Genomic DNA, 55402 nt, shown 5'->3' on the forward strand with positions numbered 1-55402 from the left:
CCGCCGCCGCTCAGCCCGCCCCGCCGTTGGACGAGCTGATCGAGGATCTCGTCTTCGCCGTGGATCTCGCGCAGGCGGCCGCTGCCGTGGCGGAACAGGAGGATGCCGCATGACCGCTCTGACCGTCCGAGTGGAACCGACCGATCGCGCACGCGCCGCGACCGCGGCCTCCACCCTCGCGACGCTCCCGCTCCGCTTCGCGGCGACGGAGGGCGACGCCGAGGTCGTCGTGGTGTCTGGAGCCGGCGGCTGGGGAGACCGCGCCCGGTGGGCCGCGGACGGCGGAGCCCGTGCCGTCATCGTCACCGACCCCGAGCCCGACGCCTCGTCTGTCGGGCTCGCGCAGAGCCCGCCAGGCGTGCCGATCGTCCTCGCGGAGGCGTGGGCGTCGAACCCCGTCCTCGGCGCCGTCTCGGACGCGTGGGCCGACGCGATCGGCCGCACGACCCTTCTCGACGTCCGGTCGACCGAACCGCTCGGCGGCCGCTCCCCCCGCGCGGTGCTCCACGCTCAGCTCCGCGCGGTCGGCGTGCTGGGGGTGGAGGTCGCGGCGCTCGCCGTCGTCGCCACTACCCCATCCGCCGCCCTCGCCGTCGGTCGGTCGGCGACCGGATCCCGGATCGTGCTGAGCACCTCCCGGAGCGCAGCTGCGACCGCGACGTTGGACATCCTCGGCGTGGGACGCGAGGCGACCATCTGCATCGACGTGCCCGACGGCACGACCGCGCGGCCTGGCCGCGCGACCTCGACCACAGTGGACGGCACCGTCGAACTGCCCGCGCGGTGGGAGACCGCCTATCGATCCGCGTGGGGGATCGCGCACAAGCGGGTATTCACCGGCGGGGGAGGCGACGACGTCGCGGGATTCCTGCGCGCGTTGGAACTCCTGGAGAGGGAACCAGAGGTGTAAGTGGGCGGCCGGTGGCGGTGGAAGCGCGCCTCAGCGCCTCCCAGCCGGTCGCATGTTCACCGCGTCGTTTCGCCCAGGGGGCCTTCGACCGCGCCCACACGCAATGGCAGAAGGAGACGGCTGCGATGGCGTCGATCCTCGAGCAGGCCATCGGCGCACTCCAAGCGGCGAACACGGCCGCCGGCGACGCCGAGAGGGCGGCTGCTGCCCTGTGGTCGTGAGGGACAACGGAAGCCGCTCGACCGCGGAACGAAACCGCGCTCACGCCGCCGTTGGCCCGGGGCCTACCGAAGTGACATCGCCCAGTGGAACGCCGACGAGACGACCTGGAAAGCTACGTTCTGGGGCATCCTGACGCTCATCGTCCTGCCTCGCCCGAACCGACGTTGACGCGTGCACCGTTGTTTCGCCGGAGACGGGTGTAAGGGTGTGACGTACCGTGCCCCGTCGTCGAGACTGTCGGCATCCGGCGATGAAAGAGGGCGCGAAGCCATGACGAACGAAACCGCACCGCTGATCCAGCCGGACGTCCAGCTGCGGGGCGCCCGCGAGCACAACCTGCAGAACGTGGACCTCACCGTCCCCCGCGACGCCATGGTGGTGTTCACCGGGGTGTCCGGCTCGGGGAAGTCGTCGCTCGCGTTCGGGACGCTCTTCGCGGAGTCGCAGCGCAGGTATCTGGAGTCCGTCGCCCCGTATGCCCGGCGTCTGATCGACCAGGCGGGAGTCCCCGACGTCGACTCGATCACCGGGATGCCGCCGGCGGTGGCGCTGCAGCAGCAGCGCGGTGGGCGCAGCGCGCGCTCGACGGTGGGCAGCATCACGACGCTGTCGAGTCTGGTGCGGATGCTGTACTCCCGGGCAGGGGACTATCCCGACGGTCAGCCGATGCTCTACGCGGAGGACTTCTCGGCCAACACGGTGCAGGGCGCGTGCCCGGAATGCCACGGCATCGGCCGGGTGTACGAGGTCACCGAGCGGCAGATGGTCCCGGACCCCTCGCTCACGATCCGGGAGCGGGCGATCGCCTCGTGGCCGACCGCGTGGCACGGGCAGAACCAGCGGGACATCCTGGTGTCGCTGGGGTACGACGTCGACACGCCCTGGCAGGACCTGCCGCGCGCGGATCGCGACTGGATCCTCTTCACCGAGGAACGGCCGACCGCCCCGGTGTACGCGGGGTTCACTCCGCCGCAGACGCGTCGTGCGATCTCCACGGGGATGGAGCCGAGCTATCAGGGGACGTTCGTGGGTGCCCGCCGCTACGTGCTCGACACCTTCGCGACGACCAAGAGCGCGTCGATGAAGCGGCGGGTCGCGGAGTTCCTCACCTCCGCCGTGTGCCCGGTGTGCCACGGGAAGCGGCTCAAGCCGGAGGCGCTCTCGGTGCGGTTCGAGGGGATCGACATCGCCGACGTCTCACGGCTCCCGCTCCGCGAGCTGTCCGGCCGGCTCGCGGCCCTCGTGGACGCAGCAAGGGAGGAGCTCGCCACCTCCGGGGTGCCACTCGATGAAGGCGCGCGCCGTGAGGCGACGCAGCAGCGGGTCGCCGCGGGTGGAGCGTCGCACGCCGCGGCTCCGGACGTGCGCCGGACCCCGAACCAGTCGGTGGAGAAGCGCGCAGCGGCCGCACGTCTGGCCGCCGAGCTGCTGGAGCGTCTGCACCCCATCATCGACCTCGGGCTGGGGTATCTGTCGTTGCACCGCACGACACCGACGCTGTCGGGAGGCGAGCTGCAGCGACTGCGGCTCGCCACCCAGCTGAGTTCCGAGCTGTTCGGCGTCGTCTACGTGCTCGACGAACCGTCGGCGGGTCTGCACCCGCAGGACGTGAACGCTCTCCTGGGCATCCTCGAGGGGCTCAAGAAGAGGGGCAACAGCCTGTTCGTCGTCGAGCACTCGGTGGAGGTGATGCGGCACGCGGACTGGCTGGTGGACATCGGGCCCGGAGCCGGTGAACGGGGCGGTCGCGTCGTCTACAGCGGAGTGCCGGACGGTCTCGCCGACGTGGAGGAGTCGGTCACCAGGGACTACCTGTTCGGCAGGCGCGGGCTCGCCGCACGGACTCCGCGGGAGCCGACGGGATGGCTGACGCTCGAACGGATCACCCGCAACAACCTGCGCGACGCGTCGGTCTCCTTCCCGCTCGGAGCTTTCACGGCGGTGACCGGAGTCTCCGGGGCGGGAAAGTCCAGCCTGGTCAGCCAGGTGCTTCCCGCGCTGCTCGGGGACCATCTCGGCCGACCGGTCGACCTCGACGACGACGCTCCCGAGACCGACGACCTGCTCCTCGCGGACGGACCCGAGCAGCTCGAAGGGACCATCTCGGGAGATCTCGGCGGCGTCCGACGGGTGGTCAACATCGACCAGAAGCCCATCGGCCGCACCCCGCGCTCCAACGTCGCCACCTACACGGGCCTGTTCGACCATGTCCGACGGCGTTTCGCGGCGACTCCGGAGGCGCGGTCGAGGGGATACCGGCCCGGCCGCTTCTCCTTCAACGTGGCCGGCGGCCGCTGCCCCACCTGCGAGGGCGAGGGAGCCGTCATGGTCGAGCTGTTGTTCCTGCCGTCGGTCTACACCGTCTGCCCCGAATGCCACGGCACCCGATACAACGACGAGACGCTCGAGATCCGCTGGCGCGACCGGAACGTCGCCGAGATCCTCGCGATGTCCGTCGAGGAGGCCCACGCCTTCTTCGGCGGCGAGAACGAGATCATGCGCTCCCTGACCGCGCTCGTGGACGTGGGGCTCGGCTACCTGCGGCTGGGCCAGCCGGCGACGGAGCTGTCCGGCGGCGAGGCGCAACGGGTGAAGCTCGCCTCCGAACTCCAGCGCGCCCAACGCGCCGACACCCTGTACGTGCTCGACGAACCGACCTCCGGCCTCCACTGCGCCGACGCCGACCGGCTCATCGAGCACCTGCAGAGCCTGGTGGATGCGGGCAACACGGTCGTCGTGGTCGAACTCGACATGCGGGTCGTCGCGACGGCCGACTACGTCATAGATCTCGGTCCCGGCGCCGGCGAGAGCGGCGGGACGGTCGTCGCCGCGGGTACACCCCAGGAAGTCGCTGGTGCGGCCGGCAGCGCCTCAGCGTCGTATCTGGCGGCAGCGCTCGACGAGGCAGCGGCCGCGGCCGGGAGCGTCGCCGGCGTCCGCGATCAGGCGTACTCGGGACGACCGCCCACCCGGTAGGTGAGGGCGACGATCCCGGTGCCGAACATGCGGGAGTCGATCAGGTCGAGGGCGAAGTCGCGGCCCCGCTCAGGGAAGACGCGCTCGCCCTCGCCGACGATCACGGGGAATTGGACCAGATTCAGCTCGTCCACCAGCTCGTTTTCGAGCAGCCATCGGGCGAGCGAGACGCTGCCGACCACGAGCAGCTCGCCGTCGGGCCCGGCTTTGAGCTCACGGATGCGGTCGGCGACATCCTCGGCGATGACGGTGGTCCCCTCCCACGTCGGCTCGATCGTGGTGGTGGAGACGAGGTACTTCGGCTTCGAGCTGATGGCCTCGCCGAAGCCGCCGTCGGTGCTGCGGGCGCCCCAGTACGCCTCGAAGAGGCCGAACGTCTTGCGGCCCAGGAGGAAGGCGTCCGGTCGCTGCCAGGTCTCGAGGATGTACTGGACGGCGTCGCCGTCGTTGTGCGGAATGGCCCAGCCGCCTCGGGTGAACCCCGGATCCATCTCCTCATTGTTGCCGCCGTTGGCTTGGGCGACGCCGTCCAGGGTGACCTGCAGGCTGACCGTGAGTCTCATCGTGTGCTCCTCTCAGCGGATGCGGGCTGCGCGCCCGTCGGTGCCATCCTCGCCCTCATCGCGGTTTCCCGGAACAGGCCGGGCTCCGTCGTCGAGGCCTCGCCGCGCCTCCAGCTCCTCGATGAGAGCGAGGATGCTCTGTTCGCGACGTCGTCGTGTCGCCACGCTCCAGAGGGTGATCCCGATGATGACGGCGGCCAGTCCGAGCATGACGATCGTGTACACCGGGTTCCGCACGGCGATGGCGGTGCCGATCCCGACCACGGCGACCGTGGCGAAGATGAGCGGGTTGCTGAGCTTCCAGCGTCTCGCCTCCTCGAGGCGTCGCGCCAGCACGGGCAGCCAGGCTGCGGGGTCGGCATCCGCGGGGAGCGCACCGACCCTCACGGCCCGGTTGATGGCGACCACGGTCGCACGTCCGCCGCCGGCACGCCACGAGGCGATGATGGCGAACGTCATTCCGAAACCGAAGACGAGACCGCCGGCCGCGCCTCCGATGGTGGCCGCCAGGAGCGAATGCGCGCCGCGGTCGAACATCCCGTAGCTGAGGCCGCCGAGCCCGAGGCCGAAGACCGCGCAGGTGCCGACGAAGATCCCCGTGGCGACCCACCGGTCGGCCCGGGTCAGGGGGTGCTTGCCGGCCACGACGAGTCGTCCGAGGCCAGCAGCTCGCCATGCTCCCGCGCGTACGTGCGCGCGCGTCGGATGCGCACGACGACGTACGGGATGAACGCGACGAGGATGGCGATCAGCAGGATGGTGAACCCGATGTTGAACGCCTCGTTGCGTCCCCCGAGGATCATCCGCACCTGCTGGGTTCCGAGGCCGAGGTACAGCAGCGTCAGATAGCTGAGCTGGAATCCCAGGATCGTAGGGATGATCGTGGCGTACTTCGCCGCGGCGACCTGTCCGGCGTGGTCGAGCTCGACCTCCTTGTTCCCGAGGACGACCTTGCCGACGGTGCGGATCGTGCCGAAGTCACCGCCGACCGTGCTGCGCAGCCGACGGTTCAGCGGCACGGAGACGAGGATCGCCGTCAGCGCGGCGCCGATGGTCGCGAACTGGAAAGCGAAGGTGAGCTGGTCGCCGAGGGACGGGGCACCGTCGCTCGCGCCCAGGAGGCCGAACACCACGAGACCCACGATGAAGATCGCGACGAAGGTCACGGCGATGCCGAGGACCTTCCGACTCACCTCGTGCCGGCTGACCGGTCGCCACGACTCGTCCGCTCGGGGATGCGCCTGCTCGTGGCGGTGCAGCGCCCGGCCGATCGTCAGCCCGGCGACCGTCAGCACGGCGCCCCCGACGATGAAGACGATCGGAAACCAGATCGGCGTGCCCGCCATGACGGAGTAGACGACGATCGCGATGGCGGCCAGCGCCTCGATGCCCAGAACTACCCACAGGTAGCGCCGGAAGGAGGCGCGGCTCCCGGCGGATCCGCGCACATCCCAGTACGACGTCACCGAGCCCAGAAGCAGCGGACCGTAGATGAAGACGGTGAGCGCGAAGATCGCGACGAGGTCGAGCCCGAGTGAATGTGACGGCGATTGGATGACGATGAGCGCGGTGCCCGCGGCGACGAGGGCGGTGGCGATCAGCACGGAGAGGACGAATGCCAGCACTTTCACGATGACCCCCTTCGTCGGCAGCGCAACCCTGCACATCAAACACCCCGCACCACCCTCCCGCAAGACAATTGTGACAATTGCTCACGTAAGGGCGATCGCCTCGTCACCCGCCGAAATTTTGCAGAATTACTTCTGCAGAATAGATTCTGCGGTTATTCTGGGGACATGGACAGCGCACCCGACTGGATCGACCCGGACCGTGACGACGTCCTCAGCCCCAGTGCACTGCGCGGGCTGGCGAACCCCATCCGGTTGCAACTCCTCGAGCTGCTGCAGGCCGACGGCCCGGCGACCGCCACCGGGCTGGGGGAGAAGGTCGGGCTGTCGACGGGCGTCCTCAGCTACCACCTCCGCGTGCTCGCCGAACACGGCTTCATCGTGGAGGACGCCGAGCGCGGAACGGGCAGGGACCGCTGGTGGAAGGCGGTGCGGCGCTCGACGTCCTTCACCTTCCGGATGCCGGAGGACGCCGGCGCGGCCGACCCCGACGAGGCGACGGAAGAAGCCGCCCGGTACCTCCGCCTGGTGGCCGAGCAGTCGTACCGCCGCACCATCGCGTTCATCGATGCGGTCAGCGGCCCGGTCGAGGAGCTCGCGGAGCTGCCGTGGACGGTGACGGACCTCCCGCTCCGGCTCACCGACGACGAAGCGCGGGCACTGCGCAGCGAGGTGCTCGACCTGCTGGCTCGCTACCGCCGCGCACCAGAGACACCGGACGCGGCCGGCACGATGCGCGCGCACGCGGTTTTCCAGCTCTTCCCCGAGAGCCCCTGAACTCATGGTCGCGGAGAGCCGTCGGGTCGAGGGATCGCGCCGCTCGGCGTTCGCACTCCACGGGCTGGTGGCCGCCTCCTTCGTCTCCGGCCTCGGCACGGCGATGGCTGCGGTGGCCGTGCCGTGGCTCGTGCTGGAGGAGACCGGCAGCGCGGTCGCGACCGGCGTCGTCGGCTTCGCGCAGCTCGCGCCCTACGTGCTCCTCCAGGCCACCGCGGGCCCGCTCGTCGACCGGGTGGGCCCACGCCGCATCGTCCTCGCGGGCACCGCAGCCGCCGCCATCGCGATCGGAGCCGTGCCGGTCGTCATCGCGCTCGGGCAGGACGAGCTCTCGGTGTTGGCTGCTCTGGTCGCCGTGGCAGGAGGCGCGCGCGGCCTGGCCGATGCCGCGACCGCCCCACTCCTCCCCGCGCTCGCCGACGCTGCGAAGGCCCCCATCGAGCGCGCGACCGGCGCCTACGCGGCCGCCAACCGGGGTTCGCTCCTCGTCGGCATGCCGCTCGGGGGTGTGGCCGTCGCACTGGTCGGCGCGGCGGGGGTGCTCGTCGTGGACGCGATCGCCTTCCTCGTCGCCGCCCTTCTCGTCGCCACCCTCGTGCCCGCGGCCGGCGTTCGGCCGAGCGCGCCGATCGGCCCGCTGAGGGTGCGCGCCTACGCGGCAGAGCTCGCCGAGGGGATGCGGTTCCTCCGCACCGACCGGCTGCTGCTGGGAATCGTCACGATGGTCGCCGCCACCAATCTGCTGGACGAGGCCCTCACCTCCGTCTTCCTCCCCGTGTGGGCCCGCGACTCCGCCCACAGTGCGGCGGCGTTCGGCCTGATCGGCGGCGCCCTCGGACTCGGCGCTCTGATCGGCGTCCTGCTCGGCGCCTGGCTCGGTCCGCGCGTGCCGCGCTGGGCGACGTACGCGATCTGCACGGTGCTGTCGGGTGCACCGCCCTTCTTCGCCCTCGCCTTCTCGGCGTCCGTGCCGGCGGTCGTGGTCGTCGCTCTGGCATGCGGGGCCCTGGGCGGAGCGCTGAACCCGATCGTGGGCGCCGTCCAGTTCGAGCGCATCCCGCCCCCGCTGCATGCCCGCGTTCTCGGTGCCGTCAAGGCGAGCGCGTGGATCGGCATCCCGTTCGGCTCCCTCGCCGGCGGCGCACTCACCTCCGCGCTCGGCCTCACTCCCGCGCTGCTGATCAGCGGAGCGGCGATGCTCCTGACGACGCTGGCACCGCTGCTGTTCCCCGCCTGGCGCGGACTCGACCGGCCCGCGACCGCGTCGGGGGGCGCCCGTCAGGATGCGCCGGGGCCGACGTGAGGGGGAGGCCTTTCCGGCGCTCTCCTCCGCGCGGCGCCTGCGGACGGCATCCACATCACCCCAACGATGTATGGAGGCCTCCTGGGGTGGTCACGTAGCCTGAGCGCGGGGGGACCGATGCAGAGAAGCGACCGACCGCCGACGGCTTCCGCGGAGGTGGAGAAGGCCGAGTGGAGGATGCTCGGGTGGTATGTGATTCCGGCCATCCCGCTGGTGTTCGCGTACGTGCTCATGGCCGCGTATCCGCAGTACCTCGGCGCGGCTGCGGGCTGGTGGCGGAAGGACCTCAACACCGACGCCGGCGAGGCAGGGGTGGGGTTCATCCTGGGCGGCTACGCCGCCGTCATCATCCTCGCGTTCGCGGTCCCGCTGATCACGGCTGCGACCAGACCAGGCCTGCGGCTGCGGGTCAACGGGACGGCCGCCCTCCTCGTGGGGGTGGCCCTGCCGCTCGTCATTTGGATCCTCTACATCCTGTCGTGGCTGTGACGCGTCGAGTCAGCCGACCGCTTGCTCGATGGCGTGCTGCAGGCGCGCATCCACCGTGATCGAGACCGTCCCGTCCTCGTCGATCGAGGAGACGCGATCGACGTCCCCATCGCGGGAGAAGAGGACGTCGGCGGAGAGGACGCCGCCCGGTGCCGGCCCGTTGCCGAGCACCTGCATCGTCAGCGCGACCAGGGACTCCACCGCACTCAGGGTCTCGGGCCCGGTGATGGGCAGTGCGATGAGCATGTGGCGGTGCGGGAGCGTGAAGAGCGTCCCGAACGGCGCGGCCCCGAGCACGGCGGGGAGGTTGGCCGCTTTGGAGGCGGTGAAGAGCGAGTCCCGACGATCACCTGGATGCCCGGTGCCGGTTCGACGCGCTCGTCGATCGGTTCGCGGTCCGTGTTGAGCTGCCCGTACGCGTACAACTCGTCGAGGCTCAGGGCGAGTCCGTCGAGGTCGGAGTCGGTGATGAACTGCACGCTCGTCGGGAAGTCCACGCACAAAGCGAGGATGAGCCCCTCCGAGAACGGCCGGGCGTAGCGGAACGTCGGCTCGTCCGGGCGACCCTCTCCGCCGGGGAGGATGCGCGTGCGGGCCTGCTGCCGGAGCTCGTCGGCCGACAGCCGGTCGACGGAGACCGTTGTGTTCGCATCCACGAGGTTGTCGATGTGCTCGGCCACGATCTGCGACGCCCGCTCCGCCGTCGCCCCGTGCGTCTTCGCGAAGGCGTTGAAGAGCGGATACCGGTGGCCGTCGGCGCCGACGAGAGTGACATCGTCCGGCTGGGCGCCGTGCGCGATGGTGGTCTCGACACCGCGCTCGGCGAGCATTCGCCGTGCGGTCGAGGTGACCCACTCGATGCGATCCGACGGCTGCGGCTCGTCTTTTCGACGCCGAAACAAACCCATCGACCCTCCCCCGTCTGCGCCAGCGTACCAAGCGCCGTGCCGAGACCTGCAGACCCCGTCCGCTCTCGGATACCGATCTACACCCGCCTCGTCGCGCGCGAGACGACCAGGGCGGCGACGATCGCGCCGACCAGGGATGCGGGGATGGCGATGTAGATGGCGAACGGGTACGCCGAGAACATCTGGTCGACTCCCCACCCCGCCAGAAGCAGAACACCGCCCGCCCCGAGAGCGGCGGCGCTCGCTCGATGCTCGGACCCTCCGAACGCGGTGTAGAGGAGCAGCGCGACGATCGCGCCGGCGGAGGCCACCAGCGCGATGCCACCTCCGGCAAGCGCCCAGCCCCCGACGAACCCGACGATGCTGAGGGGAGTCTGCCAGGACCACCCGCTCGGGTTCGCAGCGAGAGCCAGCGCACTCAGCGCGGCGATGATCGCGCCGGCGACGACGCCGATCGGCACGCCCCAGCCGAGCCGGGCGAGCAGGCGCCGACGGGTGCCCGGGTCGGCAGGGAGCCCGCGGAAGAGCCGGACGCTCCGCGATTCATCCCCCATATTGCGATTCTGCCCGTCCCGCGGGCGCTCCGCCAGCCGCGGCAGATTGTCGGCAGTACCACCGCGCGCGCCCTCAGTACGCGATCCGCCCCTCCCGGTTGTGGAACTCCCCGGTCGGCCCGTCCGCCCCGATCGTCGCGAGCGTCACGGTCGCGTCGGTGCCCTCGGTGACGGTCTGGTGACCGTTGTGGCGGTTGAAGTCGGTGGCGGTGTAGCCGGGGTCGCTGGCGTTCACGCGGAAGCCGGGGAGGCTCTTCGCGTACTGCACGGTGAGGGCGATGACGGCGGCTTTGGAGGCGGCGTAGGGGACGGAGGTGACCGGGAACTCGTCGTGGCCTTCGGTGGTGAGCCAGCGCGGCCAGCCGACACCGGAGGCGACGTTGACGATGACGGGCTGCTCCGATGCGCGGAGCAAGGGGAGGGCGGCCTGGGTCACACGGACGATGCCGACGACGTTGGTCTCCAGCACCTCCCGGATCGCGGCGGGGTCGAGGTCGTCGACGCCGAACGAGCGGCCGAGGATGCCCGCGTTGTTCACGAGCACATCGAGGCGGGGGAGGGAGGCGATCGCCGCGTCGACGCTCGCCTGGTCGGTGACGTCGAGCTGCACGGGGATGGCGCCGAGGTCGCGCACCTCGGCGGCGGAGCCGAGGTCGCGCATCCCGGCGTAGACGGTGTGACCGGCCCCGAGGAGGCGGAGGGCGGTCTCGAGGCCGAGGCTGCGGTTGGCTCCGGTGATCAATGTGGTGGTCATACCGACGATCCTCCGCTGCACCGCGCGCATCCCCCAGGCTCCGGTCGACGGTGGGACCGCGAGTACCACCCAGCACGTCGCGACCGGACGTAGCCTGGACGGCGTGAGCGAATTCGCGCAGGTCCTGCGATCGTGGCGCGACCGCGTCGATCCGGTCGAGGCCGGCCTCCCCGCCGGTCCGGGCCGCCGCACGCCCGGGCTGCGGCGAGAGGAGCTGGCGGCGCTCGCCGGAGTGAGCGTCGACTACATCGTCCGGCTCGAGCAGGGTCGGGCCGCGAACCCGTCCCCGCAGCTGCTCGGCGCGCTGGCGCGGGCCCTGCGCCTGACGGAGCTGGAACGGGACCACCTGTACCGCGTGGCGGGCGCGATGCCGCCGCCGCGGGACGTGATCCCACGGCACATCACACCGGGCGTGCAGCGGCTGCTCGACCGGATCGGGGATGCGCCGATCGGCGTCTTCACCGCGGCGTGGGACGTTCTCCAGTGGAACGCGCTCTGGGCGGCGCTGACCGGCGACCCGGCCGCCGCCGGGGGCATCGAGCGCAACCTCGTCTGGCGGCACTTCATGATCGGACACGACGGGGTCGACTACGACGACGAGCACGACGCGGAGTTCTCCCGCGACCTGGTGGCCGACATCCGCGGGGCCCTCGGCCGCTACCCGGCGGACGCCGAACTCGCGCGGCTCATCGCGCGGCTGCGGGCGGAATCGCCGGAGTTCACCGCGCTCTGGAACGAGGCAGGAGTCGCAGTGCACAAGTCGAGCAGGAAGACGCTCACGCGCACGGCGGCCGGCCCGATCACGGTCGACTGCGACGTGCTGACCGTCCCCGACGGCGATCTGCGCATCGTCGTCTACACGGCGGTTCCCGGGAGCGAGGACGCCGCGAAGCTGGACCTGCTCCGGGTGACCGGGACGCAGCGGTTCGGGGCGACGCCGCGGTCTCACAACGCCACCAGATAATCTCCGCGATCTCCGTTTCTGCGCTCTATACGTTGCAATCAGGCGTATAGTTGACAGGAAAACACGTCAGTGAGGAGCGCGGGAATGGTCACCCGACAGTCGCCGGCACGCGACCGGCTCCTCGGCGAGCTCGGCGCCAACATCGAACGCTGGAGGAAGCTGCAGGGCCTCAGCGCCGTCCAACTCGCCGAGCGTGCCCACGTCACGCGGGACACGCTGCGTGCCCTCGAGCAGGGCACCGGCGCCCCGCGGATCGACTCCGTGCTCGCTGTGCTCACGGCGCTGGGCATCGCCAATACGGTGGTGGAGAGCACCGACCCCTGGCGATCGAACGCCGGCCGCGCCCTCATGGACGAAGAGGTCGGCGTGCGGCACGCAGCGCGGAGGAGGTAGACGGTGGGCTCCGAACGGATGAGATTGATCGACGCCGTCGATGTCTACCTGGACGATCGCCGCGGGGCGCCGATCCTCGTCGGTTCGCTGCGCGCCTCCTTCATGGGGGGTCGCACCCTCGCCGGCAGCTCGTTCGAGTACGCGCCCGGCTACCTGGCACACCCTGATCGCTACGCGCTTTCGCCCGACCTGCCCCTCGTGGCCGGACGACAGTTCTCCGGCGCCGACACGACGCTCTTCGGTGCGTTCGCGGACGTGCGGCCCGACGACTGGGGCGCCGCGCTCATCGAGGCCGAGTACGCGTTGCAGCGCGACGCTCCCCGCGGGCTCGGGGAGTTCGATCACCTGGTGCAGCAGAACGACCTCACCCGGATGGGCGCCCTGCGCTTCACGGCGACGGGCGCGCGCCCGGTCGGCGAGCGCTGGCTCACCTCGGCGGCGCACACCGCTGCGAACACGCACGACGTCCGCCGCATCGCCGAGGCTGCCGGACGGTTCGAGGAGTACGAGGCGACCGAGGATGACATCGAGATCCTCGGGTTCGCCGGATCGAGCCTGGGAGGCGCGCGGCCCAAGGCGTCGATCCCGGAGGTCGACGGCTCGCTGTGGATGCTGAAGCTGCCCTCCAACCGCGACCGTCGCTCCGACCTGGAGGCCTGGGAGGCCACCGCCCTCGACATCGCTGCGAAGGCCGGGCTCCGCGTGCCGCGACGACGGCTGATCCCACTGGCCGAGCGGGGGTCGTCGCTGCTGATCGAGCGCTTCGATCGCGACGGGGAGCCAGGTGCACCGAATCAGCGCAGAGCAGGATTCATCTCGGCGATGACCGCCATGCAGCTGGGCCCGCAGAACCAGCAGGCGACCTATGCGGATTTCGCAGACACCATCGACCACCTCGTACCTGAGCACGCCAAGCACGATCTGCGGGAACTGTTCCAGCGAGTGGCGCTCACCGTGCTCGTCGGCAATGCGGATGACCATTGGAAGAACCACGGCTTCCTGCGCCGGGACTCCGGATGGCGGCTCAGCCCCCTTTTCGACGTCAACCCGACCCGGGCGGGCGGGCGGATCCGCTCCCGGCGGATCAGCGATCGCGACGACCCGGTGGACCGCGACATCCGGCTCCTGATCGAGACCAGCGACGTCTACCACCTGAATGCGATGGCCGCCGCCGAAGCCCTCGTGCCGGTGCTCCGCGCCGTGTCCACCTGGCGCGAGACGGCGGCTCGCAACGGGATCGGAGCCGCGGAGATCGAGAGCATGGCATCCGCCTTCGATGAGACGCAGTTCGCGCACGCCTCCGCGTTCGTCGCCACCGTTCCCAGCACCGCCACGACGCTCCTGTGACCTCTCGCCCCGCGACATGCGGCACACTGTGGTGATGACCTCCATGGAGAGCTTCCGGGCGGCTCGCGACACCCTGCTCGAGCACCGCACCGACGAACGCGCCGCGACCGCCGCCTTCGCATGGCCGGACGTCGGCGACCACTTCAACTGGGCGGTCGACTGGTTCGACGCGATCGCCCTCGGCAACGAGCGGCTCGCCCTCTGGATCGTGGAGGAGGACGGCCGCGAGACCAGGGTCACGTACGACGGGATGCGGCAGCGCTCCGATCAGGTCGCCGCCTGGCTGGCCTCCACCGGCGTGCGGCAGGGCGACCATGTGATGCTGATGCTCGGCAACCGCGTCGAGCTCTGGGAGTCGATGCTGGCGATCATGAAGCTGGGCGCCGTGATCCTGCCGACCACGACGCTCCTGTCGAGCACCGACCTCGCCGACCGGCTCGAGCGCGGGCAGGTGCGCCACGTCATCGCCGACGCGGCGGAGCTGGACAAGTTCGCCGGGATCGAGGGCGACTTCGGCCGCATCGCCGTCGACGGGGGAGCGGGCTGGCGGGACTACGCCGAGTCGTACGACGAGCGCGGAGCACGGCCCCAGGTGACGGTGCGCACCGACGACCCGTGCCTCGTCTACTTCACCTCGGGCACGACCTCCAAGCCGAAGATGGTGGTGCACACGCACTCCTCCTACCCGGTCGGGCACCTTTCCACCATGTACTGGCTCGGCGTCGAGCCCGGCGACATCCACCTGGCGATCAGTTCGCCCGGCTGGGGCAAGCACGCCTGGAGCTGCTTCTTCGCGCCGTGGATCGCCGAGGCGACCGTGTACGTGTACAACTACCGCCGCTTCGATCCCGCTGCGCTGCTCGCGCACCTGGACGAGGCGGAGGTCTCGACGTTCTGCGCGCCGCCGACGGTGTGGCGGATGCTCATCCAGAGCGCGCTCGGCCCGAAGCCGCGCGCGCTCCGGGAGATCCTGTCGGCCGGCGAGCCGCTCAACCCCGGCGTGATCGCCGCGGTGGAGCAGGCGTGGGGGCTGACCATCCGGGACGGGTACGGCCAGACCGAGACGACCGCCCTGATCGCGAACCCGCCCGGAGCCGCGGTGGTCCCCGGCTCGATGGGACGGGCGCTGCCGGGCGTCGCGATCGCGATCGTGGACCCGCTCACGGGCGAGCGGGCGAACGTGGGGGAGATCTGCCTCGACCTGTCCGTCGAGCCCGTCAACCTGATGTCGGGCTACCTCGGCGACGACGAGAAGACGGCGGCGGCACGCGCCGACGGCTACTTCCACACCGGAGACGTGGCCGAGCAGGCCGAGGACGGCACGATCACCTTCGTCGGCCGCACGGACGACATCTTCAAGTCGTCGGACTACAAGATCTCGCCGTTCGAGGTCGAGAGCGTGCTGCTGCGGCACCCGGCGGTGGCCGAGTCGGCGGTGGTGCCGGCTCCGGATGCGACCCGGCACAGCGTCGTGAAGGCGTACGTCGCGCTCGCCGAGGGCTGGGCGCCCGACGCCGAGACCGCCGCTGCGATCTTCGCGCACGCACGCACGGAGCTCTCGGCCTTCGAGCGCGTGCGCCGCATCGAGTTCTTCGAGCTGCCCAAGACGATCTCCGGCAAGATCCGCCGCGTCGAACTGCGCGAGCGGGAGGAGGCCGCCTTCGACCGCGGCGAGGCCATCGACAGCGAGTGGCGCAGCGAGAGCGCGTAGCTCTCCTTCTCCGGCGTCATCAGACTTCGCGTGCGTGGACGGCCCTCCCCTCGACCCAGGTGGAGGTCACCGCGGAGAGGTGGATGGCGTCCGCCGGGGCGTCGAACGGGTTCGGCTCGATGACGACGAGGTTGGCGAGGTACCCGGGCGCGATGCTCCCGGTGTCGTGGTCGCGGTGGTTCGCGTAGGCGGAGCCCGAGGTGTACGCGGCGAAGGCGGTCGCGAGGTCGAGGCGCTGGTGCGGGCCGCCCAAGGGCTCGTCGTCGCTGCCCGGCGAGACGCGGTTCACCGCGATGTGGATCGCCTCGATCGGGTTCGCGCTCGACACCGGCCAGTCGCTCCCGGCGGCGAGGCGCGCACCGTGGCGGTGGAGGTCGCCGAACGGATACTGCCGGGCCTCGGCTTCCTCCTGGAGGAAGGGCAGCGTGAGCTCGTCGAGCTGCGGCTCGTGGCACGCCCACAGGGCCTGGAGGTTCGCGATCGCATCCAGCTCGGCGAACCGGGGAACGTCGTCCTCGGCGACGACCTGCAGGTGCGCGAGGTGGTGGCGGCCGTCGGTCGCACCGTTGGCCGCGCGCGCCGCCTCCACCGCATCGAGCGCCTCCTGGACCGCCCGGTCGCCGAGGGCGTGGAAGTGCACCTGGAAGCCCTCGCGGTCGAGGGCGGTCACATAGTCGCGCAGGAGCTCGGGGTCGATGAAGGAGAGACCCGCGTTGTCGGTGTCGTGACCGTGGCCGTCCCGGTACGGGGCCTTCATGGCCGCGGTGCGGTTCTCGGCCACGCCGTCGACCATGATCTTCACCGTTCCGAGCTGGAACCGCTCGGGGTCGACGGCCGCGAGCTCGTCGCGGCGCGCGACCATCTCGGCCACCTGCTCCGCCCCTCCGCTGCGCGCCCACCACTGTGCGCCGACGACGTGCGCGACGAGCGCGCCCTCCTCGAGCGCGCGACGATAGACAGCGAGGTTCTCGGGGATGCCGGCGGCGCTGCCGATGAGGGCGTCCTGCCAGCCGGTGATGCCGAGCGCGAGCAGCTCGGACTGGGCGCGGAGCAGGCCGGCGTACACGAGCTCCTCGTCGACCGGAGGAAGGACCGCATCGAAGGCGTCGCCGGCGCCCTCGTGGAAGGTGCCGGCCGGGAACCCGTCCGCCTCCCGCTCGATGCGCCCATCGGCCGGGTCGGGGGTGGCGGCGTCCAGGCCGGCGAGCCGGATCGCCGCCGTGCTCGCCCACACGCCGTGATGGTCGCGGTTGCTCAGCAGCACGGGCCGGTCGCCGACGACGGCGTCGAGGGAGTGCCGGGTCGGGGCGCCTCCGGCGTAGTGGTCCATCGCCCACCCGCCGCCGAGGATCCAGCCGTCGGGGTTCGCCGCCGCGTAGTCGGCGATGCGCCGCAGGGCGTCCTCCGCGTCGACCGCCTCGGCGAGATTGCACTGCAGCAGCTCCACGCCGCCGCCGACGGGATGGATGTGCGCGTCCTGGAATCCCGGCGACAGCAGCGCCCCGCCGAGCTCGACGACGCGGGTGCCGTCCCCGCGGTGCGCCTCCGCCTCGGCTTCGGGGACGACGGCGAGGATGCGACCTCCGCTCACGACGACGGCGTGCCCGGTGACCGGAGCGCCGGCACCGGTGAAGACCGGGCCCCCGGTGAAGATGACGTCTGCTGCTGCCACTCGATCGCTCCCTGTCTTCGTCGAACGCGGAATGAGTGGGATGCTACGGGCCGCGCAACACCGATGTCAACAGTGTTGACAGGGTGGCCGCGGGCCCTATCGTGGGAGGGGTGGCGGCCATCCCGGGTCGCCGAGGGCGGAGAAGGACGATGGTGCGGTCTCGCGAGACGTCCGCGGCGCCGCGCGCGCGCCTGACCAGGGAGCGCATCGTGGAGGCCGGGATGGCGATCGCGCAGGGTGCCGATGCCTCTGCGATCTCGGTGCGGAGCATCGGCGCGGCCCTCGGCGCCGATCCCACCGCGGCGTACCGCCATTTCCCGAACAAGCACGCGCTCATGCAGGCGCTGCTCGACGAGGTGCTCGCGCAGGTGCTCGCCCGCGTCGAGGTCGCCGGCGACTGGCGCTCGCGGCTGCGCTCGCTGGCCGTCGCCACCCTCGACGTCTTCACGCAGTATCCCGCGATCGCCGTCGAGGCGACCGTCCTGACGACCAACGGGCCGGCGGAGACGCGGACGATCGAGCTCATCCTCGCGGCCTTCGCGGAGGCGGGGCTCGACAGCGGGATGATGGTGCGGCACTACGCGCTGCTCTCGTCGTTCGTGCTCTCCGGGGCCGCGGGGATCGCGCACGCGCGCGCCGGCACTGGCGGCTCGGCCGGCGGCGGCTCGGCCGGCGATGGCGAAGGCGACCTCTGGCTGGAGGGTCCGCTGCGCGTCGACCCGACCGAGCATCCCCATGTCGCCGCCAACGCGACCGAGCTCGTCGCGCTGCGGGACAGGGAGATCTTCCTGTTCGGCGTCGAGTCCATCCTGGAGTCCGCCGAACGGCACGCCGCGGGCTGAAGGCGGCAGCCCGGCGCGCGTACCGTGTGCCGCGTGCAGACCTTCCTCCCGTATCCGTCCTTCGCCGAGAGCGTGCGCGTCCTCGACCGCGCCCGGATGGGCAAGCAGCGCGTGGAGGCGCTGCAGGTGCTGCGGGCGATCACCGTGCCCGGGTACGGATGGCGCCACCACCCGGTCGCACTGATGTGGCGGGGATACCTCCCGGCGCTGACGAAATACGCGCTCGAGTCGGCGGACGCCTGGATCGAGCAGGGGCATGCGGACACGGTGCGCCCGCAGGTGCTCGCGTTCGCCCCGGAGGTCGCCGACCTCGCCCAGGACGATCTCGAGCTGCCGCCGTGGATCGGCGACGCCGGCTTCCACCGCAGCCACCAGTCGAACCTCGTGCGGAAGGACCCGGAGTTCTACCGGCCGTTCTTCCCGGACGTGCCGGACGACCTCCCCTACCTCTGGCCGGGCGCGACGCGGGACTGAATGCCCGCGCCGCGTCGCTCTCAGACCAGCGCGCGCACCGAGGCGTAGCCGTCGGGCAACAGCTCGGGGGAGGCCGGGTCGCGGCCGAACACGCGCGTCGCGCCCTCGGCCTCCGACCAGGGCCGCCATCCCGGTGCACCCTCCCGGACGAACGCGACCGCCGCCGCGTGCAGGGCGGTCGCGAGCGACTGCGGCGGGTTGTCGCCGGCGATGAAGTCGACCTTCTCCGCGTCGAGGCAGTCGAACCAGAACGGGACGTCGAGGCAGTGGGCCGCCCAGCCGAGCTTCGGCGACACCCACGAGAAGCGGTAGACCCAGGTCGGGTGCGCCGCGCGGGCATCGGCGATGCGGACGACCGGCGCCCGGAACACGCTGTCGGTCACGAACCTGCCGAGCACGGCCGCGGTGCCCTTGCGGCGCTGCGGCGCATTGGCGGCGAGATAGGCCTTGCGGCGCGCCTTGTCGCCGAGCAGCTTGCCGAGCGCGATCCCGGCCGGGATGAAGCGGAGCTTGTTCTTCGCGGAGTCGGTCGCCATCGTGAACTCGTCGTCGTTCGCCCCGAGCACCAGCGGCTTGTCGCTGCCGACGCCGCTGCGGAGGGAGTCGAGGGTCGACTGCACGAGCAGGTCGCCGTCGATCATCGGCCCCCAGGGGAGGCCCTCCGTGAGCATCGCGGTGACGCCGGCCATGGGATCCAGGTCGTCGGGGTTGGTCGCCTTGTCCTGGAGCTCGAGGATGCGCGTCTCGGGCACCGTGGCGAAGCCGTCCCGGTTCGCCTCGACACCGGCGAGGCGCGCGAGGTTCTGCGCGATCCCCTTCGCCCGAGCCTCCGCGACGTCGCCGACGGCGCCCGAGAGGCTCCACACGGCGCGGAAGAGATGCTGCGCGGCGGGCATCCCGAGCAGCGTCAGCACCGCGCCGCCGCCGGCGGACTGCCCGGCGATCGTGACCTGCCCGGGGTCGCCGCCGAACGCCGCGATGTTGCGCTGCACCCAGTCGAGGGCGAGCAGCCAGTCGCGCACACCGCGATTGCTGGGGGCGCCCTCGATGTAGCCGAAGCCGTCGAAGCCGAGCCGGTAGGAGAGGGAGACGGTGACGACGCCGTCGCGGTTGAACGCCCGGCCGTCGTACCAGGGGCTCGCGGGCGAGCCGGCCGTGTAGCCGCCGCCGTGGATGTAGACGAGCACGGGCAGCGACGCCCCGGGCTCCCCGGGTGCGGGCGTGTACACGTTGACGTTGAGCGTCGAGTCGCCGGGGATGGAAGGCTCGGGGATCAGCGTGATCTCGGCGAGCTGCTTGCGCTGCGGCGTCGCGCCGAGTCGCGTCGCATCCCGCACCCCCTCCCACGGGGCGACCGGGACAGGTGCCTCGAACCGCAGCGGGCCGACCGGAGGCTCGGCGAACGGGATGCCGAGGAACGCGGCGGACGACTCGCGCCACACGCCCCGGACATCGCCGGCGTCGATCCGGACGACCGGACCTGTCGCTGCGGGATCGGTCGCGTCGACGTCGATGGCGGGATCGCTCATGGGAGGGTGCTCCGTTCGAGGGTGAGGACGCCGAGGGCCACGAGCAGTCGCTCGAGCTCCGCCGCCATGTCGATGGTGGGATCCTGCAGCCACATCGTCTGCAGGCCGTCCGCGGCGGCGTTCAGGATGGTGCCGAACGCAGCCGTGTCGAAGTCGGCGGGGTAGCGCCCCGCGCGTCTGCCGTCCTCGACCATCCCGTCGAACAGGGCACGCATCGCCGCGCGACGGGCGAGGAAGAACCGGTGGGCGGGATGGGCGTGGTCGCTCGCCTCGGCGGCGAGGCGCGTGTACAGCTCGACGAGCCCGGGGACCTCGGCGTTGTGGCGCATCACCCGCAGGAAGACGCGGAACGGATCGCCGCTCTCGGAGCGGTACGTCTCCAGATCGAGGTCGTCGCGCTTGCGCAGGATCTCGGTGAAGAGCTCGTCCTTGCTGTCGAAGTAGTGCAGCAGCCCCGCCTGGCTCAACCCCGCGGCGTCGGCGAGCGCCTTCACGGACGCGCCGCCATAGCCCTCCCGGGCGATCACGTCGAGCGCCGTCGAGAGGATCTCCTCGCGCTTGGCGACGCCTTTCGCGTACGAACCCCGTTGTGCCATGGGTCGACCATAAACCGAATGGCACTTGCTTTTCAATCAGGCGGGAGCAGTTCCCACCGACTCCCGGCTGAGCAGCCGGGTCTCGAAGACCAGGGCGGCGTCGGCGACGCGTTCGTCGCGCACGCGCTGCAGGGCGCGCCGGGCCGCTGCGGCGCCGAGCTCGTAGATCGGCTGCTCCACCACCGTCAGCGGCGGGGTGGTGATGGCCGTCCACGCGGGATTGTCGAACGCGATCAGCGAGACGTCGTCCGGGATGCGGAACCCGTCGCTGCGGAGGGTGCTGAAGACGGACATGGCGATCAGACTGTCCGAGGCGATGATGGCGGTGACGGGAGGATCCTCCCGGAGGAGCTCGCGGGTCACCGCCTCCACGCCGCGCCGCCGGGCATCCAGTCGGATGTAGCGCTCGGGGGTGTCGATCCCCGCCGCGTCGAGCGTCTCCAGGAAGCCGGTGACGCGGTCGGCCACGGAGGACATGGTGATCTGGTGGCCGCGGTCGTAGGTCGGCTGCGGGTACTCGTGGGTCGAGACGAACGCGATCCGGCGATGGCCGTGGCGGAGCAGCTCCTCGGTCGCCGCCCGCGCCGCCGAACGGTTGTCGACGGTCACGGAGTCGTAGCCCTCCCCGTTCGCCCGGCGGTCCAGCAGCACCAGCGGACGCCCGGCGCGGGAGGCGTTGCCCAGGTGCTCGACGTGAGCGGAGGAGGCCGGGGCGACGATGACCGCGTCGACCTGGTTGTCGAGGAGGACGTCCAGGGCGGCCTCCTCGGCCTCCACGGTCTCGTCGGAGTTGATGAGGATGACGGAGTAGCCGGCCTCGCTGGCCACGTCGGAGATGCCGCGCATCGCCAGGGCGAAGAACGGGTTCTCGATGTCGCCCACGACGACCCCGATGGTGTTCGAGCGGCCGGTGTTCATCGACTTCGCGAGCGCGTTCGGGCGGTAGTCGAGCTCCTCGGCGGCTGCCAGCACGCGATCCCGGACCGCCTGGCTGACCTGACCGTACTCACCGAGCGCTCTGGCCGCGGTGGCCTTCGACACCTTCGCGACCCGGGCGATGTCCGCCACTGTCGCCGCATGTCTCGCCTGGTGCTGGGGGCTCATCGACGCCGCCTTCCGTTTCCATCTCGCCGCGTATCGCAAACATCATCGTATTGACGAACCCGCGAAGTGTCGGGTACAGTCCCAGAAAACCAACTGAGACCGGTCTCAGCGTAAGTGACTGAGACCGGTCTCTGCAACTCACACAGATCGATGAGGATCGCTCCTTTCGCGTCCCCGCCGAACCGCCCAACGCACGATTGGACCCCGCAGTGAAACGACGCACTCTCCTCCGGCCCGCCGGACTCCTGGCGGCCGCCGCCTCCGCCGCCCTCGTCCTCGCCGCCTGCAGTTCGGGCGGGGCCTCCGGCTCCGCCACGAAGGACAACCCGTACGGGCTGATCGAGGCCGGCACCGTCCGCGTCGCCAGCCTCGGCGACGCCAAGCCGTACACATTCACCGACGCGAACGGCAACTTCACCGGCTTCGACGTGGAGCTGTTCACCGACGTCGCCAAGCGCGCCCACCTCGGCAAGGCGGTCTTCACGGGCCAGGACTTCTCCGGCCTCCTGTCCGCCGTCGCCAACCACCAGTTCGACGTCGGCGTCGCCGCCATCGGCATCACCGACGAGCGCAAGAAGACGGTCGACTTCTCCGACGGATACCTCGCCGGCTACCTCAGCGTCCTCACCACGAGGAGCTCGGGCATCGACTCCTCCGCCGACCTCGCGGGCAAGCGCCTCGGCGTCGTGCAGGGCACGCTGCAGGAGACCTACGCGGTCAAGCACTTCCCGAAGGCGAGCCTGGTGCGCTTCCCGGACAACAACGCGGCCGTGTCGGCGCTCAACAGCGGCTCGATCGACGCGCACTTCCTCGACTACGAGGCGCTGAAGAGCTACATCGCGCAGTACCCGGACCTGAAGGACGCGGAGGACATCCCGTCGTTCGACGCTCCCGCCGGCTTCGCCATCGCCAAGGGCAACCCGGCGCTGAAGAAGGCGCTCGACACCGCCCTGCACGCGGCGATGGAGGACGGCACCTGGAAGACGCTCTACCAGAAGTGGTTCCCGGGCTCGCCGATGCCCGAGCAGTACCTGCCGAAGGCCGAGCAGACCTCGACCCCCACCCCCAGCAAGTAGGCCGACAGGGAGAATCCCCATGGACTGGCTCAACACCATCTCGCACACCTTCTTCGACATCCCGTCGATGCTGCAGGTCTTCCCGCAGCTGCTGACAGTCGGACTGGTGAACACGCTGATCATCTCCGCCGCGGCGACCGTCCTGGGCGTCGTGCTCGGCATGGTCCTCGCGGTCATGGGGATCTCCACGTCGCGCTGGCTGCGCATCCCGGCGCGCATCTACACCGACGTGTTCCGCGGGCTGCCCGCGATCCTCACCATCCTGCTGATCGGGCAGGGATTCGCGCGGTTCTCGCAGTCGGTCTTCGGGCCGTCGCCCTACCCGCTGGGCATCCTGGCGCTGTCGCTGATCGCCGCCGCCTACATCGGCGAGATCTTCCGCGCCGGCATCCAGAGCGTCGAGCGCGGCCAGCTGGAGGCCTGCCGGGCGCTCGGCCTGAGCTACGGGAAGGCGATGCGGCTGGTGGTGGTGCCCCAGGGTATCCGCCGCGTGCTGCCCGCCCTCGTCAACCAGTTCATCGCCATCGTCAAGGACTCGAGCCTCGTCTACTTCCTCGGCCTGCTGGTCGGGGAGCGGGAGCTGTTCCGCGTCGGGCAGGACGCCGCCGTGCTGACGGGCAACCTCTCCCCGCTGGTGCTGGCCGGTCTCTTCTACCTGGTCATCACGGTTCCGCTGACCCATGTCGTGAACCACTTCGACAACCGGTTCCGCACCGGGCGCCGCCGGCCGGCCCCGCCCAAGAGCGGACTGGATGAGCTGGACGAGGTGCAGACCCCTGCGCCGATCACCCTCGGGAGCAACACATGACCTACACCTCTCCTCTGCCCGCGCAGACCCGCGCGGACCTGCGCGGCTCGTCCCTCGAGCTCGTCGACCTGACCATGGCGTACGGCGACATCGAGGTGCTCCGCGGCGTCTCCATCGCCGTCGCCCCCGGCACCACGACCTGCGTCATCGGCCCCTCGGGCTCGGGCAAGTCGACCATGCTCCGCGGCGTCAACCGGCTGCACGAGCCGAAGAGCGGCGACGTGCGGCTCGGCGGCGAGAGCATCCTGGGCACGAAGCCCGACACCCTGCGGCGGCGGATCGGGCTGGTCTTCCAGCATTTCAACCTCTTCCCCGACCACACCGCGCTCCAGAACGTGACGCTGGCGCTGCGCTCGGTCAAGAAGCTGCCCCGGGAGCAGGCCCAGCGCATCGCGGAGGAGCGCCTGACCGAGGTCGGCCTCGGCGAGCGGATGGACCACCGGCCCCGCGACCTGTCCGGCGGCCAGCAGCAGCGCGTCGCCATCGCCCGCGCGCTCGCCATGGAGCCGGAGGTCATGCTGTTCGACGAGGTCACCAGCGCGCTCGACCCCGAGCTGGTGAAGGGCGTCCTCAACCTCATGGCCGACCTGGGCCGCCGCGGCATGACCATGGTCGTCGTCACCCACGAGATGAACTTCGCCCGCAAGGTCGCCGACCAGGTGGTCTTCATGGACGAGGGACGCGTCGTGGAGGCCGGTCGGCCACACGACCTGTTCGACCGGCCGCAGAGCCCGCGGCTGCAGCGCTTCCTGTCGGAGGTGCTGTGAGCGGCGGGGACGCCCTCCGCGTCGGACTGATCGGCTACGGCGTCGCCGGGCGCGTGTTCCACGCCCCGTTCCTCGCGGCGGACCCCGCCTTCGAACTCGCCGCCGTGGTGACATCGCAGGTCGACAGGCTCGCCGCCGACCACCCGGGCGCGATCGCGGTCCCCGACGTGGAGGCGCTGCTCGCGCATCCCGGACTCGACCTCGTGGTCGTGGCCTCGCCGACACCGCTCCACGTCGCCCACGCGACCGCGGCGATCGACGCCGGGATCGCGACGGTGGTCGACAAGCCGTTCAGCCCCGACGCCGCGTCCGGCCGGGCGCTCATCGAGCGGGCCGACGCCGCCGGCGTGCCGTTCACGGTCTTCCAGAACCGCCGCTGGGACGGCGACTTCCGCACGCTGCGCCGCCTGGTTTCGGACGGGGCGCTCGGCGACGTCCGGCGCTTCGAGTCGCGGTTCGAGTGGTGGATGCCCTCCGCCGGCGACTCCTGGAAGGCGACCACCACGGCCGGGGACGGCGGCGGCGTGCTGCTCGATCTCGGAGCACACCTCGTCGACCAGGCCCTGCTGCTGTTCGGTCCGGCGACGGTGGCGCACGCCGAGGTCCGGAACCGTCGCGGGGGAGCAGCCGATGACGACGTCTTCGTCGTGCTCGACCACGACTCCGGGACCACGAGCCACCTGTGGATGAGCGCGGTGGCTCCGCTCTCGGGCCCGCGTTTCCGCGCCCTGGGATCCCGCGGCGGATTCCTCTCGTGGGGGCTGGACCCGCAGGAGGACCAGCTCGGAGCCGGGATGCGTCCCGGCGACCCGCGACTCGGCGTCGCCGGCACGACCGCCCGCCTCGGCACGGACGCCCACCACGACAGCGTGCCGCTCGAACCGGGCGACTACGCCGACTTCTACCGCCGGCTCGCGGCCTCCCTGCGCGGCGGTGCGCCGCTCCCCGTCGACCCGCGGGACAGCCTCGCGGCCCTCGAAGTGATCGACACCATCCAGACCTGGAACCGAAAGTGAGCATCATGAGCACCCCTTCCCTCCGTCCCCGCGTCGTCGTCATCGGCGGCGGCATCCTCGGAGCGTCCACCTACGCCCACCTGGCCAGGGGCGGCGCCGACGTGACGCTCGTCACCGCGGGCTCGCTCGCCGACGGCGCGTCCGGCCGCTCGATCGCGTGGCTGAACTCCTCCGGCGACCGCACCCCCGAGTACCACTACCTGCGGCTGATCGCGCTCGACCGCTACCGCACGTGGCGCGAGCAGCACCCCGACAGCCAGGGCTACCTCCGCTTCGACGGAGCTCTCAAGTGGGCCGGGGAGGGCGAAAGCTTCCGCGACACCTTCGCCTTCGAGCGGGCCAACGGCTACGACTCGATCTGGGTCGAGCGGGATGAGGTCGCCCGGTTCGCGCCGGATGTCGACCCCGCGTCCGTCGCCGGGGAGGGCGCCATCTTCAACGCGGGAGAGGGCTGGGTGAGCCTGCCGGACCTCATCGCCGCGCTCATCGCGGAGGCCGTGGCGGACGGTGCGACGGTCGTCGAGCACGCCGGGCAGGCGCGGGTCGACGTCGTTGACGGAGCCGCAGCCGGAGTGATCCTGGCGGACGGCACCCGGCTCGCCGCCGATCAGGTCGTGCTGGCAACGGGTCCCGCCGTCCCGGCGCAGCTCGCCGCCCTCGGCGTGACCGTCCCGGATGCCACGCCGACGGCCTTCGTGGTGTTCACCGAGCCCGTGGACGCCGCGGTGACCACCGTGCTCAACACGCCGCGCGTCGCCGTGCGCCCGACCCCCGACGGACGCCTCGTGCTCGACGCGGACTGGGCCGAGCAGTCGACCTCCGTGGCGGACGACGGCACGATCACCGTGCCCGAGGAGTCGGTGGCCGGGCTTCTCGAGGAGGCGTCGAAGGTCCTCGCCGGGCACCCGACCCTCACCGCTGCACGCGTCGGCGCCGGCCTGAAGCCGATCCCCGGCGACGGCGAGCCGGTGGCCGGTCCGGTGCCGTCGATCCCGGGCCTCTACGCCCTGTTCACCCACTCGGGCGCGACCCTCGGCCTCGCGCTGGGCGAGCTCGCCGCGGAGGAGATCCTGACCGGAGCGCCATCGCCCGTCCTGGCGACGTTCCGGCTCGACCGGTTCGCCGCCGATGCACAGGACGACGCTGTCGCGACGGGGGCGTGGAAGCCGGTGCTGCAGAAGTAGGGCCACCGGGCTGCCCCGGCGTCGCTATCCGAGATCGGGGCGCGCCGGGGCGTCCGGCTTCGGGGCGCCCTGGTCGAGGACGGCCTGGATGATGGCGGCGGTCCGCGCTGTCAGCTCGTCGCCTGGGTAGAAGGACTCGTAGAGGGCCTCGACATCATCGACCGTCGTGAGGCCGATCGCGGGGATCAGCGTTTCCAGGTCCTCGAATTCGCGGCGCCCCCTCTTCTGAGCGGCATACACCTTCATCGCGAGCAGAGTCTCCGCATCCGCGACCTGCACGGTCACCCCTTCGGCGTCGTAGATGGTGACCCACCCCGCCGGCCGCCCGTAGCCTGTCGGCACGAACTGCGCGGCGGCGTCGTTCAGCCAGTCTCCGCGCCAATTGCGTTCGATCGCGATCGCGGCGGCGATACCGAGCACGACATCGGGCGGGCTGACGGGCCCGTCGATGTCCGCGGTCGCGGACCGATGTTCGTTGAGGGTGAGGGCGATCGCGGCGCCTCCGACGATCTGGATGCGAGAAGGCTGCCCGAGTCCCCTCAGCCGACCGACGAGGTCGCGCAGCCCATCGATCATCTCCGCGCGTGTGAACTCGGATCGAGCCGGGCCGGGCGAAGCCGTCATACGCTGGCCAGCTCGTCGGCTTCGATGAGCACGCCCCGCTTGCGGAGCGGCTCGGGAACGCGGTCGATGTCGACCGGGATCGAGTCCGCGGCGTCCGACAGGGGAGGTGCCCACCCCCACGCCGGGTCGCCGTGTTCGGCGCGGACCCAACCGGGCAGAGGAAGGCCGATTTCACCCAGTCGCCACTCGGTCACTCCCGCGAGTGCGGCATCCCACTCGGGAGTGATGCGAGCGGGAGGTTCGATGGCGAGGACGAAACGGTCGACCGGATCGGGTGCGGCGAGGTCGTCGGCGATCTGGATGAGTGCGCGATACGCCCGGAAGGCCTCTCCCCGGTGCAGAGCCTCGGCTACCGCGTCCGACGCCTCCGCGACGGAGGTTCGGCCGTCGCTCGCGACAGGGATGAGGCGGACGTGCGAAGCGGTCGCGATCTTCTCGATCGTCGAAGCGGTGGGGTCGCGGCGGCCGTTCTCGATCGCTGCGATGTTCGAACGCTGGATGCCGCTTCGCTTCGCGGCGTCGGTGAGGCTGAGGCCGGCGCGCACGCGCGCGTGCTTGAGGGAGCTCTGGATAGTCATCGCCTCGCCTCCCGTCTGGTGTCGAATTCGATACTAGCACTGAGGAGGCCACGCCTTGCTTCCACCTCCCATTCATGCCACCATTGAGACACATTGATACCGGTACCAATAAGTGGGTCGGTGGAGGGAGACAGATGCTGGGCTTCAATGAAGAGGAATTCCTGGAGCAGGTCAGGAGCACCGTGGCGCTCCGGCCGCAGATCGAGGAGCTGGTCGCGCGCATCCAGGCCGGCCACTGGAAGAACATCTATTTCATCGGCGCCGGCGGCACCTACGCCGCGGCCCTGCCGTACGAGCGCTTCTTCCAGACGCGCTCCGACTTCCCGGTGCGCACGGTCATCGGCAAGGAGTTCGTCCTCGCGCCGGACCCGCAGTTCGGACCGGACTCGGTGGCGATCTTCGCCTCGGTCTCGGGCACGACCGAGGACATCCTCGACTGCGTGGAGTTCGCCCGCGAGAAGGGCGCCCTGACCATCGGGTTCACCGGCTACCCGGAGAGCCCGATCGCCGCCGCCGTCGACGAGGTGCTGCTCTCCGCGCCGAAGGCGTGGCCGTTCGACGTGCAGTTCCTGCTGTTCGGCGCCGCGTTCCTCGCCGCCCGCGGCGAGTTCGAGGGCTACGACCGCCTGGTGCAGGACCTCGACTACATCCCGGAGGCGCTGGTCGCGGTCACCAAGCAGGCCGACGCGGTCGGCCAGGCGTTCGCGCAGAAGCACGCGGAGACGGACTACCACTTCCTCGTCGGCTCGGGGAACCTGTGGGGGTTCACCTACCTCTACTCGATGTGCATCCTCGAGGAGATGCAGTGGCTGCGCACCACGCGCGTCCACGCCGCCGAGTTCTTCCACGGCTCGCTGGAGCTGATCGAGAAGGACACCAGCATGCTGCTCTTCGTGGGCGAGGACGAGACCCGGCCGCTGATGGACCGCGTCCACTCGTTCGCGACGACCTACAGCGACGACGTGACGGTGATCGACACGAAGGACTACGCGCTGCCGGGAGTGAGCGACGAGTTCCGCGGGCTGCTCTCGCCGATGGTCGCGGACGCCGTCGTCGACCGGTTCAGCAAGCACCTCGCGCAGGCGCGCGACCACTCGCTCGACCTGCGCCGCTACTACCGCGTCGTCGAGTACTGAGCGGGATGCGATGAGCGACCTGCGCGTCCTCGGCTTCGGGGACAACATCGTCGACCGGTTCGTCGACCGCGGCATCGAGTACCCGGGCGGCAACGCGGTGAACGTCGCCGTGTTCGCCCGGCAGCTCGGCGCCGAGGCGGCGTACCTGGGGGTGTTCGGCGATGACGAGCGCGGCCGTTTCGTCCGGGGCGCCATCGAGGACTGCGGGGTCGACACCTCGCGCTCCCCGGTGCGCCCCGGGCCGAACGGGGTGACCGAGATCGAGACGGTGGAGGGGGAGCGGAGGTTCCTCGGCTGGAACCAGGGCGGCGTCACGATCAGCGATCCGTTGCGGCTGGATGCGGAGGACGTGCGGTACGCCGCCGGCTTCTCGCTCGTGCACTCGAGCGCGTACTCGGCGTCCGTCGCCGAGCTGCCGAAGCTGGCGCCGACGCGGGTGCTGCGGTCGTACGACCTCTCGACGGAGCCGGAGTTCCGCACCGCGGAGTACCTCGACGCGGTCGGCCCCTGGGTCGACCTGGCGCTCGTCTCGTGCGGCGACCTCACGCGCACCGAGGTCTGGGCCGAACTGCGGCGCATCGCCTCCCACGGCCCGAAACTCGTCCTGGGGACGCAGGGGGCGGCGGGAGCGGTGCTGTTCGACGGCGACGCCTACTACTACTCCGACTCGGCGCCGGTGCCGGGACCGTTCGTCGACACGATGGGCTGCGGCGACGCCTACCTCGCAGCGTTCGTGGTTGAATTGCTGCGATCCGGCTGGCGCAGGAACGAGCGGCCCAGTGGCGTGGCCCTGCACCGGTCCATGCGCCGGGCCGCGCAGTTCGCGGCGCGGCAGTGCACCGTCGAGGGAGCGTTCGGCCACGGACGCGACAGCGAGGGCGCCGTCGAGGCCGTCGGCCCGATCGGAGGAGTGGCGGCCGTCGAGCTCGGATGACGCGGACGCCGCCCCGCGACAAGGAAGGGGTGGCGATGTCCACGGAGCGCGAGCGGACGCCGTCGCCGACGATCTCGGAGGTGGCGGAGGCCGCCGGAGTCGGTCGAGCGACCGTCGCCCGGACCTTGGGCGGGTACGGCTCGGTGAGCCCGAAGACCCGGGACCGCATCCTGGCCGTCGCGAAGGAGCTGGGCTACCGGCCCAACTCGATCGCCCGGAGCATGACGACGGGGGAGACCCGCACGCTCGGCCTGGTGCTGGCGGACGTGGGAAACCCGTTCTTCGCGGGCGTGCTGCGCGGCTTCAGCGACGCCGCGCGCACGGCCGGCTACGACGTCATCGTGCTGAGCACGGACGAGAACCTGCAGCTCGAGGAGGCCGCGATCGAGGTGCTCGTCGACAAGCAGGTCGACGGCATCGCGCTCGCGCCGGCGGCGGGCCGCACCGATCCGCTGCCGCACCTCGACATCGTCGCCAAGCGCGAGATCCCGCTCGTGCTGCTCGACCGCCTGGTCGACACGGTGGACGCGGACGCCGTCGTCATCAACAACCGCGAGGCGTCGCGGGAGGCCGTGGCCTCGCTGATCGACCAGGGCCACCGGCGTATCGGATTCGTCTGGGGGCCGGTGACCACCGAGCCGGCGGCCGACGCCGACGATCTGCGGCGCATCATCGACAACGCGCTGTGGAGCGACGGCGAGCGTCTGCTCGGCTACCTCGACGCGCTGGAGCGCGCAGGCATCCCCTTCGACACCTCCCTCGTGACCCACGTGCTCAAGAACGAGCCGCAGGCGACGCGCGCGGTGCTCGGGATGCTGTCCCTCTCGGATCCGCCCACCGCGATCTTCGCCACCGAGACTGATGCGCTCACCGGCTCGCTGCGCGCGTTGCAGCAGCGCGCGCTCCGCTGCCCGGAGGACGTGTCGCTCATCGGCTTCGACGACAGTTCGTGGGCGAGCGTGATGACGCCACCGATGTCGGTGGTGGCGCAGCCGATGCACCAGCTGGGGGCACTCACCGCCGAGTGCCTGCTGGCGCGCGTCGGCGGCAGCGAGGCGCCGACCGCGACGCATGTGCTCGAGGCCGACTTCGTCGCGCGCGAGAGCGTCGCGCCTCCCGCCTCCTAGGGCGGCCGATGGGTCGGGATCCCGAAATCCTGATCCAATGTTGATACCGGTACCAATTTCCCGTATAGTCATCGCAACCGGTCCGGAGCGACCGGTCCAACCGATCCAAAGACGGGTCCGGCGGCAGGCATCCTCCGCACGACCCGGACGACGGGAGATGAGCGTGAAGAAGACCAGAACCATCACGGTGGCGGCTATGGGCGTCCTGGCGCTCGCGCTGACGGCGTGCTCGTCCGGCGGAGGCGGCACCGCGGCCGCCGACATCGCGGCCAAGCCCGACTACGCGGGCACCCTGAGCATCCTGACCGCCGGAGCGGGCGACCCCATGAGCTCCTACTTCGAGGGCGTCGTGGCCGCGTACAAGGCCGAGCACCCCCAGGTGAAGATCACCCTGGCGCAGGAGACCGACGACAACGCGATCAAGGACAAGGAGAAGGTCCTGATCGGGTCGCAGTCGCTGCCCGACATCTACTTCAGCTACGCCGGCAACTGGGGCGAGAACTTCGCCCTCAACGGACTCGCCGCCGACCTCAGCTCGGTGATCGCGCCGGGGACGACGTGGGGCGACACCTTCGGCGCGGGATCGGTCAACGCCTTCAAGTACGACGGTAAGTACTACGGCGTCCCGCTCTACAACGACGCGAAGTTCATGGGCTACAACACGAAGATCTTCGCCGACCTCGGCCTGAGCGTCCCGACGAGCTTCGACGAGCTGATCTCGGACTGCTCCACCATCAAGGCCGCAGGCTACGTGCCCATCGCCTTCGGCAACAAGGACGGCTGGCCCGGCCTGCACTACCTCGGCCAGCTCTTCGCCTACGACGTTCCGCGCTCGACCCTCGAGGCCGACCTCGACCCGAAGACCGCGAAGTACACCGACCCCGGCTACACGGAGGGCATGAAGCAGTTCCAGCAGCTCGTCACCGAGTGCACCGGCGACGCGTCCAACTCGAACGGCGTGACCTACACGACCGCGCAGCAGCAGCAGGCGACCGGCAAGGCCGCCATGTACTACCAGGAGCTCATCGAGTTCGACTCGGTGAACACCGCGGACAGCCGGCTGCACGCCGACGGCTTCGGGATCTTCCCGCTGCCCGCCTCGGCGTCGGCGAAGGGCGACCCGGGGACGCTGGAGGCCGCTCCCGAGGGCTACATGATCAACCAGCGCAGCAAGAACGCCGCCCTCGCCCTCGACTTCCTGAAGTTCGCGACGAACCCGAAGAACGCGACGACCCTCTCGTCCCCGCCGTACGGCCAGCCGAGCGCGGTGAAGGGCGCGGTCACGGAGAAGAACGCCACACCGGCGGTCGCCGAGGGCACGAAGCTCGTGAACGACGCCAAGACGACCTTCGTCTGGCTCGACATGGCCAACGTGCCCGACGTCGCCGACGCGTGGGTCTCGGCGTCCGAGGGGCTCGTCTCCAGCAGCCTCACCCCCGACGCGGCTCTGAAGGCCGTGCGCCAGGCCTCCGAGAAGGCGAAATGACCACCACCCAGGCCCCGCCGGCGCCCGTGCGGACGCGCCTCGAACGCGGCCGCACGGCCCCCGCGGCCGGCGCTCCCGGGGGCGGGCGGCGCCGCGCCCCGAGCTGGCGCGGCCTGGTGTGGCTGATCCCCGCCCTCGCCGTCCTGGCGGTGTTCGTCTACTGGCCGCTGCTGCAGAACATCCTCTTCAGCTTCCTGAAGTGGAACATCTACAGCGGCGAGCAGACGTTCGTCGGCACGCAGAACTACACGAACCTCGCGGGCGACCCGGTCTTCTGGCGGGCGCTCGGCAACAACGCCTGGTACGCGGGCCTCTCGATCGTCTTCCAGGTCTTCGGGGCGCTGGTGCTCGCCGCCATCGTCGAGAGCGTGCGCAGCGAGCGCTGGCGCGAGGCGTTCCGGGCGATCTACTTCATCCCCTCGGCGATCTCGCTGACCGTCGCCGGCCTCCTGTTCTACTTCATCTACCAGCCGCAGACCGGGCTGCTCAACGTCTTCCTCGACAACCTCGGCCTCGGCCAGTTCTCGCAGGCGTGGCTCGGGCACGAGGGCACGGCGATCTTCGCCGTCATCGCGATGAGCCAGTGGCAGGGGTTCGGCTACAGCGTGCTGCTGTTCTCGGTGGCGCTGCAGCGCATCCCGCAGGAGCTGTACGAGGCGGCCCAGCTCGACGGCGTCGGCCCCGTGCGCCGCTTCTTCGACGTCTCGCTGCCGCTCGTGCGCGAGATGACCGGTCTGATGATGATCGTCACCATCTCCGGCGCCTTCCAGGTGTTCAACGAGGTGATGGTGATGACGAGCGGAGGGCCGAACAACTCGAGCCAGGTGCTCGGCACGTGGCTCTACCACGCCGGATTCGTCACGAACGATTTCGGCTCGGCCGCGGCCATCGGCGTCGCGATCTTCGTCATCACGCTGGTGCTCGCCGTCGCGCAGCTCGCGTACTCGCGCAGGAGGAGAGTGGAATGGTAGTTCTGGCCCGGTTCGGCCGCGGCGTGCGCGTCGCGGCGATGTGGACCCTCCTGGTCGCCCTCGCTGTGGTGGTGCTCTACCCGCTGCTGTGGATGGTGACGAACGCTCTGAAGACGAACGCCGAGCTGTTCACGAACCCGTTCGCGCTTCCCGCGTCGCCGATCTGGCAGAACTTCGCGACGGCGTGGCGGCAGGGCGTCGGCGACTTCGTGTTCACGAGCGTCTCGCTGACCGTGCTCGCGACGCTCATCACCGAGCTGATCAGCGCGTGGGCGGCGTACGGCCTGACCCGGGTGAGCATCCCGCTCAACCGCACCTTCACCGTGCTCGTGCTCGCCGGCCTGATGCTGGCGCCGACGGTCGCGCTCATCCCACTCGTCAAGATGTTCCAGGGGATGGGGCTGTACGACTCGTTCTTCGGCCTGCTCATCCTCTACACGGCGTTCCGCATCCCGTTCACGGTGTTCCTGATGCGCGCCTACATGCTCGATCTTCCGCGCGAGGTCGACGAGGCCGCCTCGATCGACGGCGCCTCGCGCGCGGCCACCTTCTGGCGCATCATCCTGCCGATGAGCATGCCGATCGTCATCACGACCATCGTGCTCAACGTGCTGCAGAACTGGAACGAGTACCTCTTCGCGATGGTGTTCACCTCGGGCACGGGCGTGCAGACGCTGCCCGTCGGCCTGGCGGACCTCATGTCGAAGAACGGCACGCAGTACCCCGTGGTCTTCGCCGGGATGGTGATGGCCGCCCTCCCGATGGTGATCCTGTTCTTCGTCTGCCAGCGCTACTTCGTCCGCGGCCTCGCGGGCGGCGTGGGCAAGTGACGGGGTGAGCGCGTACCTCGACCTCGTCCGTCTGCCCGGCATCGCCCGCATCACCGCGGCGCAGCTGCTCGCGCGGTTCCCGCTCGGGATGCTGTCGCTGGCCGTGCTGCTGTACGTCGAGCGGCTGACCGGCTCGTACGCCGTCGCCGGCGTGGTCGTCGCCTGCCTGAGCGTTGGGCAGGCGGTCGCCATGCCGCTGACCAGCCGGCTGGCCGCACGCCTCGGGATCCGGACGACCGTCGCCGCGCTCGCCGCGGTCAACGCGGCGGCGATGCTGGTGCTCGCGCTGGGCGGCCCGCAGCCTCCACTGCTCATCGCGCTCGGCCTGGTGATCGGCGTGACCGTGCCGCCGCTCATGCCCGTCGTCCGGGCGCTCTACCCGCGGCTGGCCCCGGAGGAGAGCGTGCCGGCCCTCTTCGCGCTGGACACGTCGGCGCAGGAGCTGATCTGGATCCTCGGGCCGGTGGCGGCGACCCTCCTGGCGACCACCGTGTCCACCGCCTTCCCACTGCTCCTCGCCGCCGGCGTCGCGATCGTCGGGACGCTGTGGTTCCTGCTCAGCCCGCACCTCGGCGGGCTGCGGCTCGAGCGCAATCGCGCGCCGTTCGGGCGCGTGCTCGCCGTGCGGTCGATGCGGCTGGCGGTCGCGGCGAGCTTCGGGCTGGTCGCGTCGTTCGGTGCGCTGGAGATCGCCCTCGTGACCCGGTTCTCCGCGCAGGGCCCGCTCGTCGGCGTCGCCATCGCGATCGCCAGCCTCGGCTCGCTGGTCGGCGGCTTCGCCCTCGGCCACCGGCGGCTGGGGCCGCGGACCCTCGCACTGATCCTGGCCGGGATGGCCGCCGCGACGGCCGCCGCCGGGCTGATCACGGCGCTGCTGCCGCTGTTCGCCGTCATGTTCCTGTCGGGGCTGGGCTACGCTCCCGCGCTCGCCACCCTGTACGCGATGGTCTCCGAGTCGCTCGGCGAGAGCGAGTCGGCGGAGGCGTTCGGCTGGCTCAACACCGCTGGGCTCGTGGGCGGGGCGGCGGGGACGGCTGTCGCGGGATTCGCCGGACAGGGCGGGGGATCGGTCGGGCCGTTCCTGGTCGCGACGGCGTTCGTCGCGTTGGCGGCCGTGCTGCCGCTGGTGCCGGGCGTGCGGCCGCGCTGACACCGGTCGCTCCCGGCCGGGTCAGCCCGCGCCGTCCGTGACGTGGCCTGCGCCGCAGGCGGCGACGGCGTCGCCGTGCCAGCCTGCGGGCGCGGCATAGAGGGCGTCGCAGATGCCGGTTCCGACGTAGACGCCCCGGTAGTCCGCGTCGGCCGCCTCCGGTTCGATGTCCATCACCCGCAGCGTGCCGGGCACGGCCTCCGTATTCTCCGACCCTCCCGTCAGGACCGTCATCGTCAGGCCGACGTCGCACGCCCGCACGGCGGCCGGATCGGAGGAGTCGCCCTCGGTGCGCCCCGGGGCGATGTCCACGTCGACCACGACCTGCTCGCCCTGCTTCAGCACGATCGTCCGGGCCGGGAAGTAGTCCTTCTTCACCCCCGCCGTCGTGAACGAGAACGGGCCCGGGTTGCTCTCCTCCGGGTAGAAGGTCATGCTCTCGGAGTCGACCCCTCCGCCCCGCCCGACGGCCTGGCGCACGAGCGTCCCCCGCGACGGCGCCCGGCAGTCGCTCGTGATGGACATCCCGACGATCCGCACCGGGTCCTGCCGGTTGCCGGTCACCGCGAGCGCCTCCACGGCGTCGTTGGTGACGACGCCGTGCTTGTGGGCGACGAGCCAGGCGTCCTCGTGGCGCACATCCATCGCGGACAGGGCCTTCACCTCCGCCCCCGAGAGGGACTGGCCGACGGGGAGGCTCACATCGTCCTCGCCCGGCTGCGGGTCGAGGTGCACGGCGACGGGCGGCCCGCTCGTGGTCGCCCCGGCGAACCAGTGCTCGCCGGACTGGACGATCCCGGTGACGGCCAGGCCGATCACGGCCGCACCCGCGGTCGCTCCGACCCACACGGCCACGCGACGCCACGGATGCGGCGTCGCGGTCTGCTCGCGCGGAGGCGCCTTACGCGCCATCTCGTCCCACGGGAACAGGATGCGCCGAAACGCCGCGCGCGGCAAGCGGTGTGCGCGGCGAGCGGGCGGACGGGCGTCTGCGGTCCTGCGGTACGTCCGCGGTCGGGCGAGCGGGCGCAGACGTACCGGCGGGCCGCAGTCGATGCGGGGCGAAGGACGCGTGGGAGGATGTCCGCATGCGCACAGGTGAGCTGGATGTCGTAAGCGGTCCCGAGCTGCAGTCCCGCCCGGCCGTCGCGACGCTGGGCATCCGCGAGACCGTCCCGTTCCGGACGATGCTGTCGAACCGGGACCGCCTCCTCGCCGAGCTGATCGCCTGGCTCGATGAGCACGATGTCGAACCGGCGGGTCCCTTCTTCCTGCGCCTGCACGTGGTGGACATGTCCGATCTGATGCAGATCGAGGTCGGCGTCGCGGGCTCGTCCGACGCGACCGACGACCGGGTCCGGGCCGGGGTGCTCCCGGCGGGCGACTACGCCGTGCTGGCGTATCGCGCGAAGTCGATGGCGGCGAACCGCGCGCTGCACGCCTGGATCCAGGAGCAGGGGCTCCAGCTGGACACGCGGCCGGATCCCGGCGGGGAGGCCTTCGCCTCCCGGTGCGAGACCTACCTGACCGACCCGCGCACGGAGCCGCGGAAGACCCGCTGGGTCGTCGAGCTGGCGTTCCTCACGCGGTCGTAGCCGCGCCCCGCGCCTCGTGTCTGCGGTCCCGTGGTATGACCGCGCCTGCTCGCGCAGGCGCAGTCGTACCGCCGCGCCGCATGGGACGTCTCGGTCTTCGCGGTCGGACACTCGCCGCGCGGCGTCGCGTACGCCGGCTTCCTCGCGCCGGTGGTCGGCGTCCTCGCGCTGGCGGTCGTCCACTGGGTGATCACGGGCGCAGATGAGAAGCCGGTCGAGGCGACGGAGCCGGGCGCCCGGGTGGCCGCGTAGACCCTGAAGTCGGCACAGCCGCGCCGGACGGCCGAGATCGTCCTCCGATCTCCGGTCAGGGCAGCACGATGTTGAAGCCAGGGTCGCCCGGATCGAGCACGCTCGTCAGCTGCGCGAGCACGCCCGGATCCCCCTCGACCGTCAAACCCTCCGACGCCGTGTCCCCGCCCACGAGCGCCAGGAAGCGCGCCTTCGTCGACGTCAGATGGAGCGCGGCGTCACCGCTCGGCTCCTTCTCGACGTAGATCAGCACGCCCTTGCGGAGGGTGAGGCGGAACGAACGGCCGAGGTCCCTGAACGTGATGTCGAACGCGAGGTCCAGGTCCCACGCCTTCGGGCCGTTCACCGTGATGGCGATCGCGTCGAAGAGCTGCTCCGGGGTGAGCTGCGCGAGGATCGCAGGGGCGTTCGCCGACAACGGCGTGCCGAAGTTGCCTTCGCGGAGTTCGGTCGCGCCGGACAGGAAGAAGTTGCGCCACGTGCCGTTCTCCGATCCGTAGCCCAGCTGCTCCAGGGTGTCGGCGTAGAGGGCCTTCGCGCTGTCGTTCTCCGGTTCGGCGAAGACGGCGTGGTCCAGGAGCGTCGCCGCCCAGCGGAAGTCGCCGTCGTCGTACGCCTGCTGCGCCAGCTCGACGACCCGGTCCACTCCGCCGATCGCCGCCACGTAACGCTCGGCCAGCGGCTTCGGCGGGTGGGGCCAGAGGCGCGCCGGGTTGCCGTCGAACCAGCCCATGTAGCGCTGGTAGATGGCCTTGACGTTGTGCGACACCGAGCCGTAGTAGCCGTGGGTGCTCCAGTTCGCGGCCAGCGCCGGGGGGAGCTCGATGGTCTCGGCGATCTCCGCCCCGTTGAGTCCTTGGTTGAGCATGCGCAGCGTCTGGTCGTGCAGGTACCCGTAGAGGTCCCGCTGCACGCCGAGGAACGCTTTGATCTCGTCGTTGCCCCAGGTGGGCCAGTGGTGGGAGGCGAACACCACGTCGGTGTCATCGCCGAACCGCTCGATCGCCTCGGTGAGGTACTGCGACCAGACGTGCGGGTCGCGCACGACAGCTCCGCGCAGCGTCAGCAGGTTGTGCAGGTTGTGGGTGGCGTTCTCGGCCATGCACAGGGCGCGATAGCGCGGGATGTGGAAGTGCATCTCCGACGGCGCCTCCGTGCCCGGCGCCATCTGGAACTCGACCTCCACCCCGTCGAACGTGTGCGTCTCGCCGGTGGTGGTGATCTCGAGGGTCGGGACCATGATCCCCGGCGCTCCCGTCGACGTCGTCTGGCCGAGCCCGGCGCCCACCTGACCCTGCGGTCCGCGAGCGAGCGCCGCACCGTACATGTAACCGGAGCGGCGGGACATGGCCGTGCCGGCGTAGACGTTCTCCGAGATCGCGTGCTCGAGGAACCCCTCCGGGGCGACGATCTGCACCCGGCCCGCCTCGACCTCCTCCGGCGTGACGATGCCGAGCACGCCGCCGAAGTGGTCGATGTGGCTGTGGGAGAAGATCACGGCCACGATCGGACGGTCACCGCGATGCTTCCGGTAGAGAGCGAGGGCCGCAGCGGCCGTCTCCGCGGCGATGAGCGGGTCGACCACGATCACTCCGGAGTCGGTCTCGATGAACGACATCACCGACAGATCGAAGCCGCGGGCCTGGTAGATGCCCTCGACGACTTCATAGAGGCCGTGCTTCGCCACGAGCCGGCTCTGCCGCCACAGGCTGGGGTTCACCGTCTCCGGCGCATCGCCGTCGAGGAAGTCGTAGGTGGAGGCGTCCCACACCACCTCGCCGGCGGCGTTGCGGATCGCCGGGTCGTCGAGCGTGCCCAGGAAGCCGCGGTCAGCCGCCTCGAAGTCCGCGGTGTCCGCGAACGGGAGGCTACCGGACAGTGAGGTGTGCGCGTCGCGGATGGACGGCGTCGGATCGTTCTGCTCCATCGGAAATCCCTCTCGTCGAATCGTCCTGCGGGGACAGCGTCCTGCACGCCACGGTGTCGTGTCTAGAGGGGAGCATTGGCCGTGAACGGGCACCGGATCCGACATGTGGCCCGCGCTGCTCGCCGGGTTCGGCCTGCTCGGGATCGGGCTCCTGCTGCGCCGGCGCCGGCGCTTCCAGGGGTAGGGGCGGTGCCCGAGCCGGTCAGCGTGGTGACGGGGTCGTGGCCTCCACGATCTCCAGCTTCAGCTCGTCCAGATTGCGGAGGTGCGCGGTCGCGTGTGTCCGCGCGGCCTCTGCGATGTGCTGAGCGTCCGCGAGGGAGGTCGCGCCGACGACAAGCTGCGCCGAGCCGTGCAGACGGTGGCCGACCCAGCGCAGCTGGACGCGGGGCACCGCGGTGACTCCCGGGGTGTCCTCCAGGGCGTGTTCGAGGCGGTCGACGAGGTCGGGCTCGATGCCGTCGAGGAGGCGCCGGCCGATGCTGCGCACGGTGCCCCAGAGCAGGACGATGATCGCGGCCGAGATCAGCAGGCCGACGATCGGGTCGGCCAGGGGGAACCCGAGCATGACGCCGAGCGCGCCCAGGACGACGGCGAGCGAGGTGAAGCCGTCGATGCGGGCGTGCACGCCGTCCGCGACGAGGGCGGCCGAGCCGATGCGCCGACCCACGCGGATGCGGTAGATCGCCACGGCCTCGTTGCCCGCGAAGCCGATGACGCCGGCGGCGATCACCCAGCCCAGGTTCTCCAGGGGATGCGGGTGGATGAAGCGGTCGATCGACTGCCAGGCCGCGACGACCGCGGAGAGAGCGACGACGGCGATGATGAACAGCCCGGCCAGGTCTTCGGCCCTGCCGTAACCGTAGGTGTAGCGGCGGGAGGCGGCGCGCCGGCCGAGCACGAACGCCACCCAGAGCGGGATGGCGGTCAGGGCGTCGGAGAACTTGTGCACCGTGTCGGCCAGCAGCGCGACGGACCCGCTGATCGCGACGACGATCGCCTGCAGGACAGTGGTGCCGAGCAGCAGGAACAGACTGATCTTGAGGGCGCGGACGCCCTCGGTGCTCGCCTCGAGCGCATCGTCGATGGAGTCGGCGGCGTCATGGGAGTGCGGCACGAAGAGCTCGTGCAGGAAGCCCCGGAACCCGGCCGGGTGGCTGTGGCCGTGGTCGTGCCCGTGGTCGTGGTCGTGGTCGTGGTCGTGGTCGTGCCCGTGGGGGTGCGGATGGCTCACGCCGGGGCCTCGTCGCTCGCGGCCTCCGCGTGATGGTGCCGCGGAGTGCCGCCGAGCGAGTGCTCCGCCTGGAAGATCGCGTCGGTCACGAGACGGCTGGCGTGCTCGTTGCCGAGCCGGTAGAAGACGCGCTGGCCCTCCTGCCGGGTTGCGACGATGCGGGCCAGCCGAAGCTTGGCGAGGTGCTGCGAGACCGCGGCGGGCTGCTTGTCCAGGATGTCGGCGAGATGGTTCACCGACAGCTCGCCCGCATCTCGCAGGGCGAGGACGATGCGCACGCGCGTCGCGTCGGCGAGCATCCCGAACACCTCGACCGCGAGCTCGACGTACTGGCTGTCGGGGAGTCGTCCGCATATCGGCTTATCTGCATCCATACGCAGATTAAACACGGAGAGACGCCGCGACGCAAACAGGTGAGGGCTGCCTCGGCTTCCTGGCACGGAACGCCCGCCCCTGCCTAGGCTGTGCCCATGACCGATGAGATCCGTGCCGGACAGCATCCCGATGAACCGCACCGCGAGGGTCTCGCGCAACGTCTGAACTGGTTGCGAGCCGGTGTCCTCGGCGCCAACGACGGCATCGTGTCCGTCGCGGCGGTCGTCGTCGGTGTGGCGGGTGCGACGCCGACGGTCCCGGCCATCCTGACCGCCGGTCTCGCCGCGCTGGTCGGCGGTGCGATCTCGATGGCGCTCGGCGAGTACGTGTCGGTCAGCAGCCAGCGGGACAGCGAGCACGCGCTCATCGCGAAGGAACGCCGGGAGCTCGCCGAGATGCCCGAGGCCGAGTTCGAGGAGCTGACCGGGCTGTGGGAGGCCAAGGGCCTGCGCCCGGAGACCGCGCGCCAGGTCGCGATCGAGCTGACCGAGCGGGACGCCCTCGCCGCGCACCTGTCGGTGGAGCTCGGGATCGACCAGGACGACGTCGTGAGCCCCTGGCACGCGGCGCTCGCCTCCGCCGTCGCCTTCACGATCGGCGGCATCCTCCCGCTGCTGACGATCCTGCTGCCGGCGGAGGTGCGCATCCCGGTCACCTTCGTCGTGGTGCTGGTCGCGCTGGCCGTCACCGGCTACATCGCCGCGTGGATCGGCGGCAGCTCGCGCGGCAAGGCGATGCTGCGGGTGGTCGTCGGCGGTGCGCTCGCCCTGGCGGCGACCTTCACGATCGGCGCGCTGCTGGGCACCTCCGGCGTCGTCTGAGCGGCGCGGCCGTGACCTTCGCACTGCTGGCGCTCGTCGTCCTCGTCGGGCTGCTGGGGCCGGTGCTGTCCGCCCGCGCACGATGGCGGGTGCCCGTCGTGCTGGGCGAGCTGCTCGGCGGACTCCTGATCGGCGTGTCCGGCCTGCGGCTGGTGGATCCGGCGGCGAGCGACTTCCGGCTGTTGGCCGACATCGGGTTCGGGCTCACGATGATGGTCGTCGGCTCCCGCATCCCGGTGCGGGATGCGGTCGTGCGGTCCGCCGCGGTGCGCGGGCTGCTCGGTGCGCTCGCGGTCGGCGTCGCGTCCGCCGTGCTCGGAACCGGACTCGGCGTGCTGTTCGGCACCGGACACGGGGCCGTGTACGCGGTGCTGCTCGCGTCGTCGTCCGGCGCTCTCGTCCTGCCGATGCTGCCGTCGGCCCGCCTGAAGGCGGCGTCGTCCGCCCAACTTGTCGCGCAGATCGCCATCGCCGACATCGCCTGCATCGTGGTCCTGCCGCTCGTGATCGCCCCCGACCGCGCCCTGCCCGCCGCCGTGGGCGCCCTCGCCATCGCGATCGCGGCCGTCCTGCTGCTCCTCGGCCTGCTCCGGGTCGGCCGCACCGATCTGCGGCGCCGGCTGCACGCCTACTCGGAGCGCCGGAGGTTCGCCCTCGAGCTGCGGTTCAGCCTCCTGGCCCTGTTCGCGCTCGCGGCGATCGCGCAGTTCGCCGGCCTGTCGATCATGCTGGCCGGGTTCGCGCTCGGGCTGGTGCTCTCGGCGATCGGAGAGCCCCACCGGCTCGCCCGACAGCTGTTCGGTATCACGGAGGGGTTCTTCGGGCCGCTGTTCTTCGTCTGGCTCGGCGCCTCGCTCGACCTGCGTGCGTTCGTCGGGCACCCCCTGATGATCCTGCTGGGCGTCGCCCTGGGGCTCGCCGCCGTCGCGGCCCATCTGGCGGCCCGGGCAGCCGGTCTGCCCTGGCTCCAGTCCGTCGCCGCGGCGGGACAGCTCGGCGTGCCTGTCGCCGCGGTCGCCCTCGGCATCCAGACCGGCACGCTGCTGCCCGGGGAGGGATCGGCGATCCTGCTCGGCGCGCTCGTCACGGTCGGGACCTCGGCCGCAGCGATCGGGGCGCTCGGCCGCCGCGCGGTCCCCGTCGGCGACGGGAAGCCGGCATGACGGCCGCAGGACCGTCCCTCGCCCGGCGTCTCGGGCTGTTTGACGCCGTCGTGATCGGGCTCGGGTCGATGATCGGCGCGGGCATCTTCACGTCGTTCGCGCCGGCCGCCGCGGCTGCGGGAGGCGGGCTCCTGATCGGCCTCGCGATCGCCGCGGTCGTCGCGTACTGCAATGCCACGGCGTCGGCGCAGCTCGCCGCCCAGTACCCGACCTCGGGCGGCACCTACGTGTACGGCCGCGAGCGGCTCGGCGACTGGCCGGGATTCCTGGCCGGCTGGAGTTTCGTCATCGGCAAGACGGCGAGTTGCGCCGCGATGGCCCTCACCTTCGCCGCGTACGCGGTCCCCGTCGGCTGGCAGAAGCCGGTGGCCGTGCTCGCGGTGCTCGCGCTGGCGGCGGTGAACTCGTTCGGCGTGACGCGCACCGCCGGACTCACCCGGGTGATCGTCGCCGTGGTGCTCGTCGTCCTCGTGATCGTGATCGTGGCCGGCGCGGTCGGCGGGAGATCGCAGGCGGCGGATCTCGGAGTCGACCTCCTCGTCGGCGGCTGGTACGGCGTCCTGCAGTCGGCGGGCCTGCTGTTCTTCGCGTTCGCCGGCTACGCGAGGATCGCGACGATGGGCGAGGAGGTGAAGGATCCGGCCCGCACCATCCCGCGCGCGATCCTCACGGCCCTCGCGATCGTCCTCGTCGTCTACGCGCTCATCGCGGTGACGGTGCTGCTGGTGCTCGGACCGGAGAGGCTCGCGGCGTCGAGCGCCCCGCTGGTCGACGTGGTCGCCGCCGGCGGCTGGGGATGGGCGGTGGTCGTCGTCCGGATCGGCGCGGCCGCAGCGGCGCTCGGTGCCCTGCTCGCCCTCGTTGCGGGGGTGGGGCGCACGACGCTCGCGATGGCCCGCAACCGCGACCTGCCGACGTGGCTGTCCGCCGTCCACCCGCGCTACCGAGTGCCCCGGCGGGCCGAGCTGGCACTGGCGGTGGTGGTGAGCGTGCTCGTCCTCACCGTGGACCTGCGCGGCGTGATCAGCTTCTCGTCCTTCGGGGTGCTCCTCTACTACCTTGTCGCCAACCTGTCGGCGCTGACGCAGTCCGGCCGGGAGCGACGGTATCCGCGCGCGCTCCAGTACGTCGGTGCGCTGGGTTGCGTGGTCCTGGTCGTCACGCTCCCGCCCGCGGCCATCCTCACCGGCATCGCCGTGCTCGTCGTCGGGATCGTCTCCCGGCTCGCGCGGCTCCGCCTCGACCGGCGGAGGGCGACGCACGGGACGCGCGGCTGACTCAGCCCAGCTGCTGCAGGACCCAGGTGTTGCCGTCCGGATCCGCGAACGAGGCGAAGAGGATGCCGCCCATGTCCGTGACCTCGCTCACGGCGGCACCGCGCCCGGCCAGCTCGGCGCAGACGGACCGCATGTCGTCGACGACGAGATGGATCCCGCGGACCGTGCCATCCGCCGGATCCCCGCCCATGCCCGTCCCGAACGCGATCGAGCAGGAGGAGCCGGGCGGGGTCAGCTGCACGATCCGCATCCCGTTGCCCGGCTGCACGTCGTGGTCCAGGTCGAAGCCGGCGACGTCGGTGTAGAACCGTTTGCTGCGGTCCACGTCCGACACCGGTAGCGGGATCAACTCGATCCTCATGCGCATGCGCATCCTCCTTCTGCTCAGGTCGTGCCGGCCGGCAGCCGCACGGTCACGCGACCGCCGCCGTCCAGGCCGTCGTTGGCGGCGGTCACCGTTCCGCCGTGGCGGGTGACGACCTCCGACACCAGTGCGAGACCGAGCCCGTAGTGCCGGCGACCCGCGGTGTCGCCGGTCTGCGCTCGTGCCGATGCGAAGCGCTCGAAGACTCGCGTGCCCGAGTCGGGCGCGAAGCCGGGACCGTCGTCGCTCACCCGCAGCACGACATCGTCCCGTTCGCGCGCGCACTCGATGAGGACGCGCGAGCCGGCGTGGTCGACGGCGTTGTCGACGATGGCCACGATCATCCGCCGCAGCGACACCGCCGCACCCGCGACCGTCACGTCGCCGGTCGACGTGGACTCGACCTCCACTCCTCGTGCCTGCGCCCGTGCCTGCGTGGCGGCGGTCACGGCCGCCGCCACCTCGCCGAGATCGACCGGCTCCTTCGCCGCGTCCTGCCGGGGGTCGGCGGCGGTGAGCAGATCCTCCACGATCTCCGCCAGAGCCTTGCTGTCGTCGACAAGCTCGTCGACGCCGGTGCTCACCGGGCTCGGGATGGAGGTGCCCGCATCCCGGACGCGCCGGCGCAGCAGTTGGGCCCGCATGCTGAGCAGGGTCAGGGGCGTGCGCAGCTCATGGCTCGCATCGGCGACGAACCGGCGCTGGATCGCCAACGATTCCGCGAGCGGGCGCATCGCCCGGCGCGCGATGAAGACGCCGACGAGAGAGGCGGCGATGGCGGCGATGACCCCGGAGATGACGAGCGCGACGATGAGGCGGGTGATCTCCTCCCGCTGCTCGCCGAGCCCGTAGGAGATCTGCACGACCTTGCCGCGGCGCACATCCGTCTGCGTCAGGTAGTCCTGTCCGCCGGCGGTGATCGTCGACGTCTCCGGGTCGCCGCCGGCCGCGACCCGGTCGATGGCCTGCTCGTCGGGCAACCCGTCCGGCAGCCCGGTGGAGCTCTGCACACCGCTCTGATCGTCGTCGGGTCCGTGTCCGGCGCCCGGCAACGGGACGACGGTGATCAGGAGGTCGCGGGGCGCATCGTGCACCGAGTCGACCATGGAGGCGTCGGCGAGCGTGCGCTTCGCGGCCTCCGACTGCCCGGCCGAGACGACGGCGACGATGACGACGCCGAGCAGGGCGAACAGCACGAGGATGATCGCCGCGAACTGGATCGCCAGGCGCCTCGACGCGGACCGCACCTCCCGGTCGTCGGCCGTCGTCACAGGGCCCCCATGCGGTAGCCGAGACCGCGCACGGTCTCGATCAAGGTCCGGCCGAACTTGCGGCGCAGGTGATGGACGTACGTGTCGACCACACCAGGGTCGTCGGCGTCGGCGAACACGGTCTCCAGCAGCATCGCGCGCGAGAACACCTGCGTGGGCCGGCGGGCGAGCTGCTCGAGCAACGCGGACTCCCGCTCCGAGAGGACGGTGCGCTCGCCGCCGTCGAGGATGACGGTGCGGTTGTCCGCGTCGAGCACGCCACCGGTGAAGCGGATGGTCGGGACGGTCGAGGTCCCGCGCCGCCGGAGCACCCGGAGCCGCGCGAGCAGCTCGTCGATGTCGAACGGCTTCGCGAGGTAGTCCTCGGCCCCGCCGTCGAGCCCCTCCACGCGGTCGGCCGCGTTGCCGAGGGCGGAGAGCACCAGCACGGGCACGGTGAGCCCGCTCTGCCGGATGCGGCGGAGCACGTCCATCCCGTCGAGCACCGGGAGGCCGCGGTCGAGGATGAAGACGTCGAACGGCTGCGTGAGGCTCAGGTGCAGCGCGCGCTGCCCGTCCGGCGCGACGGACACGTCGTAGCCCTCGGACTCGAGCAGCTCGGTGAGCATCCCGGCGAGCCGGGAGTCGTCTTCGGCGACCAGAATCTGCGGCTTCTCCGTCACGGTCACAGCATAGGCCGGAGGCTCCGCGGACCCCGGTGGCCGGCGTGCGTCGTTCACTCCGCGGCCCGGGCGAACGCGAGCTCGCCGGCGCCGACGAGCGCGCCGTCGTCCGTGAGTGCGAGCACACCGCGCGCGCCGTGCGCGAGCGCCCACTCGAGGCCGTCCCGGCCGAGCGCGAAGACGGCTGTCGCGAGCACGTCGGCGGTGGTCAGATCGGCGGCCACGACGGTCGCGCTGGCCAGGCCGGTCGCCGCGCGACCCGTCCGGCCGTCGACGATGTGCTCTCCGCGCTCGTAGGCGCCGGAGGTGGCGACCGCCGCATCGCTGAGCGCGAGCACGGTGAGCATCGTCGCCGGGTGGGAGGGGGAGCGGATGCCGACGTTCCAGGCGCCGGCTCCTTCCGGCGCGCCGGACACGACGACGTCGCCGCCGGCGTTGAGGCAGAAGTCGCGCAGGCCCTCCGCTGTCAGCACGGCGGCGGCGTTCGCGGCCGCCCAGCCCTTGACGACGCCGTCGAGATCGAGGAGCCCCTCCGCGGTGCGGACGCGGAACGCGCCGCCCGAGGCGTCGGCCGCGCGCTGCCCGATGCCGATGACCTCCCGCAGCGGCCCGCTGAACTCCTCCGGCGCGATCGCCCCGCGGTTCACGGCGCTCACCTCGCTGTCGGCCCGGTACGTGCTGAACCGGCGGTCCGCCTCCCGCAGCACGTCGAACGCCCGGTCGGCGCTGGCGCGGTGGTCGCCGGCGTCCCGGATGTCGATCGACATCGGGATGCCCATGACCGTCTCGAGCACCCTCACAGCTGGTCGATCGCCGACTGGAGGGACTGCTTGTAGCTCTCCGACGTGTAGGTCGCGCCGGAGACGGTGTCGATGTTCGCCGACTGCGCCGCGAGGGCCTCCTGCTCGAGCACCGGCGTGGCCTGCTGGTTGATCTCCTGGCTGCGGCGGTCCTCCGGCGACTGGAGCACCTGCACGGCCGTGATCTTCGAGCCGTCGAAGGTCACCTGCACCTGGAACGACCCGTACCGGTTCTGCTCGACCGCGCCCGTGATGGTCCGGGTGGCCGATGCCGCGGCGGTCGAGGGGGTGGCGCTCGGCGTCGCCGTCGCACTCGCGCTCGGCGAGGTGGCCGTGGCGCCGCCGGAGGTGGTCGAAGAGCCCGTCGAGGAGCCGCCCGAGGACGCGGTCCCGGTCGTGGTGCTCGTCGCCGAGGCGGTGGTCTGCGTCTCTCCGAGGTCGTAGAGGCGGAGCCCGACCGTCGCCCCCATGACGACCATGATCACCGCGAACAGGATCGTCCCGCGCCATTTCGTGCGTCTCATGACATGCTCAATTCTTCTCGGTGGATGAAGCGGCGCGGCATCCGGAGGGACCGGAGCGTCGACTCGACCGTCTCGGCCATGCCCTCGGGGCCGCAGATGAACGCCTCCCAGTCGTGGAGGTCGGGGATGAACCGGCTCATCGCCCCGACCCCGAGCGGGTCGTAGCCGAGCTCGGCGCGGCGACCGACGACCGGGACGACCGTCAGGCCGGGCATCGCCTGCAGCTCGGCGAGCAGGGCGAGATGGGCCGCCGAGTGCGCGCGGTAGATCAGCACGGGATGGAGTCCGCGCCCGACCAGCTCCTCCGCGAGCGCGCGGATCGGCCCGATCCCGGCGCCTCCGGCGATCAGGAGGAGGTGTGGGCGGCTGGCGTGGTCGGCGGTGAACTGGCCGAACGGTCCCTCCGCGAACGCCAGGGTTCCCGGCTTCAGGTCGCGGAGGCGCGACGAGTGATCGCCGAGCTCGCCGACCGTGATGCGCAGATAGCCGTCGGCGGGGACGCGTGAGATGGAGTAGGGGTGCGCGGTGCCGAGGTGGCCCCAGGCGAGGAAGCGGAAGCTCATGAAGTTGCCCGCGCGCACACCGCGGACGTGGAGCCGCGGGCCCTGGAACCAGACGCTCAGCATCCCCTCGCCCTCCGGCACCACGGCGACCACGCGCATCCGGTGCCGCCAGGCGTCGGCGGTCGGCAGGATGAACCGCCACGTGAGCACGGCCGCCGCGGTGCCGAGGTAGAGCACGATCCACAGCACGCGGTTGACCGGGTAGCCGACGAAGTGGGCGCCGCCGCTGAGCTGGTGGAAGAAGGTCAGGAAGATCGCGACGTACGTGGTGACGTGCACCCAGTACCAGACCTCGTACGAGAGCAGCGAGCGGATCCACCGCGCGCTGGTGAGCCCGACGACGACGAACGCGATCGTGCCGATGAGCGCCGTGAGCATGTCCGGGTAGTCCTGCAGGATCGCGATGAACTCCGACCACGGCGTCTTCTGGTCGAACAGCTCCCCGCCGACGACCAGCAGGACGACGTGCGCGACGATCAGGAGGATGACGGAGGTGCCGAGCGACCGGTGCCAGGCGACCAGCCGGTCGAGCCCGACCGCGTTCTCGAACCAGGGCACCCGGGCGATGAGCAGCACCTGCGCGCACACGAGGTAGCCGCCGAGCATCCCGGCGAGCTCGCCCATCGTGGTGACCACGCTCGCGGGCGTCACCGCGAAGGTCGCGGGCACGGCCAGCCACCACATCAGCAGCACGCCGGCCAGGCCCAGCACCAGCGCGACGCGCACGGACACGGAGCCGCGCCGGCTCCGGGTGGCCGCGCCGCGGATGACCATCCTGCGGGGCGCCGTGATCGCGCTCATCGTCCGTTCTCCATGGACTCAACGATCGCGACCCATTCTTGAGGGATTCTTACGTGGGCTGGAGAAAGCCTGTGGGCGAGCTATGTCTTGCGGATGCGCGCCGTCAGATGACCCCTCGACGCGCGTGGCGCGGAACGAAAGGATGAGTGGACACCGATGAGAGGACCGCCATGACGGAACTGCCCGGCCGGCTCGCGATCGTTCGGATGGACGGCGAGCTGCCGGCCCGGGAGGACGTCGGAACGGTCTTCGACGAACTCGACCATCAGCTGGCGTGCCAGGTCTACCTGTGGGCCCTTCCCGCCGTCTCGTACGCGCAGTGGAAGACGCAGCACTACGACGTCTTCGGCGCGACCAGCAGCGATCTCGTCCGGTACCTGAGCTACCGGGACCGTCTCGGGCTCATCACGGCGAACGCGACGACCCCGTACATCCTCAACTTCTTCGACCTGGCGGAGACCGGTCCCCTGGTGATCGAGCTGCCCGCGGGTCCGACGGCCGGCGGGGTGTCGGACTTCTGGCAGCGCGAGACCGGAGCGCTCGGCGAGATGGGGCCCGACAAAGGGGAGGGCGGCCGCACCCTGGTGCTGGCCCCGGGAGTCGATGTGCCAGACGGGGTGCCCTCCGACATCCGCGTGATGCACTCCACCGGGGTCAACATCATGTTCGGCTTCCGCACGCTCGACCCCGACCCGGCGCGAGCGGAGGCGCTGGTCGAGGCCGTGCGGATCTACCCCTACGCGGAACGCGACGATCCGCGTCCGACGCGCATCGTGTCGCCGGACGGACGCGCGTGGACCGGCGATCAGCCCGGCGGGCTCGACTACTGGCGCCTCCTGCACGCGTTCTACCAGTCCGAGGTCGTCGACGAGCGGGACCGCTTCTATCTGGCCATGCTGAAGCAGCTGGGGATCGAGAAGGGCAAGCCGTTCGCTCCCGATGAGCGGCTGCAGCGCATCCTCACGGAGGCCTCGGCCGCCGGAGAGCTCATGGCCAAGGCGAACACCTTCGCCAAGCGCTTCGACCAGGGGACCTACTGGCCGGACCGCCGTTGGGAGCAGGCGATCGTCCTGGACAACTCGGCACAGCGCGGCGACGGCTACGACGAACTGCTGGAGCGCGCCTCCTGGTTCTACGAGGCCGTGAGCTTCTCGGAGGCCATGAAGAGCCGGACGCCGGGAGTCGGTCAGGCCTACCTCGGCGCGTACACCGACGGCGCGGGCGACTGGCTCGACGGCGGTGCGGAGTACACCCTCCACGTCCCCGCGGACGTGCCGGCGAAGCTGTTCTGGTCGGCGACCGTCTACGACGCCGCCACCCGCTGCCTCATCGACACCGACCAGCAGCGCGGCGACCGCGGGTCGCGCGACGCCGAGCTGCAGGTGAACGCCGACGGCTCGGTCGACCTCCTTTTCGGGCCGACAGCACCGGCCGAGGGTGAGAGCAACTGGGTGAAGACCATCCCCGGCCGGCACTGGTTCTCGTACTTCCGCTTCTACGGGCCGCTCGAGGGCTATTTCGACCGGTCGTGGGTCCTCGGCGATATCGTGCGCGTCGCGCGGTAGCGGTCGCCCGCTACTTCACCGGGCCGAACAGCGCGTCCACCTCCGCGAGCTCGAGGTCGGCGGTGGCCTGGATGAGCTTCAGCAGCTCCGGGTCGAGTCCGGGCGCGAACTCCTCCAGGCGTTCCTCCGCGATGACGGAGGGGACGCCGACGGGGGCCTGCTCGGTCGACTCGAGATCCGTGCCGTCCTTCGAGGGGGAGAGGCCGCGGAAGATCTTGCCGGCCTCCGACTGGCCGGCGAGGTCGAAGGTGTACTGCTTGCTCTGCAGCCCCAGATCGGTGAGCTTCTTCACTTCGGGGAACTTCTCCGCGTTGGTCTTCGGGATGGGCAGCAGCTTCGCCCAGTCGACGCCGAGCGTCTCGAGGGCCTTCGCGTAGCCGTTCTCGTGGGCCTGGTCGCGCACGATCAGGTACGCGATCGTGGAGCGCGCCGTCTTGTTGTCCGTCATTTCGTAGATGCGGCACTTCTGCAGCCGGCCGGTGGACTCGAGCATCAGGTTGTAGAGCAGGTCGAGCACGAGGTTGCCGGAGTTGTACACGTAGCTGCCGGACCACGGGTTGCCGACCGCGTCCACCGGCAGCGCACCCTGGGCGCCGACGAGGTAGTGGTGGATGTTGCTCTCCGAGAGTGCGATGTTCAGCGGGGTCGCGCCTCCCGCGCCCGGCTTGTCGAGCGGGTCGGTGACCTTGCCCTGGTAGCGCGGGGAGCCGTCGAGGAGGCGGGAGATCGTGGTGCCGATCAGCTCGACGTGGCTGATCTCCTCGGTCCCGATCCCCTGGATCAGGTCGCGGTACGGCTTCGCCGCCGGCCCGCGGAAGTTCATGGCCTGGAACAGGTACTGCATCATGGTGCGCATCTCGCCGAACTGGCCGCCGAGCCCCTCCTGGAGCGCATTGGCCGCTGCGGGATCGGGCTCGTCCTGAGCGATGTCGTTGATCAGGCTCTGCACGTGGAAGAACATTCAGACCTCCAAAGGTCTCCGCTGCCGGAAGTGCCCGGCCCTCCCCACCCTCCCCGGATCCCCGTCGATGCGTACCCATTGACCGGGGCCGATAAGACGGATCGGCGCCGGGGTCGGTGGGCTCACGTAGGCTTGTCGGGTGGTTGTCGAGGATGCGGCTCTGTCGGAGGAACGCCGGAGGTTGCGGGAATGCGTGCGGGAGCCCATCCGCACCCCGGGCCGGATCCAGTCGCACGGGAAGCTGATGGTGATCGACCCCTCCTCGCAGGAGATCGTCGTCGCCAGCGAGAACGCCCGGGAGTGGCTCGGGCGGTCCATCGCGGATCTGCGGAGCCGCACGATCACGTGGACCGCGACGTCGTCGCTGCGCGGCGATCCCGTGCGCGTCGACCTCGACGGCGTCTCGTACGACGCGGTCACCCACTCCGTCGGCCCGCTGGTGGTGCTCGAGCTCGAACCCCTCGCCGACGCGTCGGGCCAGCCCGCGTCGACGGTCGTCGACGCGATCCGCCGCCTGGGCGCGATCGGCACCGTGGACGAGCTGCATGTCGCCGTCGCGGCCGAGGCGAAGCGGATGACGGGCTTCGACCGCGTGATGACGTACCGGTTCTTCGACGACGGGCACGGAGAGGTGGCGGGGGAGGCCGCGGAGCCCGACATGGAGTCGTACCAGGGCCTGCGGTTCCCCGCCTCCGACATCCCGGAGCAGGCCCGCGCGCTCTACCTGACCAAGCTCTCGCGGGCGATCGTCAGCACCGAGGACGCCGGGTCGGCGCTGGTCGCGCTCGACCCCGACCTCCCGCCGCTGGACCTGAGCCAGGCGGAGCTGCGCGCGGTGTCGCCGCACCACCTCCAGTTCATGAGGAACATGGGGCAGGCCTCGACGGTCTCGTTCTCGCTGATCCACGATGGGCGCCTGATCGGGATGATCACCTGCGCCCACCGGACCGAGAAGCGGATGCCGCTGCTCCTGCGACGCGCGATCGAGGTCATGGCGGCGCACGCGACGCTCCAGCTGACGGCGCTGGAGTCGATCGCGACCCTGCGCCGCGACCTCTCCCTCCAGACGCGCCGCACGGCTCTGACGGCCGACCTCCCCTCCTCGTCCGACGCACTGCTCACCCTGGTCGACCGGGGCGCGGACCTGCTGGCCCTCGTCGAGGCGGATGGTGCCATCGTCTCCATCGACGGGGTCAGCCGCAGCATCGGGCACGTCCCGCTCGCCGACCGCTCCCGGCTGCTGAGCGCGATCGGCACCGAGCCGTTCGCGACGAACGAGGTCGCGCGCACGCACCCGGAGCTCGCCGCCCTCGTGTCGGGGTTCGCAGGGGTGCTCGTCGTCCCGCTCGGCGAGCACGGCGTCCTCGTCCTCTTCCGGGTGGAGGCCACCCGCGTCCTCCGCTGGCTCGGCGACCAGAGCGCGAGCAACCGGGACACGCCCCTGTCGCCCCGCCGTTCGTTCTCCGAGTGGCAGCAGAGCGTCGAGGGCACGTCGCTGGAGTGGGGCGCCGTCGTCGAGGAGGCGCGCGAGCTGGCCCAGGAGATCGGAACGGCGCTCGACCGGCGTGGGGAGGCGCGGCTCGCCCAGCTCGCGCTGATCGACTACCTCACGGGCCTGCACAACCGCCGGTCCCTCGTCGCTCGCATCGAGACCGCCCTCGCGGACGGGGAGAGCGGCGCCGTGTTCTTCATCGACCTGGACGGCTTCAAGCAGATCAACGACAGCCGCGGCCACGAGACCGGCGACCACGTGCTCCGCGTCGTCGCCGACCGCCTGACCGGCGCCTGCCGCGAGTCCGATCTCGTGGCGCGGCTCGCGGGCGACGAGTTCGTCGTGTTCAGCGCGCAGCTCTCGGCCGCCGACAGCGTGCGCCTCGCGCGCCGGTTCGTCGAGCGGATCGACCAGCCCATCGACACCGGCCGCGGACCGGTCCGCGTCTCCGGCTCCTGCGGGTTCGTGGAGCTGCGGCCGGGCCGCACGGCGACGCAGGTGATCGAGGAGGCCGACGCCGCCATGTACCGGGCCAAGCGCGCGGGGCGCAACGGCATCTCCCGCTAGCGGCGTTGTCTCCGGCCGCAACGAACCGTGGACCTGCGGGGAGGCCGCGGGCAGGATGGGGCGATGGATGTTCCCTTCGTCTGGATCGACGTCTTCGCCGAGCGCGCCCTCGCCGGCAACCCCCTCCCGCTCGTCCCCGACGCCGACGCGCTGAGCGACGAGCAGCTGCGCGCCATCGCCCGCGAGTTCAACCAGTCGGAGACGACGTTCCTCTGCCGCCCCACCGCGCCGGAGGCCGACGCGCGGCTGCGGTCCGTCACCCCGGCCGGTGTGGAGGTCGGGGGAGCGGGCCACAACGCGATGGGTGCGTGGATCTGGCTGGCCGGGAGCGGCCGGCTGGACCCCGGGCGCGACGCCTTCGTCCAGCAGATCGGCGACGACCTCCTGCCGCTGCGGGTCTCGACGGCGGACGGGGTCGTGCGGGTGACGATGGAGCAGTCGCCGCCGCGCTTCCCCGGCCGGTTCGCGGATCGGGAGGCGCTCGCCGCCGCCCTCGGCGTCGCAGCCGCCGGAGTCGCAGCCGATCGGCGACCCGAGGTCGGGGACACCGGCGCCGAGCACCTCCTGGTCCCGGCGACGACCCGGGAGGCGGTCGACGCGGCGGTCCCGGACCACGCCGCGCTGCGAGCCGTGCTGGCTGCCGCGGGTGCCGAGGGCTGCTACCTCTACACGACCGGCGTGGATCCATCCTCGGGGACGCACGCGTACGCCCGCTTCTTCAACCCGACCGTCGGGATCGCCGAGGACCCGGCCACGGGCACCGCGGCCGGACCGCTGGCAGCGCTCCTCGTCCGCGACGGCCTCGCCGCCGCCGGCTCCCCGGTCGTGATCGAGCAGGGCCGCTCGATGGGCCGACCCAGCCGGATCGTCGTGACGGTCGACGGCGACCGCGTCGCCCTCACCGGGTCCGGTGTCGTGGCGGCGGCGGGGACGCTGTTCCTCTGAGGTCTGCTCTCAGAGACCCGGAGAGAGGCAGGACGTGTCGCCGCCGCTCATCCCGCGGCTACCCATCTGCCCGGAGGCCGGCATCGAGTTCGTCGAGCAGGCTTTTCTGGGCGACGGGCGAAAGCATCGTGGACCAGAGGATCTCTCCGGGTGCAGGATCCAGGTTCAGGTTCGGTCCGGGCTCCGGGAGCCAGTCGTCCGCCGTGAGCCCGTCGAACGCCGATAGCAGCAGGGCGAAGAGCTTCGGATCTGTCACACCTGTCGAACCGATCGCCAGATACACCTGACCGTCGTCGAGCATTCGAATGCGGACGCGCACATCCGTCGGGCCGGCGGTGAATCCGTGCACCTCGCCGTGACGCATCGACATCGCCGCTGCCCTGCGCACGACAGGCGGTATCGCGGTGCTGAGGGCGAGGGCCAGCTCTGCCTCGAGCCGTCGGAGGTCCCACCGCGCCGGGAGCAGGAAGTCCGACGAGCAGCTGTTCGGGCCGCTGGCATGCGCTTCGACGTCGAGCCGGGCGTAGAAGTCGCGCTGAGGCGAGTCGTTCTGGCGAGGGCCGGCGGCGGTGAGCCACCACCACGCGTCGTCCGCATCCAGGAGCGCGCGAGTGTGCTCGTCGACGCCCGCGCGGACGTCGCCCACCGCCCCTCGCCAGCTCCCCGTCTTCACCTTGAACCACACGCGGTCGGTGAGCGAGCGTATGCGCTCGGCGGCGTTGTCCGAGGCAAGCATCGGAAGCGACTGAGCACGAACGACGAGCGGGTGCTCCAACTCGCTCAGTGGAATGTCGAGGGTGGGCGGCGGGACGTCCATCTCATTCAGGGCGCGCTTTGTCG

The 55402-nt window shown here is 71.2% G+C and carries 55 protein-coding genes and 1 pseudogene (1 of these 56 running past the window's edge); 31 read left to right on the top strand and 25 right to left on the bottom strand.

Translation table 11 applies throughout. From position 1 onward, the window contains the following. Positions 1-109 precede the first annotated feature (109 nt). Entirely contained in the window at positions 110-910 is an 801-nt protein-coding gene (locus BGO91_RS19640; RefSeq protein ID WP_290474418.1) for a hypothetical protein, read from the top strand. Between the two features lie 492 nt (positions 911-1402). Beyond that, on the top strand, positions 1403-4108 hold the full coding sequence (locus BGO91_RS19645; RefSeq protein WP_290474419.1) for an excinuclease ABC subunit UvrA: 2706 nt from the start codon (positions 1403-1405) through the stop codon (positions 4106-4108). Here BGO91_RS19645 and BGO91_RS19650 read toward each other — a convergent pair. The 3 genes from BGO91_RS19650 to BGO91_RS19660 are packed head-to-tail and all read right to left on the bottom strand — an operon-like array spanning position 4075 to position 6302. After that, positions 4075-4671, bottom strand: a complete 597-nt coding sequence (locus BGO91_RS19650) for a dihydrofolate reductase family protein (protein WP_290474420.1) — start codon at positions 4669-4671, stop codon at positions 4075-4077. The genes BGO91_RS19645 and BGO91_RS19650 overlap by 34 nt on opposite strands. A gap of 12 nt (positions 4672-4683) precedes the next feature. Next, complete coding sequence (locus BGO91_RS19655; protein ID WP_290474421.1) at positions 4684-5316, bottom strand: hypothetical protein; 633 nt, start codon at positions 5314-5316, stop codon at positions 4684-4686. Then, on the bottom strand, positions 5295-6302 hold the full coding sequence (locus BGO91_RS19660) for a hypothetical protein (RefSeq protein ID WP_290474422.1): 1008 nt from the start codon (positions 6300-6302) through the stop codon (positions 5295-5297). Before BGO91_RS19660 ends, BGO91_RS19655 begins: the two co-directional genes overlap by 22 nt. Positions 6303-6467: 165 nt before the next feature. Between BGO91_RS19660 and BGO91_RS19665 the strand changes: the two genes are divergently transcribed. The 3 genes from BGO91_RS19665 to BGO91_RS19675 all read left to right on the top strand — a co-directional run bounded on the left by BGO91_RS19665 (position 6468) and on the right by BGO91_RS19675 (position 8868). Next, positions 6468-7076 (top strand): helix-turn-helix domain-containing protein, encoded by a 609-nt coding sequence (locus BGO91_RS19665; RefSeq protein WP_290474423.1) that lies wholly within the window; start codon positions 6468-6470, stop codon positions 7074-7076. Positions 7077-7080: 4 nt separating this feature from the next. After that, positions 7081-8379: an MFS transporter gene (locus BGO91_RS19670; protein WP_290474424.1), complete on the top strand. Its 1299-nt coding sequence runs from the start codon at positions 7081-7083 to the stop codon at positions 8377-8379. A gap of 117 nt (positions 8380-8496) precedes the next feature. After that, positions 8497-8868 (top strand): hypothetical protein, encoded by a 372-nt coding sequence (locus BGO91_RS19675; RefSeq protein WP_290474425.1) that lies wholly within the window; start codon positions 8497-8499, stop codon positions 8866-8868. 9 nt (positions 8869-8877) lie between these two features. Here BGO91_RS19675 and BGO91_RS19680 read toward each other — a convergent pair whose 3' ends face one another. The 4 genes from BGO91_RS19680 to BGO91_RS19695 all read right to left on the bottom strand — a co-directional run bounded on the left by BGO91_RS19680 (position 8878) and on the right by BGO91_RS19695 (position 11084). Beyond that, on the bottom strand, positions 8878-9069 hold the full coding sequence (locus BGO91_RS19680) for a hypothetical protein (protein WP_290474426.1): 192 nt from the start codon (positions 9067-9069) through the stop codon (positions 8878-8880). Positions 9070-9074: 5 nt separating this feature from the next. After that, on the bottom strand, positions 9075-9698 hold the full coding sequence (locus tag BGO91_RS19685; RefSeq protein WP_290474427.1) for a hypothetical protein: 624 nt from the start codon (positions 9696-9698) through the stop codon (positions 9075-9077). Between the two features lie 155 nt (positions 9699-9853). Then, entirely contained in the window at positions 9854-10330 is a 477-nt protein-coding gene (locus BGO91_RS19690) for a hypothetical protein (protein WP_290474428.1), read from the bottom strand. Positions 10331-10403: 73 nt separating this feature from the next. Continuing rightward, positions 10404-11084 (bottom strand): SDR family NAD(P)-dependent oxidoreductase, encoded by a 681-nt coding sequence (locus BGO91_RS19695; RefSeq protein ID WP_290474429.1) that lies wholly within the window; start codon positions 11082-11084, stop codon positions 10404-10406. 103 nt (positions 11085-11187) lie between these two features. Here BGO91_RS19695 and BGO91_RS19700 point away from each other — a divergent pair, with 103 nt between their 5' ends. The 4 genes from BGO91_RS19700 (at position 11188) to BGO91_RS19715 (ending at position 15499) form a co-directional block, all read left to right on the top strand. Then, positions 11188-12048: a helix-turn-helix transcriptional regulator gene (locus BGO91_RS19700; RefSeq protein WP_290474430.1), complete on the top strand. Its 861-nt coding sequence runs from the start codon at positions 11188-11190 to the stop codon at positions 12046-12048. 84 nt (positions 12049-12132) lie between these two features. Continuing rightward, entirely contained in the window at positions 12133-12441 is a 309-nt protein-coding gene (locus BGO91_RS19705; protein ID WP_290474431.1) for a helix-turn-helix transcriptional regulator, read from the top strand. A gap of 18 nt (positions 12442-12459) precedes the next feature. Next, positions 12460-13788, top strand: a complete 1329-nt coding sequence (locus BGO91_RS19710) for a type II toxin-antitoxin system HipA family toxin (protein ID WP_290474432.1) — start codon at positions 12460-12462, stop codon at positions 13786-13788. Between the two features lie 34 nt (positions 13789-13822). Further along, positions 13823-15499, top strand: coding sequence for an AMP-binding protein (locus BGO91_RS19715; protein WP_290474433.1), 1677 nt, complete (start codon positions 13823-13825; stop codon positions 15497-15499). Positions 15500-15518: 19 nt separating this feature from the next. On the opposite strand, the gene BGO91_RS19720 is transcribed toward BGO91_RS19715, so the two are convergent. Continuing rightward, a complete protein-coding gene (locus BGO91_RS19720; RefSeq protein ID WP_290474434.1) occupies positions 15519-17171 on the bottom strand; it encodes an amidohydrolase in 1653 nt (550 codons plus the stop codon). 149 nt (positions 17172-17320) lie between these two features. Between BGO91_RS19720 and BGO91_RS19725 the strand changes: the two genes are divergently transcribed. Together BGO91_RS19725 and BGO91_RS19730 are read left to right on the top strand one after the other, a co-directional pair. Next, the gene (locus BGO91_RS19725) at positions 17321-18013 is read left to right on the top strand and encodes a TetR/AcrR family transcriptional regulator (protein WP_290474435.1); all 693 of its coding nucleotides are present in this window, start codon (positions 17321-17323) and stop codon (positions 18011-18013) included. A gap of 33 nt (positions 18014-18046) precedes the next feature. Next, entirely contained in the window at positions 18047-18487 is a 441-nt protein-coding gene (locus tag BGO91_RS19730) for an MSMEG_6728 family protein (RefSeq protein WP_290474436.1), read from the top strand. 20 nt (positions 18488-18507) lie between these two features. On the opposite strand, the gene BGO91_RS19735 is transcribed toward BGO91_RS19730, so the two are convergent. Genes BGO91_RS19735 through BGO91_RS19745 form a run of 3 tightly spaced genes read right to left on the bottom strand, consistent with a single transcriptional unit; the run spans position 18508 to position 21716 of the window. Next, the gene (locus BGO91_RS19735) at positions 18508-20016 is read right to left on the bottom strand and encodes a carboxylesterase family protein (protein WP_290474437.1); all 1509 of its coding nucleotides are present in this window, start codon (positions 20014-20016) and stop codon (positions 18508-18510) included. Continuing rightward, the gene (locus BGO91_RS19740; protein WP_290474438.1) at positions 20013-20612 is read right to left on the bottom strand and encodes a TetR/AcrR family transcriptional regulator; all 600 of its coding nucleotides are present in this window, start codon (positions 20610-20612) and stop codon (positions 20013-20015) included. The genes BGO91_RS19735 and BGO91_RS19740 overlap by 4 nt, the downstream gene beginning before the upstream one ends. A gap of 36 nt (positions 20613-20648) precedes the next feature. After that, a complete protein-coding gene (locus BGO91_RS19745) occupies positions 20649-21716 on the bottom strand; it encodes a LacI family DNA-binding transcriptional regulator (protein WP_290474439.1) in 1068 nt (355 codons plus the stop codon). A 209-nt stretch (positions 21717-21925) separates the two neighbouring features. Here BGO91_RS19745 and BGO91_RS19750 point away from each other — a divergent pair, with 209 nt between their 5' ends. From BGO91_RS19750 to BGO91_RS19770, 5 genes are read left to right on the top strand one after another with little or no spacing between them, the layout of a single operon-like run. Continuing rightward, on the top strand, positions 21926-22792 hold the full coding sequence (locus BGO91_RS19750; RefSeq protein WP_290474440.1) for an ABC transporter substrate-binding protein: 867 nt from the start codon (positions 21926-21928) through the stop codon (positions 22790-22792). A 19-nt stretch (positions 22793-22811) separates the two neighbouring features. Next, complete coding sequence (locus BGO91_RS19755; protein ID WP_290474441.1) at positions 22812-23600, top strand: amino acid ABC transporter permease; 789 nt, start codon at positions 22812-22814, stop codon at positions 23598-23600. Then, complete coding sequence (locus BGO91_RS19760; RefSeq protein WP_290474442.1) at positions 23597-24367, top strand: amino acid ABC transporter ATP-binding protein; 771 nt, start codon at positions 23597-23599, stop codon at positions 24365-24367. The genes BGO91_RS19755 and BGO91_RS19760 overlap by 4 nt, the downstream gene beginning before the upstream one ends. Continuing rightward, entirely contained in the window at positions 24364-25383 is a 1020-nt protein-coding gene (locus BGO91_RS19765; protein ID WP_290474443.1) for a Gfo/Idh/MocA family oxidoreductase, read from the top strand. Before BGO91_RS19760 ends, BGO91_RS19765 begins: the two co-directional genes overlap by 4 nt. Before the next feature lie 5 nt (positions 25384-25388). Continuing rightward, positions 25389-26567, top strand: a complete 1179-nt coding sequence (locus BGO91_RS19770) for an FAD-binding oxidoreductase (RefSeq protein ID WP_290474444.1) — start codon at positions 25389-25391, stop codon at positions 26565-26567. A gap of 24 nt (positions 26568-26591) precedes the next feature. Here the strand turns inward: BGO91_RS19770 and BGO91_RS19775 are convergent, their stop codons facing one another. Further along, the gene (locus BGO91_RS19775) at positions 26592-27143 is read right to left on the bottom strand and encodes a hypothetical protein (protein WP_290474445.1); all 552 of its coding nucleotides are present in this window, start codon (positions 27141-27143) and stop codon (positions 26592-26594) included. 44 nt (positions 27144-27187) lie between these two features. Then, complete coding sequence (locus BGO91_RS19780) at positions 27188-27769, bottom strand: helix-turn-helix transcriptional regulator (protein ID WP_290474446.1); 582 nt, start codon at positions 27767-27769, stop codon at positions 27188-27190. A gap of 134 nt (positions 27770-27903) precedes the next feature. On the opposite strand from BGO91_RS19780, the gene BGO91_RS19785 reads away from it, so the two are divergent. The 7 genes from BGO91_RS19785 to BGO91_RS19815 all read left to right on the top strand — a co-directional run bounded on the left by BGO91_RS19785 (position 27904) and on the right by BGO91_RS19815 (position 35403). Further along, positions 27904-28905 carry an SIS domain-containing protein gene (locus tag BGO91_RS19785; protein WP_290474447.1) on the top strand — a complete coding sequence of 334 codons (1002 nt, stop codon included), beginning with the start codon at positions 27904-27906 and terminating at the stop codon, positions 28903-28905. Between the two features lie 10 nt (positions 28906-28915). Then, positions 28916-29839, top strand: coding sequence for a PfkB family carbohydrate kinase (locus BGO91_RS19790; protein ID WP_290474448.1), 924 nt, complete (start codon positions 28916-28918; stop codon positions 29837-29839). A gap of 35 nt (positions 29840-29874) precedes the next feature. Beyond that, the gene (locus BGO91_RS19795; RefSeq protein ID WP_290474449.1) at positions 29875-30966 is read left to right on the top strand and encodes a LacI family DNA-binding transcriptional regulator; all 1092 of its coding nucleotides are present in this window, start codon (positions 29875-29877) and stop codon (positions 30964-30966) included. A 157-nt stretch (positions 30967-31123) separates the two neighbouring features. Continuing rightward, positions 31124-32452, top strand: a complete 1329-nt coding sequence (locus tag BGO91_RS19800; RefSeq protein WP_290474450.1) for an extracellular solute-binding protein — start codon at positions 31124-31126, stop codon at positions 32450-32452. Further along, the gene (locus tag BGO91_RS19805; protein ID WP_290474451.1) at positions 32449-33423 is read left to right on the top strand and encodes a carbohydrate ABC transporter permease; all 975 of its coding nucleotides are present in this window, start codon (positions 32449-32451) and stop codon (positions 33421-33423) included. The genes BGO91_RS19800 and BGO91_RS19805 overlap by 4 nt, the downstream gene beginning before the upstream one ends. After that, on the top strand, positions 33417-34253 hold the full coding sequence (locus BGO91_RS19810) for a carbohydrate ABC transporter permease (RefSeq protein ID WP_290474452.1): 837 nt from the start codon (positions 33417-33419) through the stop codon (positions 34251-34253). The genes BGO91_RS19805 and BGO91_RS19810 overlap by 7 nt, the downstream gene beginning before the upstream one ends. A 4-nt stretch (positions 34254-34257) precedes the next feature. Continuing rightward, positions 34258-35403 carry an MFS transporter gene (locus tag BGO91_RS19815; protein WP_290474453.1) on the top strand — a complete coding sequence of 382 codons (1146 nt, stop codon included), beginning with the start codon at positions 34258-34260 and terminating at the stop codon, positions 35401-35403. Between the two features lie 21 nt (positions 35404-35424). Here BGO91_RS19815 and BGO91_RS19820 read toward each other — a convergent pair whose 3' ends face one another. Continuing rightward, positions 35425-36315 (bottom strand): hypothetical protein, encoded by an 891-nt coding sequence (locus BGO91_RS19820; RefSeq protein WP_290474454.1) that lies wholly within the window; start codon positions 36313-36315, stop codon positions 35425-35427. Between the two features lie 176 nt (positions 36316-36491). On the opposite strand from BGO91_RS19820, the gene BGO91_RS19825 reads away from it, so the two are divergent. Then, positions 36492-36998 carry a GyrI-like domain-containing protein gene (locus BGO91_RS19825; RefSeq protein ID WP_290474455.1) on the top strand — a complete coding sequence of 169 codons (507 nt, stop codon included), beginning with the start codon at positions 36492-36494 and terminating at the stop codon, positions 36996-36998. 307 nt (positions 36999-37305) lie between these two features. Here the strand turns inward: BGO91_RS19825 and BGO91_RS19830 are convergent, their stop codons facing one another. Then, complete coding sequence (locus BGO91_RS19830) at positions 37306-39177, bottom strand: alkyl sulfatase dimerization domain-containing protein (protein WP_290474456.1); 1872 nt, start codon at positions 39175-39177, stop codon at positions 37306-37308. A gap of 97 nt (positions 39178-39274) precedes the next feature. Between BGO91_RS19830 and BGO91_RS22170 the strand changes: the two are divergent. Beyond that, positions 39275-39361 (top strand): annotated as a pseudogene (locus BGO91_RS22170) (LPXTG cell wall anchor domain-containing protein); the annotation flags it as partial. An 18-nt stretch (positions 39362-39379) separates the two neighbouring features. On the opposite strand, the gene BGO91_RS19835 reads toward BGO91_RS22170, so the two are convergent. Further along, the gene (locus BGO91_RS19835) at positions 39380-40411 is read right to left on the bottom strand and encodes a cation diffusion facilitator family transporter (RefSeq protein ID WP_290474457.1); all 1032 of its coding nucleotides are present in this window, start codon (positions 40409-40411) and stop codon (positions 39380-39382) included. Then, the gene (locus BGO91_RS19840; protein WP_290474458.1) at positions 40408-40785 is read right to left on the bottom strand and encodes a metalloregulator ArsR/SmtB family transcription factor; all 378 of its coding nucleotides are present in this window, start codon (positions 40783-40785) and stop codon (positions 40408-40410) included. Before BGO91_RS19840 ends, BGO91_RS19835 begins: the two co-directional genes overlap by 4 nt. A gap of 96 nt (positions 40786-40881) precedes the next feature. Here BGO91_RS19840 and BGO91_RS19845 point away from each other — a divergent pair, with 96 nt between their 5' ends. The 3 genes from BGO91_RS19845 to BGO91_RS19855 are packed head-to-tail and all read left to right on the top strand — an operon-like array spanning position 40882 to position 44047. Beyond that, complete coding sequence (locus BGO91_RS19845; RefSeq protein WP_290474459.1) at positions 40882-41607, top strand: VIT family protein; 726 nt, start codon at positions 40882-40884, stop codon at positions 41605-41607. Positions 41608-41618: 11 nt separating this feature from the next. Then, complete coding sequence (locus BGO91_RS19850) at positions 41619-42770, top strand: cation:proton antiporter (RefSeq protein WP_290474460.1); 1152 nt, start codon at positions 41619-41621, stop codon at positions 42768-42770. After that, positions 42767-44047, top strand: a complete 1281-nt coding sequence (locus BGO91_RS19855) for an APC family permease (RefSeq protein WP_290474461.1) — start codon at positions 42767-42769, stop codon at positions 44045-44047. Before BGO91_RS19850 ends, BGO91_RS19855 begins: the two co-directional genes overlap by 4 nt. 1 nt (position 44048) lies before the next feature. Here the strand turns inward: BGO91_RS19855 and BGO91_RS19860 are convergent, their stop codons facing one another. From BGO91_RS19860 to BGO91_RS19885, 6 genes are read right to left on the bottom strand one after another with little or no spacing between them, the layout of a single operon-like run. Next, positions 44049-44408, bottom strand: coding sequence for a VOC family protein (locus BGO91_RS19860; protein WP_366925302.1), 360 nt, complete (start codon positions 44406-44408; stop codon positions 44049-44051). Positions 44409-44431: 23 nt separating this feature from the next. Continuing rightward, positions 44432-45682, bottom strand: a complete 1251-nt coding sequence (locus tag BGO91_RS19865) for a HAMP domain-containing sensor histidine kinase (RefSeq protein WP_290474463.1) — start codon at positions 45680-45682, stop codon at positions 44432-44434. Further along, positions 45679-46344, bottom strand: a complete 666-nt coding sequence (locus tag BGO91_RS19870; protein ID WP_290474464.1) for a response regulator transcription factor — start codon at positions 46342-46344, stop codon at positions 45679-45681. Before BGO91_RS19870 ends, BGO91_RS19865 begins: the two co-directional genes overlap by 4 nt. 53 nt (positions 46345-46397) lie before the next feature. Then, positions 46398-47144, bottom strand: coding sequence for an FAD:protein FMN transferase (locus BGO91_RS19875; RefSeq protein WP_290474465.1), 747 nt, complete (start codon positions 47142-47144; stop codon positions 46398-46400). Beyond that, complete coding sequence (locus tag BGO91_RS19880; protein WP_290474466.1) at positions 47141-47668, bottom strand: FMN-binding protein; 528 nt, start codon at positions 47666-47668, stop codon at positions 47141-47143. Before BGO91_RS19880 ends, BGO91_RS19875 begins: the two co-directional genes overlap by 4 nt. Beyond that, the gene (locus tag BGO91_RS19885; protein ID WP_290474467.1) at positions 47665-49032 is read right to left on the bottom strand and encodes a ferredoxin reductase family protein; all 1368 of its coding nucleotides are present in this window, start codon (positions 49030-49032) and stop codon (positions 47665-47667) included. Before BGO91_RS19885 ends, BGO91_RS19880 begins: the two co-directional genes overlap by 4 nt. A 170-nt stretch (positions 49033-49202) precedes the next feature. Here BGO91_RS19885 and BGO91_RS19890 point away from each other — a divergent pair, with 170 nt between their 5' ends. Then, positions 49203-50597 carry a DUF1254 domain-containing protein gene (locus BGO91_RS19890; RefSeq protein ID WP_290474468.1) on the top strand — a complete coding sequence of 465 codons (1395 nt, stop codon included), beginning with the start codon at positions 49203-49205 and terminating at the stop codon, positions 50595-50597. A 10-nt stretch (positions 50598-50607) separates the two neighbouring features. Here the strand turns inward: BGO91_RS19890 and BGO91_RS19895 are convergent, their stop codons facing one another. Then, on the bottom strand, positions 50608-51558 hold the full coding sequence (locus tag BGO91_RS19895) for a manganese catalase family protein (protein WP_290474469.1): 951 nt from the start codon (positions 51556-51558) through the stop codon (positions 50608-50610). A gap of 193 nt (positions 51559-51751) precedes the next feature. Between BGO91_RS19895 and BGO91_RS19900 the strand changes: the two genes are divergently transcribed. Together BGO91_RS19900 and BGO91_RS19905 are read left to right on the top strand one after the other, a co-directional pair. After that, positions 51752-53617 carry a sensor domain-containing diguanylate cyclase gene (locus BGO91_RS19900; RefSeq protein WP_290474470.1) on the top strand — a complete coding sequence of 622 codons (1866 nt, stop codon included), beginning with the start codon at positions 51752-51754 and terminating at the stop codon, positions 53615-53617. A 63-nt stretch (positions 53618-53680) separates the two neighbouring features. Beyond that, complete coding sequence (locus BGO91_RS19905; protein ID WP_290474471.1) at positions 53681-54562, top strand: PhzF family phenazine biosynthesis protein; 882 nt, start codon at positions 53681-53683, stop codon at positions 54560-54562. Between the two features lie 58 nt (positions 54563-54620). Here the strand turns inward: BGO91_RS19905 and BGO91_RS19910 are convergent, their stop codons facing one another. Next, positions 54621-55402: the 3' portion of a hypothetical protein gene (locus BGO91_RS19910; protein ID WP_290474472.1), read on the bottom strand. The gene runs 34 nt beyond the window's last position; only the last 782 of its 816 coding nucleotides appear in the window; the start codon falls outside the window, past its right edge; it ends in the stop codon at positions 54621-54623.

This window comes from Leifsonia sp. 71-9, assembly GCF_001898805.1.
GTDB lineage: Bacteria > Actinomycetota > Actinomycetes > Actinomycetales > Microbacteriaceae > Leifsonia.

Coding starts and splice junctions, on each gene's coding strand:
- BGO91_RS19855 (WP_290474461.1), top strand. CDS start 42,767: ATGACGGCCGCAGGACCGTCCCTCGCCCGGCGTCTCGGGCTGTTTGAC.
- BGO91_RS19785 (WP_290474447.1), top strand. CDS start 27,904: ATGCTGGGCTTCAATGAAGAGGAATTCCTGGAGCAGGTCAGGAGCACC.
- BGO91_RS19735 (WP_290474437.1), bottom strand. CDS start 20,016: ATGAGCGATCCCGCCATCGACGTCGACGCGACCGATCCCGCAGCGACA.
- BGO91_RS19845 (WP_290474459.1), top strand. CDS start 40,882: ATGACCGATGAGATCCGTGCCGGACAGCATCCCGATGAACCGCACCGC.
- BGO91_RS19675 (WP_290474425.1), top strand. CDS start 8,497: ATGCAGAGAAGCGACCGACCGCCGACGGCTTCCGCGGAGGTGGAGAAG.
- BGO91_RS19825 (WP_290474455.1), top strand. CDS start 36,492: ATGCGCACAGGTGAGCTGGATGTCGTAAGCGGTCCCGAGCTGCAGTCC.
- BGO91_RS19805 (WP_290474451.1), top strand. CDS start 32,449: ATGACCACCACCCAGGCCCCGCCGGCGCCCGTGCGGACGCGCCTCGAA.
- BGO91_RS19665 (WP_290474423.1), top strand. CDS start 6,468: ATGGACAGCGCACCCGACTGGATCGACCCGGACCGTGACGACGTCCTC.
- BGO91_RS19725 (WP_290474435.1), top strand. CDS start 17,321: ATGGTGCGGTCTCGCGAGACGTCCGCGGCGCCGCGCGCGCGCCTGACC.
- BGO91_RS19840 (WP_290474458.1), bottom strand. CDS start 40,785: ATGGATGCAGATAAGCCGATATGCGGACGACTCCCCGACAGCCAGTAC.
- BGO91_RS19705 (WP_290474431.1), top strand. CDS start 12,133: ATGGTCACCCGACAGTCGCCGGCACGCGACCGGCTCCTCGGCGAGCTC.
- BGO91_RS19715 (WP_290474433.1), top strand. CDS start 13,823: ATGACCTCCATGGAGAGCTTCCGGGCGGCTCGCGACACCCTGCTCGAG.
- BGO91_RS19740 (WP_290474438.1), bottom strand. CDS start 20,612: ATGGCACAACGGGGTTCGTACGCGAAAGGCGTCGCCAAGCGCGAGGAG.
- BGO91_RS19795 (WP_290474449.1), top strand. CDS start 29,875: ATGTCCACGGAGCGCGAGCGGACGCCGTCGCCGACGATCTCGGAGGTG.
- BGO91_RS19650 (WP_290474420.1), bottom strand. CDS start 4,671: ATGAGACTCACGGTCAGCCTGCAGGTCACCCTGGACGGCGTCGCCCAA.
- BGO91_RS19775 (WP_290474445.1), bottom strand. CDS start 27,143: ATGATCGATGGGCTGCGCGACCTCGTCGGTCGGCTGAGGGGACTCGGG.
- BGO91_RS19685 (WP_290474427.1), bottom strand. CDS start 9,698: ATGCTCGCCGAGCGCGGTGTCGAGACCACCATCGCGCACGGCGCCCAG.
- BGO91_RS19640 (WP_290474418.1), top strand. CDS start 110: ATGACCGCTCTGACCGTCCGAGTGGAACCGACCGATCGCGCACGCGCC.
- BGO91_RS19905 (WP_290474471.1), top strand. CDS start 53,681: ATGGATGTTCCCTTCGTCTGGATCGACGTCTTCGCCGAGCGCGCCCTC.
- BGO91_RS19695 (WP_290474429.1), bottom strand. CDS start 11,084: ATGACCACCACATTGATCACCGGAGCCAACCGCAGCCTCGGCCTCGAG.
- BGO91_RS19755 (WP_290474441.1), top strand. CDS start 22,812: ATGGACTGGCTCAACACCATCTCGCACACCTTCTTCGACATCCCGTCG.
- BGO91_RS19710 (WP_290474432.1), top strand. CDS start 12,460: ATGAGATTGATCGACGCCGTCGATGTCTACCTGGACGATCGCCGCGGG.
- BGO91_RS19830 (WP_290474456.1), bottom strand. CDS start 39,177: ATGGAGCAGAACGATCCGACGCCGTCCATCCGCGACGCGCACACCTCA.
- BGO91_RS19770 (WP_290474444.1), top strand. CDS start 25,389: ATGAGCACCCCTTCCCTCCGTCCCCGCGTCGTCGTCATCGGCGGCGGC.
- BGO91_RS19810 (WP_290474452.1), top strand. CDS start 33,417: ATGGTAGTTCTGGCCCGGTTCGGCCGCGGCGTGCGCGTCGCGGCGATG.
- BGO91_RS19890 (WP_290474468.1), top strand. CDS start 49,203: ATGACGGAACTGCCCGGCCGGCTCGCGATCGTTCGGATGGACGGCGAG.
- BGO91_RS19780 (WP_290474446.1), bottom strand. CDS start 27,769: ATGACTATCCAGAGCTCCCTCAAGCACGCGCGCGTGCGCGCCGGCCTC.
- BGO91_RS19745 (WP_290474439.1), bottom strand. CDS start 21,716: ATGAGCCCCCAGCACCAGGCGAGACATGCGGCGACAGTGGCGGACATC.
- BGO91_RS19690 (WP_290474428.1), bottom strand. CDS start 10,330: ATGGGGGATGAATCGCGGAGCGTCCGGCTCTTCCGCGGGCTCCCTGCC.
- BGO91_RS19800 (WP_290474450.1), top strand. CDS start 31,124: ATGAGCGTGAAGAAGACCAGAACCATCACGGTGGCGGCTATGGGCGTC.
- BGO91_RS19670 (WP_290474424.1), top strand. CDS start 7,081: ATGGTCGCGGAGAGCCGTCGGGTCGAGGGATCGCGCCGCTCGGCGTTC.
- BGO91_RS19885 (WP_290474467.1), bottom strand. CDS start 49,032: ATGAGCGCGATCACGGCGCCCCGCAGGATGGTCATCCGCGGCGCGGCC.
- BGO91_RS19760 (WP_290474442.1), top strand. CDS start 23,597: ATGACCTACACCTCTCCTCTGCCCGCGCAGACCCGCGCGGACCTGCGC.
- BGO91_RS19880 (WP_290474466.1), bottom strand. CDS start 47,668: ATGAGACGCACGAAATGGCGCGGGACGATCCTGTTCGCGGTGATCATG.
- BGO91_RS19790 (WP_290474448.1), top strand. CDS start 28,916: ATGAGCGACCTGCGCGTCCTCGGCTTCGGGGACAACATCGTCGACCGG.
- BGO91_RS19860 (WP_366925302.1), bottom strand. CDS start 44,408: ATGAGGATCGAGTTGATCCCGCTACCGGTGTCGGACGTGGACCGCAGC.
- BGO91_RS19820 (WP_290474454.1), bottom strand. CDS start 36,315: ATGGCGCGTAAGGCGCCTCCGCGCGAGCAGACCGCGACGCCGCATCCG.
- BGO91_RS19645 (WP_290474419.1), top strand. CDS start 1,403: ATGACGAACGAAACCGCACCGCTGATCCAGCCGGACGTCCAGCTGCGG.
- BGO91_RS19895 (WP_290474469.1), bottom strand. CDS start 51,558: ATGTTCTTCCACGTGCAGAGCCTGATCAACGACATCGCTCAGGACGAG.